This is a genomic window from Lacticaseibacillus hulanensis (genome assembly GCF_004010095.1).
In the GTDB taxonomy this organism is placed as follows: domain Bacteria; phylum Bacillota; class Bacilli; order Lactobacillales; family Lactobacillaceae; genus Lacticaseibacillus; species Lacticaseibacillus hulanensis.
The window spans coordinates 1-57,671 of sequence record NZ_RRYD01000010.1; the positions used below are offsets into that span (position 1 = coordinate 1).

Annotated in this window: 50 protein-coding genes (1 of these 50 running past the window's edge); 13 read left to right on the forward strand and 37 right to left on the reverse strand. The window is 53.1% G+C overall.

Translation table 11 applies throughout. From position 1 onward, the window contains the following. Positions 1-69: 69 nt before the first annotated feature. The 6 genes from EKN00_RS10805 to EKN00_RS03455 all read right to left on the reverse strand — a co-directional run bounded on the left by EKN00_RS10805 (position 70) and on the right by EKN00_RS03455 (position 8,638). Entirely contained in the window at positions 70-846 is a 777-nt protein-coding gene (locus EKN00_RS10805) for a hypothetical protein (RefSeq protein WP_164848003.1), read from the reverse strand. Between the two features lie 268 nt (positions 847-1,114). Then, positions 1,115-2,947 carry a cation:proton antiporter family protein gene (locus tag EKN00_RS03435; RefSeq protein WP_127848756.1) on the reverse strand — a complete coding sequence of 611 codons (1,833 nt, stop codon included), beginning with the start codon at positions 2,945-2,947 and terminating at the stop codon, positions 1,115-1,117. A 262-nt stretch (positions 2,948-3,209) separates the two neighbouring features. Further along, positions 3,210-4,361 (reverse strand): recombinase RecA, encoded by a 1,152-nt coding sequence (recA, locus tag EKN00_RS03440; protein WP_127848757.1) that lies wholly within the window; start codon positions 4,359-4,361, stop codon positions 3,210-3,212. A 125-nt stretch (positions 4,362-4,486) separates the two neighbouring features. Continuing rightward, complete coding sequence (locus EKN00_RS03445; RefSeq protein WP_127848758.1) at positions 4,487-5,425, reverse strand: dihydroorotate oxidase; 939 nt, start codon at positions 5,423-5,425, stop codon at positions 4,487-4,489. 231 nt (positions 5,426-5,656) lie between these two features. Next, positions 5,657-6,202, reverse strand: coding sequence for a hypothetical protein (locus EKN00_RS03450; protein WP_127848759.1), 546 nt, complete (start codon positions 6,200-6,202; stop codon positions 5,657-5,659). A gap of 102 nt (positions 6,203-6,304) precedes the next feature. Continuing rightward, the gene (locus EKN00_RS03455) at positions 6,305-8,638 is read right to left on the reverse strand and encodes an ABC transporter ATP-binding protein/permease (RefSeq protein ID WP_127848760.1); all 2,334 of its coding nucleotides are present in this window, start codon (positions 8,636-8,638) and stop codon (positions 6,305-6,307) included. 269 nt (positions 8,639-8,907) lie between these two features. Here EKN00_RS03455 and EKN00_RS03460 point away from each other — a divergent pair, with 269 nt between their 5' ends. Continuing rightward, a complete protein-coding gene (locus EKN00_RS03460; protein ID WP_127848761.1) occupies positions 8,908-9,408 on the forward strand; it encodes a MarR family winged helix-turn-helix transcriptional regulator in 501 nt (166 codons plus the stop codon). A 48-nt stretch (positions 9,409-9,456) separates the two neighbouring features. Further along, positions 9,457-10,278 (forward strand): type I methionyl aminopeptidase, encoded by an 822-nt coding sequence (gene map, locus EKN00_RS03465; RefSeq protein ID WP_127848762.1) that lies wholly within the window; start codon positions 9,457-9,459, stop codon positions 10,276-10,278. Between the two features lie 138 nt (positions 10,279-10,416). Here map and EKN00_RS03470 read toward each other — a convergent pair whose 3' ends face one another. Together EKN00_RS03470 and EKN00_RS03475 are read right to left on the reverse strand one after the other, a co-directional pair. Further along, positions 10,417-11,280, reverse strand: coding sequence for a fumarylacetoacetate hydrolase family protein (locus tag EKN00_RS03470; protein ID WP_127848763.1), 864 nt, complete (start codon positions 11,278-11,280; stop codon positions 10,417-10,419). A gap of 93 nt (positions 11,281-11,373) precedes the next feature. After that, on the reverse strand, positions 11,374-11,832 hold the full coding sequence (locus tag EKN00_RS03475; protein WP_127848764.1) for a MarR family winged helix-turn-helix transcriptional regulator: 459 nt from the start codon (positions 11,830-11,832) through the stop codon (positions 11,374-11,376). Positions 11,833-12,447: 615 nt separating this feature from the next. Between EKN00_RS03475 and EKN00_RS03480 the strand changes: the two genes are divergently transcribed. The 3 genes from EKN00_RS03480 (at position 12,448) to EKN00_RS03490 (ending at position 15,017) form a co-directional block, all read left to right on the forward strand. After that, positions 12,448-14,010: an Nramp family divalent metal transporter gene (locus tag EKN00_RS03480; protein WP_127848765.1), complete on the forward strand. Its 1,563-nt coding sequence runs from the start codon at positions 12,448-12,450 to the stop codon at positions 14,008-14,010. Positions 14,011-14,012: 2 nt separating this feature from the next. Further along, positions 14,013-14,444 (forward strand): universal stress protein, encoded by a 432-nt coding sequence (locus EKN00_RS03485; RefSeq protein ID WP_127848766.1) that lies wholly within the window; start codon positions 14,013-14,015, stop codon positions 14,442-14,444. 120 nt (positions 14,445-14,564) lie between these two features. Next, a complete protein-coding gene (locus EKN00_RS03490) occupies positions 14,565-15,017 on the forward strand; it encodes a universal stress protein (RefSeq protein WP_127848767.1) in 453 nt (150 codons plus the stop codon). A gap of 95 nt (positions 15,018-15,112) precedes the next feature. On the opposite strand, the gene EKN00_RS03495 is transcribed toward EKN00_RS03490, so the two are convergent. Continuing rightward, complete coding sequence (locus EKN00_RS03495) at positions 15,113-16,276, reverse strand: GGDEF domain-containing protein (protein WP_127848768.1); 1,164 nt, start codon at positions 16,274-16,276, stop codon at positions 15,113-15,115. A 234-nt stretch (positions 16,277-16,510) separates the two neighbouring features. Further along, on the reverse strand, positions 16,511-17,311 hold the full coding sequence (locus tag EKN00_RS03500) for a Cof-type HAD-IIB family hydrolase (protein ID WP_127848769.1): 801 nt from the start codon (positions 17,309-17,311) through the stop codon (positions 16,511-16,513). Between the two features lie 308 nt (positions 17,312-17,619). On the opposite strand from EKN00_RS03500, the gene EKN00_RS03505 reads away from it, so the two are divergent. Further along, positions 17,620-18,795, forward strand: a complete 1,176-nt coding sequence (locus tag EKN00_RS03505; protein WP_127848770.1) for a MalY/PatB family protein — start codon at positions 17,620-17,622, stop codon at positions 18,793-18,795. Here EKN00_RS03505 and EKN00_RS03510 read toward each other — a convergent pair. The 5 genes from EKN00_RS03510 to EKN00_RS03530 form a co-directional block, all read right to left on the reverse strand. After that, positions 18,792-19,409, reverse strand: coding sequence for a LysE/ArgO family amino acid transporter (locus EKN00_RS03510; protein ID WP_127848771.1), 618 nt, complete (start codon positions 19,407-19,409; stop codon positions 18,792-18,794). The genes EKN00_RS03505 and EKN00_RS03510 overlap by 4 nt on opposite strands. Positions 19,410-19,974: 565 nt before the next feature. Then, positions 19,975-20,385, reverse strand: a complete 411-nt coding sequence (locus tag EKN00_RS03515; RefSeq protein ID WP_127848772.1) for a peptide deformylase — start codon at positions 20,383-20,385, stop codon at positions 19,975-19,977. 15 nt (positions 20,386-20,400) lie between these two features. Beyond that, positions 20,401-21,048 carry a DNA alkylation repair protein gene (locus EKN00_RS03520; RefSeq protein WP_127848773.1) on the reverse strand — a complete coding sequence of 216 codons (648 nt, stop codon included), beginning with the start codon at positions 21,046-21,048 and terminating at the stop codon, positions 20,401-20,403. A 24-nt stretch (positions 21,049-21,072) separates the two neighbouring features. Next, positions 21,073-21,609, reverse strand: coding sequence for a pyrophosphohydrolase domain-containing protein (locus EKN00_RS03525; protein ID WP_127848774.1), 537 nt, complete (start codon positions 21,607-21,609; stop codon positions 21,073-21,075). Between the two features lie 103 nt (positions 21,610-21,712). Next, entirely contained in the window at positions 21,713-23,467 is a 1,755-nt protein-coding gene (locus EKN00_RS03530; RefSeq protein WP_127848775.1) for a 1-deoxy-D-xylulose-5-phosphate synthase, read from the reverse strand. Positions 23,468-23,727: 260 nt separating this feature from the next. Between EKN00_RS03530 and EKN00_RS03535 the strand changes: the two genes are divergently transcribed. Both EKN00_RS03535 and EKN00_RS03540 read left to right on the forward strand, forming a co-directional pair. Next, complete coding sequence (locus EKN00_RS03535) at positions 23,728-24,141, forward strand: MarR family winged helix-turn-helix transcriptional regulator (RefSeq protein WP_127848776.1); 414 nt, start codon at positions 23,728-23,730, stop codon at positions 24,139-24,141. A gap of 64 nt (positions 24,142-24,205) precedes the next feature. Next, positions 24,206-25,594, forward strand: coding sequence for a DHA2 family efflux MFS transporter permease subunit (locus EKN00_RS03540; protein WP_479680740.1), 1,389 nt, complete (start codon positions 24,206-24,208; stop codon positions 25,592-25,594). A 90-nt stretch (positions 25,595-25,684) separates the two neighbouring features. Here the strand turns inward: EKN00_RS03540 and EKN00_RS03545 are convergent, their stop codons facing one another. After that, positions 25,685-26,437 carry a hypothetical protein gene (locus EKN00_RS03545; RefSeq protein ID WP_127848777.1) on the reverse strand — a complete coding sequence of 251 codons (753 nt, stop codon included), beginning with the start codon at positions 26,435-26,437 and terminating at the stop codon, positions 25,685-25,687. Positions 26,438-26,643: 206 nt separating this feature from the next. Here EKN00_RS03545 and EKN00_RS03550 point away from each other — a divergent pair, with 206 nt between their 5' ends. Further along, a complete protein-coding gene (locus EKN00_RS03550) occupies positions 26,644-27,444 on the forward strand; it encodes a GNAT family N-acetyltransferase (protein WP_164848004.1) in 801 nt (266 codons plus the stop codon). Between the two features lie 74 nt (positions 27,445-27,518). Here EKN00_RS03550 and EKN00_RS03555 read toward each other — a convergent pair whose 3' ends face one another. From EKN00_RS03555 to EKN00_RS03605, 11 genes are all read right to left on the reverse strand, one after another. Then, entirely contained in the window at positions 27,519-28,379 is an 861-nt protein-coding gene (locus tag EKN00_RS03555) for a metallophosphoesterase family protein (RefSeq protein WP_164848005.1), read from the reverse strand. A 109-nt stretch (positions 28,380-28,488) separates the two neighbouring features. Beyond that, on the reverse strand, positions 28,489-29,136 hold the full coding sequence (locus tag EKN00_RS03560; protein WP_164848006.1) for a histidine phosphatase family protein: 648 nt from the start codon (positions 29,134-29,136) through the stop codon (positions 28,489-28,491). A gap of 16 nt (positions 29,137-29,152) precedes the next feature. Then, entirely contained in the window at positions 29,153-29,584 is a 432-nt protein-coding gene (locus EKN00_RS03565) for a MarR family winged helix-turn-helix transcriptional regulator (RefSeq protein ID WP_127848781.1), read from the reverse strand. A gap of 148 nt (positions 29,585-29,732) precedes the next feature. Next, the gene (locus tag EKN00_RS03570) at positions 29,733-30,653 is read right to left on the reverse strand and encodes an ROK family protein (RefSeq protein WP_127848782.1); all 921 of its coding nucleotides are present in this window, start codon (positions 30,651-30,653) and stop codon (positions 29,733-29,735) included. A gap of 88 nt (positions 30,654-30,741) precedes the next feature. Continuing rightward, entirely contained in the window at positions 30,742-31,311 is a 570-nt protein-coding gene (locus tag EKN00_RS03575; RefSeq protein WP_127848783.1) for a hypothetical protein, read from the reverse strand. A 24-nt stretch (positions 31,312-31,335) separates the two neighbouring features. Beyond that, complete coding sequence (locus EKN00_RS03580) at positions 31,336-31,674, reverse strand: PTS lactose/cellobiose transporter subunit IIA (RefSeq protein ID WP_127848784.1); 339 nt, start codon at positions 31,672-31,674, stop codon at positions 31,336-31,338. An 11-nt stretch (positions 31,675-31,685) separates the two neighbouring features. Then, positions 31,686-31,994, reverse strand: coding sequence for a PTS sugar transporter subunit IIB (locus tag EKN00_RS03585; RefSeq protein ID WP_127848785.1), 309 nt, complete (start codon positions 31,992-31,994; stop codon positions 31,686-31,688). 12 nt (positions 31,995-32,006) lie between these two features. Beyond that, positions 32,007-33,467: a 6-phospho-beta-glucosidase gene (locus EKN00_RS03590; protein WP_127848786.1), complete on the reverse strand. Its 1,461-nt coding sequence runs from the start codon at positions 33,465-33,467 to the stop codon at positions 32,007-32,009. Between the two features lie 269 nt (positions 33,468-33,736). Continuing rightward, positions 33,737-35,077: a PTS sugar transporter subunit IIC gene (locus EKN00_RS03595; RefSeq protein WP_127848787.1), complete on the reverse strand. Its 1,341-nt coding sequence runs from the start codon at positions 35,075-35,077 to the stop codon at positions 33,737-33,739. A gap of 348 nt (positions 35,078-35,425) precedes the next feature. Next, positions 35,426-36,172: a MurR/RpiR family transcriptional regulator gene (locus EKN00_RS03600; protein ID WP_127848788.1), complete on the reverse strand. Its 747-nt coding sequence runs from the start codon at positions 36,170-36,172 to the stop codon at positions 35,426-35,428. A 393-nt stretch (positions 36,173-36,565) separates the two neighbouring features. Then, positions 36,566-37,624 (reverse strand): RNA polymerase factor sigma-54, encoded by a 1,059-nt coding sequence (locus EKN00_RS03605; RefSeq protein ID WP_164848007.1) that lies wholly within the window; start codon positions 37,622-37,624, stop codon positions 36,566-36,568. A gap of 424 nt (positions 37,625-38,048) precedes the next feature. Between EKN00_RS03605 and EKN00_RS03610 the strand changes: the two genes are divergently transcribed. Further along, entirely contained in the window at positions 38,049-38,855 is an 807-nt protein-coding gene (locus EKN00_RS03610; protein ID WP_127848790.1) for a class I SAM-dependent methyltransferase, read from the forward strand. Positions 38,856-39,038: 183 nt separating this feature from the next. Then, positions 39,039-39,719 carry a DUF4097 family beta strand repeat-containing protein gene (locus tag EKN00_RS03615; protein ID WP_164848008.1) on the forward strand — a complete coding sequence of 227 codons (681 nt, stop codon included), beginning with the start codon at positions 39,039-39,041 and terminating at the stop codon, positions 39,717-39,719. Between the two features lie 211 nt (positions 39,720-39,930). On the opposite strand, the gene EKN00_RS03620 is transcribed toward EKN00_RS03615, so the two are convergent. Continuing rightward, positions 39,931-40,152 (reverse strand): P8 family protein, encoded by a 222-nt coding sequence (locus EKN00_RS03620; RefSeq protein ID WP_127848792.1) that lies wholly within the window; start codon positions 40,150-40,152, stop codon positions 39,931-39,933. Between the two features lie 300 nt (positions 40,153-40,452). On the opposite strand from EKN00_RS03620, the gene EKN00_RS03625 reads away from it, so the two are divergent. Continuing rightward, on the forward strand, positions 40,453-41,700 hold the full coding sequence (locus EKN00_RS03625) for an MFS transporter (RefSeq protein ID WP_127848793.1): 1,248 nt from the start codon (positions 40,453-40,455) through the stop codon (positions 41,698-41,700). A 79-nt stretch (positions 41,701-41,779) separates the two neighbouring features. Here the strand turns inward: EKN00_RS03625 and EKN00_RS03630 are convergent, their stop codons facing one another. The 8 genes from EKN00_RS03630 to EKN00_RS03665 form a co-directional block, all read right to left on the reverse strand. Then, positions 41,780-42,886 (reverse strand): class C sortase, encoded by a 1,107-nt coding sequence (locus EKN00_RS03630; protein WP_241559456.1) that lies wholly within the window; start codon positions 42,884-42,886, stop codon positions 41,780-41,782. Between the two features lie 150 nt (positions 42,887-43,036). After that, positions 43,037-44,224, reverse strand: coding sequence for a pilin N-terminal domain-containing protein (locus EKN00_RS03635; protein WP_164848009.1), 1,188 nt, complete (start codon positions 44,222-44,224; stop codon positions 43,037-43,039). A gap of 17 nt (positions 44,225-44,241) precedes the next feature. Next, positions 44,242-45,345: a pilin N-terminal domain-containing protein gene (locus EKN00_RS03640; RefSeq protein WP_127848805.1), complete on the reverse strand. Its 1,104-nt coding sequence runs from the start codon at positions 45,343-45,345 to the stop codon at positions 44,242-44,244. Then, entirely contained in the window at positions 45,346-48,783 is a 3,438-nt protein-coding gene (locus tag EKN00_RS03645; RefSeq protein ID WP_127848795.1) for a collagen binding domain-containing protein, read from the reverse strand. A 708-nt stretch (positions 48,784-49,491) separates the two neighbouring features. Beyond that, positions 49,492-50,727, reverse strand: coding sequence for a pilin N-terminal domain-containing protein (locus EKN00_RS03650; protein WP_127848796.1), 1,236 nt, complete (start codon positions 50,725-50,727; stop codon positions 49,492-49,494). Between the two features lie 2 nt (positions 50,728-50,729). After that, complete coding sequence (locus EKN00_RS03655) at positions 50,730-51,833, reverse strand: pilin N-terminal domain-containing protein (protein ID WP_127848797.1); 1,104 nt, start codon at positions 51,831-51,833, stop codon at positions 50,730-50,732. Then, positions 51,834-54,185 (reverse strand): Cna B-type domain-containing protein, encoded by a 2,352-nt coding sequence (locus EKN00_RS03660; protein WP_127848798.1) that lies wholly within the window; start codon positions 54,183-54,185, stop codon positions 51,834-51,836. A gap of 599 nt (positions 54,186-54,784) precedes the next feature. Next, on the reverse strand, positions 54,785-56,260 hold the full coding sequence (locus tag EKN00_RS03665; RefSeq protein WP_127848799.1) for an MFS transporter: 1,476 nt from the start codon (positions 56,258-56,260) through the stop codon (positions 54,785-54,787). 316 nt (positions 56,261-56,576) lie between these two features. On the opposite strand from EKN00_RS03665, the gene EKN00_RS03670 reads away from it, so the two are divergent. Further along, positions 56,577-57,263: an EAL domain-containing protein gene (locus EKN00_RS03670; protein WP_127848800.1), complete on the forward strand. Its 687-nt coding sequence runs from the start codon at positions 56,577-56,579 to the stop codon at positions 57,261-57,263. Between the two features lie 107 nt (positions 57,264-57,370). Here the strand turns inward: EKN00_RS03670 and EKN00_RS03675 are convergent, their stop codons facing one another. Further along, positions 57,371-57,671, reverse strand: the end of a protein-coding gene (locus tag EKN00_RS03675) for an Mbeg1-like protein (RefSeq protein ID WP_127848801.1). 848 nt of this gene lie beyond the right edge of the window; only the last 301 of its 1,149 coding nucleotides appear in the window; its start codon lies beyond the right edge, outside the window; it ends in the stop codon at positions 57,371-57,373.

The window sequence follows — 57,671 nt, forward strand, 5'->3', positions numbered from 1 at the left end:
AGCCGAGTTCTCCTTGTATATGATCTTGTGGTGATTTCATTGTACAAGGACTCAGGCTGTGAGTCTTTTCTATTTGGCTAATTTGTTGCACTTACATTGTAAATTCGTCACCTTCAAAGCCACGTACTCGACTGCGCAGAACCCAATTACGAGCAGGCCAATCACCTCACCGCGCACAATTAGCGCCCGGCCAGCCGGAATTTGGTTCACAACCAAGATGATTGCAAAGTAGCAAATCCCCGTCATGAGCGTGATATTTTCGCCGCGCGCCATATCTTCCAGCCGCGCCCACAGCACAATCAGGGCAACGCCAATGATGACTTGCCCCACGATAAACCACGGCGACAGGTACACGCGACCAAAATGCGGCAGGTGCCCGCGTAAATCACCCACAATGACTAGCAAGAAGAACGCGAATACCAGGTGCTGACTGCCAGGTTTGGCTCCTCGTAGCGTCCGCCAGCGCGCCCAGGCCAGCCAAATGACGCCGACACCGACGAACGAAACCGTTTGAATCAGAATGTCGCCGAGCGGAAAAACGCGGTTACCGTCAAGTGATTCGAGCAACAGCAGTAATACAAAAGTACTGTACACAGCCAGAATCGCCAACACAATCTGTTGCAGGAGTGGCCGTTTGGCCATCTTCACGATGCGCCGGGCCACCTCGGATGCCGAACCCATGTCGGCCTGAATGTCGCTGCTCGCTTCTTGCAGAGCGACCAATTCATCCTGCAATTCCCGCAGCGCCGCGTTTTTCACTGCCGCGCGCAGTAGCGGCGTGCTGTTCACATAAGCCTGCACCCGCTCATTGAAATCCTTGTACTGATTCGCCAAGACCGTCGCCATAATTACTCCTCCATGAATAACAGTGAATTCACCCTTTGTCTAAGCATTTTACCACTAGCAAGGGGGGCGATTTTTTACCAACAAAAATAAATTCGCCGAAAACATTACGCACCAACCAACGATTGATGTTGGCCCTTCTTCCGTACCTGTGGAACAAAAGTGGACAAATCGTTGTGAAATAGTTATCCACATGTGCACGACTGTGTTTTCCCTTATCCTTTTGTGAAACAAAAAGTTCCAGGCAGCGACTGCGCCTGGAACTTCTAACTTAGTTAATCTTACCGAGCTCCCGCTGCAATTCGCGCGCGGCCGCCTTGTCCCCAGTGAAAATCAGGTGATCGCCAGGTTCAATCAGGGTATCCCCGTGCGGCGCCACGAACTTGCCGGCGCGGTAAATCCGGCTGATGGTGATGCCCGCGATGTTCGGCAGGCCCTGGAGCGCGATGCCAGTGTAACGGTGGTTACGCACAGCCACTTCGTAAAGGCCGGCCTCGGTGTCCGTGAGCAGGCGCAGTGTCGACGGCGTTTCAATCAGACCGCGCATGAGCGAAACATTCACGTTGTAGCTGTTGAAAATTTCGACGCCCTTTTGCGCCAACGCATCGACGCGCTCGTTGGTCAGGTCACGCTCAAACCGTGCGATAATCCGCGGCACTTTGCGCGCCACCGCGGCCTCGGCCAGATGGTAGTTAACCTCGCCGTCGCGGTGCCCCAGGACGAGCACCTCGGTGTCAAACACGCCGGCCGCGGCTAGGGTTTCCTCATCCATTCCGTCAACCATCCGCACATCATTCGCCTGGCTGTTGTACGTCCGGTAATTTTTCTCAGAGTCCGTCACCATGTGGATATCGTACAGCGCACTCGGCAACTTCTGCGCCACCGGAATTGTGAGTAAGTTCGTGCCAACGAACGTAACCTCCGTCTTGTGCACATCTTCCGGTTCGGGCCGGTAGAAGTGGTTAAAAATAATCGGCGAGCAAATTGCCGTGAGCACCGCCGCCAGTGTGAACGCGCCAGCCTGCTGCTCGGTGATGGCGTGCAGGTTCCGCGCAACCTGCAGCGTTGGTAAGACCAGCGTAATGGTGGTCGAGGTCAAAAAGGCGGCCGCGAACGCGTTACTTTGCTTGTAGCGCAACCGGAACACGAAAAATGGCACCACTTTGGCGATGATAAAGCAACCAAAGAACAGCGGGATGAGCATCGCTGCCTGTGGGTCCGCCAGCAGCGTCCGCAAGTCCAACTTGGCCCCAGTCATGATGAAGAAGATGGGAATGAAGAAGCCGTAACCAATTGACGTTAATTTGTCCCGCGTCAGTTCGCTTGGCCGCAGCAGCTTCATGACCATCCCGGCCAGAAACGCGCCGAGAATATTTTCGGCCCCGACCCGTTCGGCGACGGTCACTAGGACGAAGATGAGGAAGAACGCGAGGCGAATATCCAGCTGCGTGGTCGATTTATCGATGTTCGCAAAGACGCGGTACACCACCTTAAACCGCCGGAGCAGAATGATTGCCACAACGAAAATCAGGATAATGAGCCAGATGCGCCCGGCGTGCCCCCCATTCACGGAAGCGTAAATGGTCAGCGCAAGCAGGGGCACAACTTCCCCCAGCACCGCCGTCAGCAAGATTGTCTGCCCAATTGGTTTGCTCAGGAGCTCTTTTTCTTTCAGCGCCGCGATGACAATGCCCAAAGCAATGGTCGAAAACAGAATAATCGCGAGGAAGATATCGCTGAACAACCCGGCCGCGCGCAGGGCAAAGGCCAGTCCCGCAGCGGTGAGCACCACCCCGACGAACGCGCCAGCCGCCAGTGTTGTCGGTGCGATTTGCTTGCCTGACTGCGCCTTGGCTGGTGTGCGGGTGAACAAGTCAAAGTTGATTTCCATCCCCGATAGGAACATCAAAATAATCACACCCAAACTCGATAGCAGGGTGAGATCAGAGGTGGTGTGGACCAGGTTGAACCCAGTCTTCCCAATAATGATGCCGACGATGATTTCCGCCACCGCATTCGGGACGGAGTTGAAATGAAACTTGGCCACAATCAGCGGCGTCACGAGTGCCGCGACCATGACAACGAGTAATGATAATTGAGACATAGGTATCCTTCTTCATACAGAGTAACTTCAAGAGCGGTCTGCACAAAATCCTGGTGACTTGGCGGTCCGAGCAATTGTCCGGCCGTCGATACGTGTTACCTGTTATTTTCGGCGCTAGGTGGACCAAATGCAAGAATTTTTGCGTGGTGTGTCCACATTACCGCACAGGTTACACGCCAAACGTCGCCGCTGCATGAACATTACACAAAAACGGTAGTGTCCGCCAGCCTGCTTGAGGTCAACATTCACTACCGCTTATTAGTTAGATTTTAGTGATTCCCTTTGGCAACGGAGTATCGTCGTCATCGGCTGGGGTTAATTCGGTCTGAACTGGGCCCTTCTTGGCTGCTGCCGGCTTCTTGGCTTCCTCAGCCGCTTCCTCGGCATCATCCTTTGGCACGTAGTAATCCATAATCTTCTTGGTGATTTCTTCGGTCACTTCAGGGTTGTCGGCCAAGTACTTGGTGGCGTTAACCGCCCCCTGACCAATTCGCGTATCACCGTAAGAGTACCAGGAACCGCTCTTCTTGATGATGTCCACCTTGTCGGCCGTGGCCAAACTCAACAGGTCGGCGTAGTGGTCAACACCCTTACCAAACGTGATGGTGGATTCAACCGTCTTGAATGGCGGTGCAACCTTGTTCTTCACAACCTTAATCTTGATGACGTTCCCCAAGACGAGGTCGTGGTCCTTCACCTGGCCACCCTTGCGTACTTCGAGGCGAATCGTGGCGTAGAACTTGAGCGCACGCCCACCGGGAGTGGTTTCGGGGTTCCCGAACATAACCCCAACTTTTTCACGCAACTGGTTGATGAAAATCAACAGGGTCTTGGTCTTGCTGACTTTGCCGGCCAACGTCCGCAAAGCCTGGGACATCATGCGGGCCTGCAGTCCAACGTGGGAGTCCCCGATTTCACCATCGATTTCGGCCTTTGGCACTAGGGCCGCAACTGAGTCGATGACGATAACGTCAACGGCACCGGAACTAACCAGCGCGTCGGCAATCTGGAGGCCTTCTTCACCAGTATCTGGCTGTGACAGCAACATATCGTCAATGTCGACACCCAAGTTGGCAGCGTACTTCGGATCCATGGCGTTTTCGGCGTCAATGTATGCCGCGGTCCCACCAGCAGCCTGCACCGCCGCAACCGTGTGCAGCGCAATCGTGGTTTTACCTGAAGATTCAGGTCCGTAGATTTCAACAATCCGTCCCCGAGGGAACCCACCGACACCAAGCGCGATATCGAGTGAGGTAACCCCACTCGAAACGGCATCAACTTCAATTGAAGTCTTGTCGCCCATGCGCATAACCGCACCGGCACCGAAGTTCTTCTCAATCTTCTTGAGTGCCTCAGCGAGCGCCTTCTTCTTCGCGTCGCCAGTCTTTGGTTCTGTCTTTTCTTTAGTCGCCATACTGCGCCTCCCGTAAAATACTCGATACTTCATTATCGAACATTAGTTTGCAGAAGACAACCCCTGCCGGCAAATTTTTGCAAGGCATCAACGTCACTAATGCACACGTGGCGGACCCGATTGACCTAGCGTGTTTTCAACTTACCGCGGAAATCATCCAACTTGGTGTAGCCCTTTTGCGTCATTTCATCCTGCAATTCGTCAAGCAGGCGCGCAAATATTCCCGTACCCTGCTGGTGCAACGCCGTGCCTACCTGCACCATGTCGGCACCACACAGAATCAGTTCGTAAACATCACGGCCCGTCGCAACACCACCCGTACCGATAATGCGAATGGAATCGTTCAGCCGCTGCCGGAACGCCCGCACATTGGCCAGCGCAATCGGCTTCGCGTAGGCACCGCCGATGCCGCCAAATCCGCCCTTGGGTTTGATGAGCGCAGTGTCGGTTCTCGCATCAATCATGAGCCCGTTGCCGATGCTGTTCATCGTGTTGATGAAGGCGAGTGGGTACCGATTCAGGATGGCCGCCATCTGGTCAAACTGTGCCAAATCGAAGAAAGGTGGCAGCTTGACCCCAAGTGGCTTCTTGAAGAACGCGAACAGTGCGTCCAAAATCTTGACCGTCTGCTCAGGATCGTAGGCAGTCTGTGGTTCGCCCGGCACGTTCGGGCAGCTCAGGTTGATTTCGGTCAGTCCGTTGAAGTCGCTGTCCTGAATCCGGTGCGCAACCGCAATATTATCCGCGAAGGTCGTCCCGACGATTGACATAAAAATAGCGTCAAGGGGGTGCTGCTTTTGGTAACCTTCCACGTAGTCCAGATAGTAATCAATTCCAAGGTTCGGTAGCCCCATCGAATTAATGCTGCCCAGCGTCAGGTCCGCATACCGTGGCTCCGGATTCCCCGGCCGCGGCAAAACGGTTGCGCTTTTCGTGACCATGGTCCCAGATGCACTGGCCACCATTGCGTCCAGTTCATCCTTGTCAAAACAGTTCACCCCACTGGCGTTCATCAGCGGGTTGGCGAAAGAGTATTCGCCAAAAGTTGTCGTTAAATCGAGCATCTCTGCACTCCTTTATTTACTGACTAAAGTATTTGCGTTGGTCCTAGTTTAGCGCACGCGTTTACCCTAGTCCAGTGTAATTGTGCAGACCTGTCTGGGCATTATTCGAGTCACGCAGAGGACTTGCCCGGACAACCAAAAAAGCTCGCTGCAAGGCATGAGCCTCACTGCGAGCTTCAACATACACATTCAATTGAGTTGCAAACTAGCTTACGCGTAAAACAAGCTGCACTATATCAGTACCGTTCCCAGCGCCAGGCTGAGACCGACGCACACGAGACCCAAAATGGCAACGTAGGCCGAGATGCGGACCATCCAGTCACGCTGCGTCAACTTGGCGTCAGCTGGCAGGAACTTCAGCCCGTTCTGCTGCCCCTCAGCAACCTTTTTCTGGTAATCAGCGGTCATCTGACCCTGCACGTACGTCACCAAGGCGTCAGCGGCGACCGTGACCAGCGCGCCAACCACCATCACGAATGTACCCAAGTAAACCCATGTTGGGTTCGGGTAAGCGGCACTGGTTGCCGCCGCGTAGGTTGCGATTGCCCCGATAATAAAAATCACCGCAAAAGCCACCGACGCTAGACGTAATTTCGCCGTGAGCGGCGCAAAGTACTGCGCCATTAGCTGTGCGCGGGCCTTCATCCCCGTGTCGTCAAGGTCAAACTTGGTCTTCGCCACGAGCTGACTGCGCGCGGTGCTGATGCTGCCAAGAATGATTGTCAAAATCAATACGACAATGAAAAAGATACTGATCCAGAGCTGGAATTTCGTCAATTTTTCTACCACCTAACTACTTAATAGGATTAGCTTAGCAGAAGTTTGTGCGCAAAAAGTGAAGAAACTCTGAATTCAGCGGCGCACCCCCCTGACGCATCCTTATTCTGCGCGGAGAGCCTGCGCGGCGTCTTTGCGTGCCGCCATGCGTGCTGGCACGTGGCCACCGAGGATTGTCAGCACGGTGCTGACAATCACCAGCAGGATGGCGTGCATTGGGTTGAGCACGGCCACGTTCTTCAGGTCCGTCATGTTCTGCAGCACGACGTTGATTGGGAACGTTGCGGCCCAGGCAATGATAATCCCGAGCACACCGGCACCAACCCCAAGAATGGCGGTTTCGGCGTCAAACACACGCGTGATATCCTTTTTCCGCGCACCAAGGGCCTTGAGCACCCCAATTTCCTTCGTCCGTTCGAGCACGGAGGTGTAGGTGATGATGGCAATCATAATCATGCTCGTCACCAGCGAAATGCCTGCGAACGCAATCAGAACGTACGTGATTGCATCTAGAATGCCCCCGGTCATGTCGGAGACTGTTCCGGCCAGGTCGGTGTAGATAACCTGGTCGGCCTTCTTCTTGCCCTTGTTGAACTTATCAAGGTAATCCAGAACCTTGTCTTTGTCCTTGAAGTTGGTAGGGTAAATCTGGATGGAACTAGGCTTCTTGGACCCGCCGAGTGCAGTGAGCACACTGGCCTTCGTGCTGGCATCCATGCTTTCACCCGTCATGACGTTGGCGGGTGCGGCCTTTTGTGCCTTCACGATGGCGGAGTTCTTGTTTTCGTTCAGCACCATCTTGGTGAGCTGGTCGCTGTACGCAATCCCGCTGGCCAAGAGTCCGTCACTATTCTTGGTTTTCACCCGAACGATGGCCTTAATCGTCAGCGTCTTCGTGTCCTTTTTGTCCGCCATGGCCGCATAATCGGTACCCGGAACAAAATTCCCGGTTGCCAGCTTTGTGTAGTAATCATCGTTCGTGACGAGCTTAATGGTTTTGCCCACCAGTTTGTTATAATCGAACTTCTGGTTTTCCTTAACGTTGATGCCTAGGTTCTTCAGCGTGTTAATGTTCAGCACGTTGTCGCGGTCGACCACCAGCACGATGTCTGTAGCCTTGGTTGGGTACGCGCCGTTTAGCACCTTGTAGTTCTTCTTCAGGAAACTCTGGTTGCCGTTCCGATCGATTGGGTAAACACTACCGCCAACCCCAGTGGATGCGGCCATCATCGCGCCGGCATCCAGGGTCTTGGAATCTGGGTTTGCGTTGCTGAGCTTGACCGACTGGTACTTGCCGTCAACATTGCGCACGAGGTTCATCCCCGTACCGTACGTCACCGCAATGTTCTTGGCCAACTTCTTGCTCATCCCGTTAACGTACTTCAGGTACTTGGTCGAAAGGTCGTTAACGTGCTGGGCCTTATCCGCCGCGCTCGTCTGCGCCGTGACGTAATTGTTCTTACTAAACTTGTTGCTTCGGTTGGACGCACTGGCAGCCGCACTGGTGTCGGTGCCGACCGGACTAATCGTCACTGGCATCGTCGACAAGGTTTCGGATTGCGTCTTATCAATCTGCTTTTGGAACCCGTTGGACAGCGCAAGCACAATGGCAATCCCGATAATTCCGATGCTGGAGGCGAACATCGTGAGGAAGGTCCGGCCCTTTTTGGTGCGGATGTTGTTAAAGGACAGGCGCAGTGCGGTGAGGTAGCTCATCTTGGTGCGCTTGAGCTTGAAGTCGTCCTCTTTGTCCCCCTCAACGTGCGGGTGCGAGTCGTCCTGAATCTGACCGTCCGCGAACTTGATGATGCGGTCCGCATACTGGTAGGCCAAATCCGGGTTGTGCGTAACCATGATGACAAGCCGTTCTTTGGAAAGGTCCTTAATCAGCTTCATGATTTCCTGCGACGTTTCGGAATCAAGCGCCCCGGTTGGTTCATCGGCCAGCAGGATCTCTGGGTCGTTAGCAATGGCCCGCGCAATGGCGACCCGCTGCATTTGCCCACCGGACAGCTGCGTCGGCTTCTTGTGCATGTGGTCTTTCAGCCCGACGCGGATGAGTGCGTCCTCCGCCTTCTTCCGCTTGGTTGCGGCATCAACGCCGGACAGCGTCATCCCCATTTCCACGTTATCCATAATGGACAGGTGGGTAATGATGTTGTAGGACTGGAAAATAAAACCGACCGAATTGTTCCGGTAAGCATCCCAGTCAGCGTCCTTGAACGTCTTCGTGGACTTCCCCTTAATCAGGAGGTCACCGGAGTCGTAACGGTCAAGACCCCCGATAATGTTGAGCATCGTTGTCTTCCCGGAACCACTCGGGCCGAGAATCGCAACGAATTCCTGCTTACGGAAGGCAACGGAAACGTCGTCCTGCGCCTTGGTCAACGTATCACCGACGTGGTAATACTTCTTGATGTGCTTTAACTCGAGCATAGTTCCTCCTTCATATTCAGACGCCATCCAACTAATCTGAATCATTCACATTTGTTTTAATGATACACCACTAATTACGCGGCCAAAATTCTGTGGGCCGCGGCGCTGCGTTCATCATGGATATATTTCGCCAGCGCGCCGTAATTATCGATGAATTTCAGTATAGACTACATTTAACAATTGTCAACGATTGATGATTGTTAAATGTTTAAAACTCTGCTACAGTGGGGAATAGCGAATCAGGTAAAGTTCCTTGGAGGAGTTAATCAATGACCGATAACAAAGAAGACCAGCGTGACGTTGATCTGTTTGGCGAATTGTTCGTTCTCACCGCTCAGACCATCTTTCGCAGTGTGAATTTAAGCGATTTGCACCTCACCACCCTTGACCACATGACCATGATGACCATCTACAGCCACTCTGGCATCAGCATGTCCGACCTTGCCGAGGCAATTGGTTTATCGAGCGCGCAGATTTCGCGCACCGTCACCAAGCTGGAAGAGCGCGGTCTGGTCCAAAGACGGCACAACGAAAACAACCGGCGTATCGTCAACGCCTACCCCACCACAAAGGGCCAGCAGATTGTGCAGCACCAAATGCACCTGACTGAGGAAAGCGTTAATGCGCACCTCGGTAATCTATCGGGACAGGAACGCGCAACACTCACCGCTAATTTCACCTCCGTGCTCAGCCTGCTCGGTAAGGCTGGCATCGTGAAATCACCAGCACTAGATGATGATCAGAAGTGGCCACCCCTGCCGCAAGCGTAACGGTTGCGTTAGAATGAAGGCATCATTTAGAAAACGAAGGCAAAAATTTTGATTACACTCAAATCACCCCGCGAAATTGCGGGGATGGCAAAGTCCGGCGCAATTCTGGCCGGTGTGCACCACATGCTCCGGGGACAGCTGCACGTGGGCATGGATACCTGGGACATCGAGCGCATGGTCGACGATTACATCACAAGTCGCGGTGCCACGGCCTCCGAAAAGGGCGTCGATGGCTACAAGTACGCCACCTGCATCAGCATCAACGACGAGGTTGCCCACGCGGTGCCACGTAAGGGCCTCAAGCTGCAGAATCACGACCTCCTGAAAGTCGATCTGTGCGTCAACTGGCACGGCTACCAGAGCGACTCAGCCTGGAGTTACGTCATCGGGGAGAGCACGCCGGAGATTGATCACTTGATGGATGTCGCACACAAGGCCCTCTACCTGGGCATCGACCAGGCCCGCGTCGGCAACCGCATTGGCGACATCGGCAATGCCATCGAGGGCTGGGTGGAAACCGAAAACGGCATGGGTGACGTCCGCGAGCTCGTTGGCCACGGCATCGGTCCGTCCGTCCACGAAGCACCCGACGTTGAAGCATACGGACTGCCCCACAACGGCCTGCGCCTGCGCGCCGGCATGGTCATCACCATCGAGCCAATGGTCAACCTCGGCACCTGGGAGCTGGCAACCAAGTACATGCCGGACGGCTGGGAGTATTACACCAGTGCCGACAATACCCTTTCCGCCCAATACGAACACACCCTGGCCATCACCAAGGACGGGCCCAAGATTCTGACCAGTCAGGACCCCGAGTTCGACGCCAAGTACCTGCTCACACCAGATGAACTGGATTATCCGGACCTGTAGGGTGACAAAACAGATAATTAAATAACAAAATTAGCAAAAAAACAGGCTAATTTACCGCCTCGTTAGCAAAAAATAAATAGCCGTGTGCGACAATAATAATCGTGAACTATGACCATTATTGCCGCATACGGCTATTTTTTATATCAGCACTCCGAGGCTCCGGTTTGCTTGGTCGAACCCAACATCCGTCCCAACGCAGGACACGTTGAGGACACCCAGCTCGTCCGCAATACTGTCGACGAAATCATCCGGCTTCAGGAATTGCTTGGGGCTGTGCGCATACCCAACCCCACCTGGTGTGCCCATGAAAATCAAATCACCGGGCAAAAGAGGCACCGAATCGGCGATGTAATGCACCGCCGTGACTGGGTCCCACGTCATTTGGCCGAGCCGCCCGCTCTGCTTGCGGACACCGTTCACCCGCGTTTCAAGGTGCACGTTCTTGACCCCATCAGTCAGCTCATCCACGGTTGTGATCCACGGACCCGTGGCCGCAAACCGTGGGTGACTCTTGCTTAGTAGCGGCTGCCCGCCAGTCAATTGCTGCTGCCGGTCGGTCAAATCCTGCCCGAGCATGTAGCCAAAAATGGCCTTGTCCGCATCCGCCAGGTTACCGCGAAAAAGCTTGCGCCCAATCACAACAACCAATTCGCTTTCCCAATCAACGGTTGCGCTAGATAACGTTATTCGCGCCCGTGGTCCCGTAAGCGCACTGATGGGCTTACTGAACACGCGTGGTACTTTGCTATCCAAATGCATTTCTTGTGCATGATCAGTGAAGTTACCCGCCAGCGCAAATACTTGGTGCGGCGCCCGGATTGGCGCCTGCAAATGCCCCGGAATTAACACTTCATTGTACACTGCACCTTGTTTCTGCCGCACTAGTTCGTGTGGCTGCCGAATAAGTGCCGCAATATTAGCGGCGTCAATTCGCGCGCCCAATAGCTTATTGTCCTGCTGATGAACAAAATAGGGTTGACCTTGATACATTGCTATCCGCATGTCGCCATCTCCCTTTTACTATTTAACTTATGCCAGTTTCACACCTTCATCATATACTTTAATATAACAAATTAAAAGGTGACACTACCCGCTTCACAGTAAGTATTGCGACTTAACAGAGGAAACCAGCTTCCTGATTACCGCCTTAAAACCTAAACGCTCTTCTTCTGTTAAATCAACAAGTACCCCCGCGAAGAACTCACGGTAGCGCCGTAGTTCCGCCCGCCCGGTTGGCGTGAGGTCGATGTTCACAACCCGCCGGTCCCGACTAGAGCGCGACCGGCTGATCAGCTTTTTCTGCTCCAGCTTGCTAATGAGCTCCGACGCCGATGCCGCGCGGATGTGCAACTGGGACACAAGCTGCTTTTGTGTAATGTGCGGACTCGTCGCAAGGATACCCAAGACCTTGCCCTGGCCCCGCGTGCCGCTTGTCATTGTCCGCTCATCGTACCTGCGCTGAGCATCGGCCATATACATACTGAACCGCGTAAATTCATCAATAATTGCTTCGTCAACGGGAGTCACACTCCGCGTTTGTACATTTTCTGCCATTCTACACAATTCCTCCGAACTATCTGTTTCGATTTTCTTCGCGCTGCCGACCCTCCTTAAGAAAAATTCTCCTGCAACAATCTAATTGCACCCACAGTATAAACCCCAAAACTATTTTTGGGGCACCCTTAACTTTTCGATGAACATGCAAATTTGTTTGACTATTGATCACTCCGCCCCAGCCTTTGCACTTTGGCTGAATTGCAAAGGCCCATCCCCGCTAGTCTATCCGCCGTCTTTGTCAGGTATACCAATATTGTTTTTAATTTTTATGTGCAATAAATAATTCAAGCAAATTAGTTGTAAATGCCTATTTTCGGGCATTTGCCAGTGTGAAAGCCGGTTTACAAATTTAAAAAGCGGCGTTAGAGTTAGGCGTACCGCAAAGTTATCGGCCGCGTTTGCCGTGGTGTTCGGCCAGCAATTATTAGCCAGCACTAGCTTCAACAGATCGCCTGCCACCTTCGTGACACAAACGACTAAGCTCTTCGCCTAAGAGACTTTGCGCATACCAAACTTGGGTTCTTCCCCAACTAGGGAACCGCCTCCTGCACTCAGCTGCAGAGGGGCAGTCACGGCGCGATGGCATGCAACGTGACAGAAAGGAAGAGAAAAATGAATAACGCACCAGCTACTACCCGCAAGCACAAGCTCATTGAGTACGCTAACGGGCCCTCACTCGAGGAAATCAACGGTACTGTCGAGGTACCAAAGGGCAAAGGCTTCTGGAAAACATTGTTTGCTTATTCCGGGCCAGGTGCACTTGTCGCCGTGGGGTACATGGATCCCGGGAACTGGTCGACCAGTATCACCGGTGGGCAGAATTTTCAGTACCTCTTGATGTCAATTATTTTGATTTCGAGCTTAATCGCAATGCTGCTCCAGAACATGGCGGCTAAGCTGGGAATTGTCAGCCAGATGGACCTCGCACAGGCCATCCGGGCACGCACGAGCAAATCACTTGGCATCATTCTTTGGATCATGACCGAATTCGCAATTATGGCCACCGATATTGCTGAAGTTATCGGGGCCGCAATCGCGCTTTACCTCCTGTTCCACATTCCCCTGGTCATTGCCGTTTTCGTCACCGTTTTCGATGTTTTGCTATTATTGCTGCTGACGAAAATTGGCTTCCGCAAAATCGAGGCAATTGTTGTCTGCCTCATCATGGTCATCCTGCTTGTTTTCGTCTACCAAGTTGCCCTATCCAATCCCGATTGGGGCGGCGTCATCAGGGGGCTCGTTCCCTCCGCGGCCACAATCTCGGCGCACCCCAGCGTTAACGGCATGACGCCACTAAACGGTGCCCTTGGGATTATCGGGGCCACCGTCATGCCCCACAACCTGTACCTACACTCCGCAATTTCGCAGACGCGCAAAATCAACCATGACGATGAAGAGGAAGTTGCAACGGCCGTTCGCTTCTCCCAGTGGGACTCGAACATTCAATTATCCTTTGCATTTGTCGTTAACTCACTGCTCCTCATCATGGGGGTTGCCGTCTTCAAGTCCGGCGCCGTGAAGGACCCATCGTTCTTCGGCCTGTTCGACGCTTTGTCCAACACATCCATGCTCAGCAACGGTGTGCTCATCGCCGTCGCTAAATCCGGAGTTCTGTCCACTCTGTTTGCCGTTGCTCTCCTGGCATCCGGGCAAAACTCGACCATCACCGGCACGCTGACCGGGCAGGTAATCATGGAAGGTTTCATCCACATGCGGATGCCACTCTGGGCTCGGCGCCTTGTTACCCGGCTCATCTCGGTTATTCCCGTGCTGGTTTGCGTCTGGCTCACCCGCAATTTACCCGCAGTTGATGAACACGAGGCGTTAAACACACTGATGAACAACTCCCAGGTCTTCCTGGCCTTTGCGCTTCCATTTTCCATGCTGCCGCTGCTCATGCTCACTGACAGCGCGTCCGCAATGGGCAGTCGCTTCAAGAATTCACTCTGGGTCAAGGTGCTCGGCTGGATTTCGGTCATCGGGTTAACCTATCTCAATCTGCTTAACCTGCCAGATTCCTTCGCCAACTTTGTCAGTCCCGCCCACGTGGCTTTGGCCCACACCGCCGCCCACGTGGCCATTGCTCTCATCATCGCGTTACTTCTCTGGTGCATGTACGATATTTACCGCACGGGCAAGCAGGCAGCGGCGGAACTTGCCGCAAAGGAGGATTAGTCATGGCTGAAGACTTCAAGCAAATTCTGGTGGGCGTCGACGATTCCGATGACGCCATCACCGCCTTCCAGTACGCCATCCACCGCGCAAAGGCTGACGGTGCCGCACTGATTATCGTTTCCGTTTTAGAATCAGATGAAATGAATATCTACCAAGCATTAAGCAAGGATTTCGTTCACGGCGAACGCAAAGAATTGGAAGAGCACGTGAAGGGCTACGTGAATCTGGCTCAGCGCGCTGGCATCAAACAGGTGCGCGCCGTCATTGCATCTGGTGACCCCGGCGAGGAAATCGTCAAAACAGTCATCCCCAAGTACAAGCCCGATTTACTCGTCGTTGGTGCTGCGGCCAAGCACGGCATTGCCCGCCGCTTTGGCAGCCAAGCCGCGTACATGGCCAAGTACGCACCAATCTCGGTGCTGGTTGTCCGGTAGTATTTCCAGGCTAAGCAATAATTGTCGTCACTGTGTTGCTGCGTAAACCTGAACGGTAAAAGTTAGCGTTTACAGCTACTGACGTGCTACAATTTACTTAACTAAAGGAGGTACCTGCTGATGACTGATACACCAATTAAGCCCAAACCCGATTACACCAACATCCTTGTTGGGGTGGACCGCGATGACGACGCACAAAAGGCCTTCGCCTATGCTCTGCGGCGTGCGGTGCGTGACGACGCCAGACTCACAATTGTGTCGGTGCTGGAAACTAGTTCGTTCAACATTTATGAGTCCATGAGTAAGGGCCACATTGAGCGCGAACGCATGGAGTTACAGCACCAGATTAGTAGTTACGTCCAAATGGCCAAGGACGCCGGGGTTGAGCACGTTCACAGCATCATCGGTGAAGGTGATCCGGACGACGTGATTTTGGAGGACGTCATTCCGCGCGTAAAGCCCGATTTGCTCATCATCGGCGCCGAAACCAAGCAAGGATTGTCTCGGCACTTCGGTTCACACGCCAACAAGATGGCTAAGTACGCACCTATTTCCGTGATGATTGTCCGCTAAGCACGCAGGACGAAACGGAATTGGCGCAATAATCGCGTAATCAAAAAGCCCAGCACGCTTCATTCAGAAGTGCTGAGCTTTTTTTACGGCCAAATTTACCGTTCATCGCCGAACTGCAACGTGATCAGGTTGCGTCCGTCCCGTTTCGACTGGTACAGATTCCGGTCAGCGGCCTTGTAAACATCGTAGTGGGTGTAATCACTGGCCAGAATGTGCGCCTCCCCGACCGAACACGTCAACCGAATACCGTCATCAATTGCGGGGAAACGCAGGTGCGCCAGGTGCCGCTGAAACCCCATTGCCACTTTGCGCGCCGTTCCGTGGTCGAGTTCGCCCCGGACAATCACCGCAAACTCCTCACCACCCAAACTGAAGGCCGTTGCTGGCTGCTCCAATTCTTCGTGCGTCCAGATTGTTAGCTCATCGGCGACCGCGCGCAAAACGGCGTTACCAGCAAGGTGACCGTACGTATCATTGACGCGTTTGAAATAATCTAGGTCAAATTCAAAAATCGTGTAAGTGTTGCTGTGGTCAGCCTGATACCTATCAAAATCCGCCATCAGTGCGTCCGAGAACGAGCCGTAATTGAGCAGCCCTGTCAGGTCATCAATTGCCGCCCGTTCAGCAATTGCCGACGTGTGCGTCACCACGCTTGTCATCGCGTAATTGTACTCGAGCACAATGATGCCGATGATGGCAAAGCCGCCAACTTGACGCGCCCAGAACCAAACGTCCGTCGCCGTTGCCGGGGCCATTTGGTATACCATCATAATCCCGGCCACCGCAAATAGTGCTAGTGCGGTGTAGTTGAGCAGGTGATTGCGCAGCACGCGCGCAGCATTGCGATTCACGCCGAACAATATCAACACGAACGCAATGCACGCAGCCACCCCTAGCGCCGTAAATCGCTCCGCATACAGGACAAAGTAAGCGACCATGAGCACGGCTTCGAGGATTGCCTGACTGACACGCGACGTTTGCAAGTTCAAAAAGTACATCGTCAGAATAATCATGTTCAGGAAAGTCCAATGGTAACCAAACATCGACTGGTCGAAGTACGTGTTGTTGATTGATTCCAAAAACAGGTAACCCAAATAAGCAAAACTTGCCAGCAAGCTCAGCCAGTGCCGATGCTTTTCGATGAACGGATTCCCCGAGCTGTTGTTAATCCAATAAAAAAAGGAGGTCGCACCCACAGCGACGATTCCGTTCGTAATTAATGCAAGGACGAACGAAAATATAATACGGTTAATACCCATAACTTACCTGCGAGCAAATCTGCTCGTTTCCCCATAGTATTATTATTTCTACCGATATTATTCTAACAGAACCGCATGACACATAAGTGGGAATCGACTGTGGATTACGCCTAAGTAAGAAAAAACAAGGCTCATTTTTGAACCTTGCTCAGTAAAATTGGCTATTATTATATTCATTTGGGGATAACTCAGTTACACCAGCGATTGGCCGCACCATTTGTCGGCAGTGACCCACTAACCCCTGGAGCACAATCCGTCAATGTAATCGAGCACACCCTGCTTGTTGTTGTCGGCCGTAACGTGATCGGCAACTGCGAGCACGTCGGGGTCGGAATTGGCAACTGCTACCCCTTCGCCGGCATACTTCAGCATCTCGATGTCGTTGCCGCCGTTGCCGAACGTCACCATGTTCTCGGCGCTCACATCGAGCACTTCACCGAGTTCAGCGAGCCCACGCGCCTTGTGAATCCCGGGCTGAATAATGTCGATGTCCCCATGACCGCTGGAAGTTGGTTCCGCAAACCCTTTGAACCGCCGTGCGTATTCATTGATATAATTCTGCGTTTCATCACCAGGACAATGCGTCGAGAATTTCAAAATATCATCATCGATTTCGGCCGGACTGTCAATCAACTGCATCCGGTGGTAGTAGCGCTTGGTATCTTCAATATATTCCATGCTGGCCGTCCGCAAAACGTACGCGGATTTCAGCCCGCAAGCGGTCCACTCAACGGCCGGAAAATCGATTAACGTATCAATAATTCGAAACGCCGCGTCCTTAGGAAAAGCAGACTTGAAGTAGATCTGCTCGGGATCGCGCACCAGCGCCCCATTTTCGGACAAATAAATTGTATCTGGATAATCCTTGAAGAACGACCTTAGCTGAAAGTACTGATTTCCACTCGCAACCACGAAACGAAAGCCGTGACGAACCATCCGTGCATGAAGCCGGGCGAAACGCTCACGGTCGTAATCCATGTGGTCGTTTAAGAAAGTCCCGTCCATGTCGGTCGCGATGATTTTCTGTTCCTGCATTTTCCAATCCCCCACAACAATTTTGTTACCGTTTACAATATGCAATTGTAACATTAAAATGTTAATCGGTATAGGCGCGGCCCGGACTACAAGCCGCATCCCGGCGTGGGGGATAAAAAGATTTTGCCACAATGTGACCTTAAACGCCGAGCGTGCGCGGCCGCGCAGTCCGTCAAGATGATTGTTACTTCAGCTGGAAAAAGTTTTTTTCAATACAGCGACGCGGCAGTCCGGGAGCGGGTATATGCTTGAATTGGATTCGCCAAACCACGCAGAAACGCCCAGTTGCAACCGAAAGGAAGAACAATATGTACGATTTCACTAGCACCATAGACCGTCGTCAGACCAATTCCATCAAGTGGTCCGGCGCACCAACCGACCTGCCAATGTGGATTGCGGACATGGATTTCAAAGTCGCACCCGAAATCCAGGCCGCCATGCAGGACAAGGTGGCTCAGGGCATTTTCGGCTACGAGCAGCCACACACCGACTACTTCCGGGCAGTGGCCAACTGGTACGCCCGCGAACACCACGCACAGGTTGACCCCCAGTGGATGCTCTTTGCGACCGGCGTAATGCCAGCCATCGCCGCCACAATTCGCCGCGTCAGCAACGTCGGTGACAACGTGGTTGTGACCGCACCCGTCTACAACATGTTCTACAACGCCATCGAAAATAATGGCCGCCACGTTCTCAGCAGCGACCTGCTGTACGACCGCCAAACGGGCCACTACACCATCGATTTTGCCGACCTAGAGGAAAAGCTGGCTAACCCGCTGTCGACGGTCATGATTCTCTGCAACCCGCACAACCCAATTGGCCGCATTTTCACCCACGCCGAATTAACCCGCATCGCCGAGCTGTGCGAAACGTATGGCGTTACCCTTTTGAGTGACGAAATTCACGGCGACCTGCGCCTGACCGACGTGGATTACACGCCAATGTTCACGTTGCCAGAAACCCTCACCCAAAACCTCGTCGTCTTCGTTTCACCGAGCAAGACCTTCAACGTTGCCGCCATGCACGCCGCAACCGTGATTGTTCGCAATGACGGTTTGCGCAACGTCGTCAGTCGCGGCCTGAACACGGACGAGGTGGCCGAGCCCAACTTACTCGCTATTCCCGGATCCATCGCCGCCTACACCAAGGGCCACGCCTGGCTCACTGAACTGCGTCAGGAGCTGCGACGCAACTACCAGCTTGTCGCCGATTTTTGCGCCCAGCCAGAAATTTCCGTGCGGCTTGTACCTGCCGAAGCCACCTACCTGCTCTGGCTGGATGTGAGCGCACTGAGCCACGACTCGGAAAAACTGGCGGACTATTTGCACACGGAAACTGGGTTGCAGCTGTCCGCCGGTAACGCCTACCGTGGCAACGGGAACGACTTCCTGCGCATCAACATTGCCTGCCCAGAAAGCATGCTGCGCGACGGCTTAAACCGGTTGGCCACGGGTTTGGCCTCGTTTAGCACACGCCGCAGCTAGAAGATTGTCGTAATTACCTCGTAAATAAGCATCGCACCATATCCGGTAACAATTACCCCAGAGGCAATGTTCACCCACATGAGCAGATGCTGCGGTAGCCGATTTTTCAGCAGGCCGAGCACTAGGGTGATGCCGAAAAACCACAGCGCCGTGGACGTAATAACGCCCAGCAAAAATGGCAGCACCTGCCACGAAGCCAGGGTCCCACGCAAGGCCCCGAGCATTAAGCTGGTGTCGATGAGTGCCTGCGGGTTGGCAAACGCAACGACCCAGGCGCCGATGAACGCCGCCTTCATCGTTGTTTCTTCGCGGACATCACCGAGCACCGCGGTGTGCGCACTACGAATAATGCCAATACCAATCCAAATGACGATGGCACCGCCGACGCTCATCACAATTAATCGCAGTAACGTGCTCGAACTAATCAACGCGCCCATACCCAAAAAGGCCACGACGGTCAGTGTTGTGTCCGCAATCCACACGAATAGCGCGTATAGCAATGAATGCCGCAACTTATTGCCCAGCGCATTGTTAAAGACAAACAGATTTTGCATGCCAATTGACGTGACCAAGGCAATACTGATAATCATTCCATGTAAGTATGTTGCTAGCATGATGCTGAACCTCCTGATATGTAATGGCCGGGAAATGCGGTGGGCCTCCCCGCTGAAGCTTGCGGTTATCCACGATAGCCATTTGCACTCGCCGATTTATCAGCGTTAGTGCAATGGACAGCGTAGTATCCTCAGCTTCAGAACGCGGGAATGCACGCTCCTAGTCGAGTTCCGCCCCGCTGAAGCCTGCGGTTATCCACGAATCAAGCACATGGGCAAAGTGCGCCCATATGCTTGATTCGCCGATAGCCATTTGCACTCGCCGATTTATCGGCGTTAGTGCAATGGACAACGTAGTATCCTCAGCTTCAACCCGCGGGGCTGCACTCTCTGTCAAAAAAAGGCAGCCACACAAGTAATCTTCCGATGTCTCCATCGTGCTTACGATTACTTGTGTGGCTGCCTATTTGTGTGCGCCCAGCAGCGCTCACCCGTCCGGCTATTAGTATATGAATAGGTTAACTAAAAAATTGGGGGTTGGCAAGGGAGTTAGGCAAATAATTGCCAACCATAACCTTCGCGTTGCCAATATAGTTCCCATTGGGCGTGAACTATTCGTCCGTCCTTAAATCAAAATCCCAGCGCAGTGGTCCACCTCGTGCTGAATAATCTGCGCGGTAAAGTCGCTGAACTCCTGCTCATGTTCGGCAAAGTTCTGATCGAAGTAATGTACCCGAATCTGCTTGAACCGTTTTGCAGCGCGCTGGCCGTCAAGTGACAGGCAGCCCTCTTCCGTGCGATAAGGGTTCGCCTTGCTGATAATCTGCGGGTTAACCATGATGTAGGGCAGCGGACCAATCTGCACAATAATGATGTTTTTGTTTTCGCCAATCATGTTGGCCGCCATCCCCACACAGCGGTCGGCATTGGCGCGCAGGGTATCTTGCAGGTCAGTGATAATCTGCTTGTCGCCCCGCGTGGCCGGCTCGGCGGTTTTACTGAGCAGCAGCGGGTTCCGGTTAATGTCACGAATCATATTTTGCCTCACTTATCATAGATACTTACTGCCTTCGCGCACGGCTAGATGACTCAACTGCGGTTGGCTAACTAAAAAGTCCCGCACCCACATTGCGTCCGTCTTGCTGTACTGTCGAAGCGCCCACCCAATGGCTTTTTGGATGAAAAATTCGTCCGTCGCCAGGTCATATTCAATCGCGCGGGCCAGCAACTCGGTGTTCGTCTGCGCCTTGCTGCCCAGCTGCAGGGTGATTGCCACCCGCCGCATCCACATGTTCTCGTGCTCCGCAAACATCGCAAAAACCGGCTGCAGTGCGTCTGGATGTTGCAACACGTAATCCCCGAACAACGGGCGCCACGCATCAACGGAATCCCACCAGCTTTTCTGCGTGATGAACGCACTTAATTTGCGCAACGTCCCCAAATCATACTGACGCACATGGCGGCGGGCCAAATCAATGGCCGCGTACTGATACTCCCGCTCCGGCCGCGCGTACAACTCCGTCACCACCGCCAAAATTTCTTCTACAGACCAGTTGCGGCTGGCAGCAAGCAGTGGCTTGGTCTGCGCTTTGCGTTCCGGCGTTTTAAGTCCCAGAAACGGAAACTTGTTCAGCATGTACTTGGCCATCGGTGCCTGGTTGGCCGGGTTACTCCCCAGCGTAAACTCAATCTGCATCATTAATCCCCTCGTCTACTGGCCAAACTAATCCGTGGCCGGCCCCTGCTGCGCCGCCGCTTTTGCCGCTGCCACCTGCCGCGCAATTTCCGCCGCGATTAGTGGCTCCGGCTTGTATTGGGTCGCCCACGACTGCGGCTTTTGCACCTTGTGCGTGATTGGGTCGCGGTGCGCCGTGCCATCCGGAAACAGCTTGTGCATGTTGGCGTCGTGAATAATCTGGAGAATCTGTGTCGGGTCAACCCCCATCAGCACGTAACTACCAAATATCAGGTACGTGATGTCGCCAAGTGCATCGGCCTGCTGCACAATTGGCGCGTAGTCACTGGGCTTTTTCTTCAGCAACTTCTGCTTCGCCAGGGCAAGCCGGTCCTCCACTTGGGCAAAAATCGCCTCGATTTCTGCCGGTGTCTGGTGGTTGACCGTCGCCAGCTCGGTTAGCTCTTCCAAAATAAAGCCAATCCGGTCCACAACGTTATCCGCATCCAGTGCGGTCGGCGCGCTTGGCTGACGGTCGTCAAAAATTTTGTGGAAGGCGCCGGATTGTTCGTATAGATTTTGCATGACGAAACCCCATTTGGTTTTTGTCTTTAAGTATAGCCGAAAACAACAAAAAAAGGCGAACCGGCCACGGTCAAACAATCCGCATTCGGTCCGCCAATTTATATTAGTCGAGAATATCCTCTATGGCACTAGTTGCCGTTGCCACCGTCAACTTGTATTCATTCATCAATTCATCGCGCGTCTGCTTGTGGTCGAACCGGCGCTTGGCACCCAGGTTCAAAGTGCGGACGTTCGTTGGCCCAAAGTAGGCACTGACCTTTTCGCCAAAGCCACCCGCCAAGCTGTTCTCCTCGAGCGTAACAACCAGTTCATGGTTAGCAGCAAGGTGGTGCAACTCCTTGGTGTCCGTTAGCGCATCCACGCGCCGCGGATCAACCACCGTCGCGGTGATGCCGCTGTCGGCCTGCAGCTTGTCTGCAACCTGCTGGGCAAGCGGCAACATACTGCCAATTGCAAGGAGTGCAACCCGGTGCCCCGCCTGCAGTTCACGCATCTTGTTCGGGTCGTAGTCAGTGATTTCACTGCTGTCGTCAACGCCGCCACGTGGCAAGCGAATGGCAACGGGCCAGTCGTTTTGCGCGAGTGCCCAGCGCAGTGCTGCAGTCAACTCGGCCGCGTTTGCGGGCACGAGCACTGTGAAGCCAGGAATGTTAGTCAGCATCGCCAGGTCAAACGTGCTCTGGTGCGTTGGGTCCCCACCGGTAACGTGACCACCACTGTACACGATAACGGCCGGCAACTTGTTCACGCCCAGGTCATGGGACAGTTGGTCGTAAGCGCGCTGCAGGAACGTCGTGTTTTCAAAAGCAACCGGCCGTGCGCCCGCCTTGGCCAGACCGGCCGCAAACGTAATGGACTGCTGCTCCGCGATGCCGACGTCGTGGTAGCGGTCCGGGTGCTTAGCCGCAAACTTTTTCAGGTGGAAGCCGCCCGGAATCGCTGCAGTGATGGCCTCGATTGGCACGCCCGCCGCAATTTGGGCATCGAGCTCATCAAGCACCACGTCCGCGTAGGTCCGGCCAGCACTTGGCGCTAGCGCCGCCCCAGTTTGCACATCAAAGGGACTGTGCCAGTGAAACGCCTCTTCGTTAGCCAGAGCTGGTGCGTACCCGAGGCCCTTAATCGTGTGCACGTGAACCACGATTGGGTGGTCAATGTCGTGCACCTGAGTGAAGGCGGCCAGCAGCGTTGGAATATCGTTGCCACCCTCAACGTACATGTAATCCAGTCCGAGTGACTTGAACAGATTATTCGGGGACTTGCCATTTGTCGCGCGCAGTTGTGCCAGACCCTTGTACAAACCACCATGGTCTTCGGCGATACTCATTTCGTTATCGTTAACCACGATGATGAGGTTGGAGTGCAGCGTGGCCGCGTTGCTGAGTGCCTCGTACGCCAGACCGCCACTGAGCGCCCCGTCACCGATGACGGCAATCACGTTCTCGTGGTCGCCGCGGTGGTCACGCGCAACCGCCATCCCGTCGGCCAGGCCAATGGATGTCGAGGTGTGGCCAATGTTGAAGTAGTCGTGCGGGCTTTCCTGCGGGTCGGTGTAGGGACCAACGTCGTGGAAATGGTCTGGGCTGAGCCAAGCCGCCTTGCGCCCCGTGAGAATTTTGTGCGTGTATGCCTGGTGCGACACGTCCCAAATAATGTGGTCAACCGGTGAGTTGAAGACGGTGTGGAGCGCAATCGTCAGTTCAACCACCCCGAGGTTAGGACCAACATGCCCACCGGTTTGGCTGAGCTTGTTGATGAGCAGCGGCCGAATCTCATTGGCCAATTCCGTTAATTCGTCGGCGCTCAACTTGTTGAGGTCTGCCGGGCCGTTCACGCGGTCCAAAATCTTTGTATTCATTTTTGTTTCCCCCTAACATTCTGCAGGCACGCAATTGCCGCGTACCTGAGGATGATGTGTGAATTTTGCTTTCCAAATGTAAGTATACGCCGAATATGCGCCACCGACCGTTGCAAAACTGTCAATCTGTCCCGTAATACAGCACCAAAAAATCCCGCCTGCAATCGGCAACCAGGTAAATAATTTGACTTCACCAGGAATCTGACTACAATGAATGTTTGTTAGCTTGCTAACAATATTAACAAGCAGGGGGCAACGCCATGGCGCAAATTTATGGCCGCAAGCTTAATCAAACCGCACACGAAATGAACCGGGCAATCGACACGTTCGCCCACACACTCGGCACAACGGGTGTCCAGTTATCCATCCTTGATTTCGTTGCAACAACGACGAGTGCACCAATTCAGCGCGACGTCGAGCGCGAATTCAACATTCAGCGGCCCACCGCAACCGTTCTGCTGCAGCGCATGGTCCGCGACGGGTTAATTGTGCGCACCCCATCAGCCGACGACGCGCGGCAAAAACTGATTGAACTAACGCCACGCGGCCGCGAACTTGCTGCACACGCGGCGAAGTTCATTGGCAAGCAGCAAGCCGCAGTCACGAACCATTTTTCGACGGCTGAACTAGCAACCTTTGAGAACGTGCTGGAATACTTCAAGGGCCTGCAATAATTTACGCACGCGATCATGCGTATCGTTCCACCAAGACAATGCCAAATAGTTTCGAGGTAATAGATTGGATACAACTAAAATTCCCGGGCGCGTTTACGGCGCCATTTTGGCCACTGGACTCATGTCCTTTTGCGGGGTCATCGTTGAAACGGCGATGAATATCACGTTCCCAACACTCATGCGTGAGTTCAACATCACCACGAGCACTGTCCAGTGGATGACCACCATCTACATGCTGGTGGTGGCCAGCATCGTCCCACTTTCCGCATTTTTGAAGCGGCGATTCAAAACGCGCAGCCTGTTTCTCTGCGCCAACTTGCTGTTCATCGCCGGCCTACTACTCGACCTGCTGGCACCCATCTTCCCCATAATGCTCCTTGGGCGGTTGGTGCAGGGTCTTGGTACCGGGATTGCCCTGCCGTTGATGTTCAACATCATCCTCGAGCAGGTTCCCGCCAGCAAAATCGGGGTCATGATGGGGATTGGGACCTTGATTACCGCGATTGCGCCCGCCATTGGTCCAACATTCGGCGGGCTTGTCGTCACCAACATGAGCTGGCGTTATATCTTTGTCTTCCTCCTGCCGCTGATGGTGCTCTCGTTCATCCTCGGAGTAACCTGCATCCAGCAAAAAGCACCGACCGAACACGTTCCTGCTGACCCACTCAGCATCATCTTGATTATTGTCGCCTTTGTTGGGCTGATTTATGGCAGCAGCAATATTGCGAGCGCCAGTTTCATTAGTTGGCCGGTCCTGGTGCCGCTCATCATTGGGGCCTGCGCCCTAGTTTTGTTTGGCCGGCGTCAGCTGCGCGTTCATAGCCCCATAATTGACATCCGCGTGCTCGCCAATGCGCGCTTTAGCGGCCACGTCCTGGCGTTTTTTCTCATCCAAATGACCACGCTCGGGATGTCGTTCATCCTGCCTAATTACGTGCAGCTGGTTAACGGTCAAACTGCCCTCACCGCCGGCCTGCTTGTCCTGCCCGGTGCTGCTTTGGGGGCACTCTGCGCGCCATTTTCCGGGCGCATCCTCGACCGGTTCGGTGCACGAATCCCCATCGTCACGGGGGGTATCCTTGCGACAATCGCGCTGTTCATCTACGTCGGCCTAGGCAAATACATCAGCGATTTGCTCATTACACTCGTCTACGTGTTGTACATGCTCGGCATCGGGATTAGCTTCGGGAACATCATGACGAACGCCTTGCAGCAGCTTGACGTCCAGCACCAAACCACCGGTAACGCGATTCTCAACACGATTCAGCAATTCGCCGGCGCACTTGGCACCGCCCTGACCAGTACCGTCATCGCTTCCGGGCAGGCTGGCCGGAGCAGTGCAATCGGCACCGCATTCGGGGCGCACCACGCATTTTTCATGTTGGCGCTCATTTACGCCTGCGCGCTCTTAACGATTTTGCTGATTACCCGCAAAACTAAAAACGCCGATTGACAAAAAGGCAACAGATACGTGGCAAATGCCACATGTCTGTTGCCTTTTTACTTAGCTTAGTTATGCCGTTAACCGCGACAGCTTCACTAATCATTTAACCTCGGTAATTTCACCTAGCGTTTGTCCATCCGCATTCACCAGCTGCAGCCAGCTATTCGTGTCCCCGTAGTACAGGAACAGGCCGACCTCGTTCACGCTACGCAGCGTCACGGGCTTAACCGTCACGAAATTATCGATGGCATCGCTGTGATCATCGCGCAGCTTATCGCCGTACTTCATCCCGTAACTGGGGCTGCCGTCCTTGTTCATCGCTGGGTCCTGCCGCAGCTGTGCTCCGGGGGCGATTTCCATTTCCTTTGCCTTCCGCCAGAAAACCGTGGCCTTGGCGCCAGCAAATTCAACCGTGAACGGTACGTCGGCCAATTTGCGGTCGAAGCGGTGCCGCGCCTTTGCGGGCCGCTTCTTGGCTGGCGCTGCCTCCTGCTTTGTCAGCTTGTAGCCGAGCACGTTGAGCACCGCGACAACGTGGTCGTAAGTTGCACTCACGCCGCTGATTACGCCCTTAGGAATACGCGCGTCGTCAAGTTCGATGCCGCTCATCGCCGCCTCGAACATACGCGCAAGGTACTCTGGTTCAACATCCCAGTTCAGTTGTAAGTCGAGCACCTGATCGGCGATTTCGGGCACCGCATTGACCCCAACCAAGTGGTGGTCGGCCATGGCCAGTTGCACCGGAGCCGGCTTAACGGATGTGGGGCTGCTGATTTCGATTGTGCCCCAATCATCGGGCAGGGTGACAGTGGTCAGTTCCTTGTTACTGTCGACATCAATGGTAATGCGCATGGTTTTTCCTCCATTATGTGGGAACGGGTTGGACCGCTCGGCGGTCGTAGTTGCCGGTTGCATCTTTGCGCCGGACGCGTTGCATTTTGCCCTAAGTATACTACATTCGGTGCATCCCAATGCTCCGCAGCAGCCGGGAACGTAACCGCTACCACGATGGCCAGCGCCGCGTTATACTGGAACTATCAACTTTTGGCGGTGACCGCATGTCTGAAACAGAAAACATTCAATTTATTTTGCAGCAAAACGCCAAACCGGAATATTTTTCCGCTTACGCCTCCAGCACGACGGCGGGCATGCGCGCGTGGCTGGCTGATCCCGAGGTGCGGGTGATTGAGCGGCCAAACAGCATCACGGTGATTGACGAATACAACGTTGGCCCCCGTAAGCTCGCCGAAATCTCGGGGCCGTACCCAGCAGTGCCTAACGCAACGCCGGTGCTTCTTGACCGCGAATTAACGGCAATTTTGCAACAGCTGCCGCCAGATGCCATGCCGCAATTCTTCATTGATCAATCCAACTTGCTCCACCCGCTGCTGGAAATGCGCGGTTTCACGTGCCGCCCGCAGCATATTTGGCAAATGACGCCACTACCGCTCGCCGGTTATCCCGTTCACGTGTTCACGACCGTGCCGCCCCGAACAATTGCCAACCAAGTTGAGGCGCTGCACGCCAAGCACTTCGCCTCCCGCGACATCACCGACGAGACCAGTCCGGAGCAACCCCTCTTCGTCTGCCTTGAGGGCCGCACCGTCGTTGGGTACGCTCAGGGCGGGCTCGACGACGATCACCTCGGTCACCTGCTGTTTGTCGCGGTGGCCGCAAGCTATCAGCGCCGCGGTATCGCCCGGTCACTGATGGCAACTTTGTACGCCTACCTCAACGACTTTGGCGCCACCCGCATCGAACTCGTGCAGGCCGCAAGTGCGGCGGCGGCCGGCAAGACCTACGCCGCGTGCGGATTCACCCACGTGCGGGCCTTGGTTAGCCTGCAAAATAAGGCGTAATCCGCCGGCGATGGATTGTCACTAAACCGCAAATAAAAAGCTCTGGCCAGTGCATTCACGGGTCAGAGCTTATTTTATTTGTTCACGTACGCGTCAACTTCTTGCAGGTAACCGTGTGCCGCCGCGTATGCCGCCAGTACCGGCCGGTTATGCGTGTAGCCCACTCCGGCAAGCAGCTGGTCTTGATACAAATCGTAGTACGGCAAGCCGCGCCGCTTAGCAAGAGCCAGCTCGGCATTCTTGTCGTACTCGACCTTGCGCAGATCCACGCTACTGATGCGCGCGTCACTCACGGTGAGGAGCGCGTACATCGCGCGCAGGTCGTGTTGCACCTTCCCGGGATTGGCAAACGCCATCCCCACCGTCCCCGGGTTCACAATCAGCTGACCGCCGCTGCCATAGCGCACCAGTTGCCGGTGCGTGTGCCCGTACAGCGCCACGTCAACGCCCGGCTCCAGCAGCTGGTCGAAGTTCGCCTGGCTTTCAGTTGGAATAAGTTCCTGTCCGTAATTCTTAAAGGGCAAATTATGCGACAGCCGAAACGTCAGTCCACCAACCTCGTGCGTCACGGTCAGCGGCAGTTGCGCTAGTTTCGCGTACGTGGCCGCATCCAGAAACTGGTCCTGATACATTGCCTGACGGGTAAAATAGAGCCGCTGCGGGTCGGTCACGTCCAGAATTTTCTGGTGACCACCAACCAGCAGGTCTTCCCAATTCCCGCGCGGCCAGGAGGTGATGCCCAGCTGGCCGAGCACCTCCAGAATCTCGTGACTACCCGGCCCCGGTAGCAACACGTCCCCGAGAAACCAAAAATCACTGGCATGGTGCCGGTGCGCGTCGGCAAGCACCGCGCGCAGGGCAGTGTAGTTGCCGTGCACGTCAGCAAAGACGGCGATTTTGCGCACCGCCTGCGCATCCTTATTCAGCTCTGGCATGCACATTCCCCCTTAACGCTGTCGCAGTCGCTTAATCACCGCAACAATAATCATCATGGTGACAACCGCGATTCCATAATTGACTGCATCCATGGCCGCATCTCCCAATTCAGTTGAAAAGTTCCCGCTCAGCAGCGGTCAATTTGCCGGCACTAGCCGCCGTTACGTTCCACGCGCGCTTAAGCCACTGGCCGTCCTGATACTCGAGCACCGTCACGCTGGCGTTATCCACCTGACCGGAATCACGCGCGTTATCGAGCGGCACCCCGGTTAGCACGTTGGCCAAGACCGTCGTCACAATCCCGTGACTGACAACCATCGCCTTCCCGTCTGGCGCCACACTTTTGGCCGCGTCTTCCATGGCCGCCCCGGCACGCTGCACCAGCGACTGGTAACTTTCTGCGTGCACCGCCTGGTAATCCCATTCGAGCAGGTGGTGGCGGTAGTTGATGAACTGCTGGTCGGTGGCCAAATCACCAAGCGGCTGGCCGTCCCAATCACCAAGAGCGAGCTCGCGCAGCCGCGGGTCAATCGTGAACGCCTTGTCCGGGCCGGCCACAATCTGTTCCGTGGTGACTGCGCGGGGCAATGGTGAAACGAAGATGCGCTTGAAGTGCACGCGCCCGAGCAAATCGTGCAGCTCCCGTGCGCCGGTAACGCCAGCCGCGGTGAGCGGACTGTCCACACCGCCGCCGTTAAAGCGCCCCTCCGCGTTAATCTCGGTTTCACCATGCCGCACCAAATACAATAGTGTCAAAATCAGTCCAACCTTCCTACTGCAAATCCACCTGGTCGTTTATCCGCCGCAGCAACCGTAACATCAGCTGCTTCTCCTCGCCAGAAAGTGGCGCCGTGACCCGCTTTTCTAGGTCGATAAAGACACTGCGCACCTTTTGCACCAGCACCTGTCCGTCCGGCAGCAAGTACAACTGCTTGAGCCGCTCGTTTTCTGCCGGCACCTTACGTTCGACCAGCTTCTTGGTCTCGAGCGCCTTCAAAATATTGGTGGTAGTTGCTTCCTGCTTGCTCAAATACCGCGACAGCTCTTTTTGAATTGCCGCCGGGTGCTGCGCAATAAAATTGAGCGTGCGTGCCTGCAAAATATTGATACCAAACTGCTTCAATTCGCGTTGAATAAAGCTCTGTTCCTCACGTGTTAGACGAAAAATCTGTTCCACTAACTCGTTGTCGGCCCCTAAATCCATGTTGCCACTCCCCTATCCAGTTGCTTAAACTACACTTTCAAGCATAATCTTACACCTACCCTAATATTATCCCAGCGGCAAAACAAACACCACCCGGAAAAATCCGGGTGGTGCAAGTAACAATATCAGCAAAATGGCTTCATTAAACCTAAATCAGTGGGTACACAGCGCCGATTAAGCCGGCATTGTTGCGCAACTTGGCCGGTGCAACCTTGCCCAACACGCGCTTTTCAATTCGGTGCAGGCTCTCGTGGCGCTGCATGAATTCCGCCAGCCTGGTCTGCAGGTCAATCATGAACTGCTGGTTGGCGCTAATTCCGCCGCCAATGAGAATTAATTCGGGGTCATAATTTGCGTACGTGTTTAAGATCATCACGGCAACGTCGTCCAGGAACTGGCTGTATATTGGCAAAGCCACCTGCGCATCCTTAGTCGCCTCGTCGATAATGACCCGCGCGTCCGTGATTTCGGGGAGGTACGGCCGCGCCTGCTTGAGCGACAAATTATACCGCCGCACCAGCCCCATCACTGTCGCCGCGTTGAAGTTCAGGGACAAATCTTCCAGCGGTACCGTGCGGTCGACGTTGTGCGTGACGTTCCAGCCAAATTCACCGGCCATCCCGTGGGCGCCGCGGTACACCTTGCCGTTAATGACGATGCCGCCGCCAATGCCGGTGCCCAAAACGATGCAGACATAATCATCGACACCCTGCGCTGCTCCGAGCCACCGCTCCGCAATCGCGGCTGCATTTGCATCGTTTTCCACGTGCACAGGCAAGTGGGTTGCTGCCCGCAGCGTTGCGCCCAGCGGGAATTCGTAAAATTCGGGCAGGGCGCCGCCGGTAATCATGTAGCCGTCCCGGTCCACAATCCCGGGCACGGACACCCCAATTCCACCGATGTCGTATTGCTGCCGGTAATCGGCAACGACTTTTTCCAAATTGGCCACATTCGTCGCCCGGTCCTGGGCAGTAGCCACGCTGGCGTGTTCAGCAATCTGCCCGTCAGCAGTAACCACGCCGTACTTAATGCTCGTACCACCAATATCAAAAGCCACGTATGCTTTCATCTTTCCACCTCATTTAATCACGCAAGAGGGGGCGCAATTGCCCCTTGCGCCCCCTCTTATCGTTTGTTGTTATTGAACTATTTACTGATTAAGCACGTTTTGCATCCGTGGGTGCTTGCCGTGGGTGAACGGAGTTAATTGAATTGCGAAATCCGATGAACAATCCCCAAACGCTTGCCGCCACTAGGGCAACACTACCCGCAATCAGCAATGCACGGACCGGCCAGCTGCCAAGCAAACCGCCGGCGTGGCCCCATGCTGCCTGAGCGGTGAAGAGCATGAGACCCGCGAACAGACCCAATCCGCCCTTCCACTCTTGCTTCGCGCCATAATCAAGCATATACACGTGGAATTGATCCACCGCGTCCGGATTCGACTGCAATTTCGGCTGCTGCTTCCCCCTCATGTACAGGACGTTGTAATAGAGTTCCCGCGAGAGCTGCATCGTCACAACCTGATCAGCCGCATTCGCCGCGTCGTACCGTTCCTTGGTGAATCGCAAGTACGCATGATATGGTTTACCATCACGATCAACGTGGGCGGCGAACTTGTACCGCGCGCCCCGAATCCGCGTCAGCACGTATCCACGCGCGGCCTGCCGCGATAGGAAAGCCTCCTCATGGTCAAGGTTGTCCCGTAAAAAATGATATCTAAGCATAAGTCGTCGCCCCTTCTTTAATTACTACTTAGCAGTTTGCAACTGTGCTAGCCGCTTGTAAAGCTCAACAATTTCTCCGGCCAAATCACGGAACGTAATCGCCGTCATTAAGTGATCTTGGGAGTGCACCGTGAGTAACCCCACGTGTGCGTGCTTCCCGTTTGCTTCATCCGTTAGCATTCCCGTCTGCGCATTGTGGGCCGCACTCAGCGCATCGTCTGCTTCCTTCAGTTTCGCATCGGCGGTGTCAAAGTCGCCATCCTTGGCAGCATAGATTGCCTCGAACGCGCTACTCTTGGCGTTCCCACCGTTCACGATTAACCCCATGATGGTTTCAAGGTTCTGTTCCTGTTCTTCAGCCATAGTTTTTTCCTCTACTTGATTAACTTAAGCGCCGTTGTCAAAACATTCTTACCGTTCATCATCCCGTAATCCTTCATGTCAATGATGGCAACCGGAATGTCCAATTTTGCTTCCAGTCCCTTGAACAGGTACCGCACTTGCGGGCCAATCATGAGCACGTCAGGGTGTTCTTCAGACATCTTCTGGTCCACCTGGTCGGCACTGGTGGCAAAGATTTTGACATCCTCACCGGCATCAGCTGCGGCCTTTTGCATCTTGCTTACCAGCAAACTGGTGGACATCCCCGCGTTGCAGGCCAGCATAATTGTCTTTTCAGCCATAACAATCACTCCTTATTTGGTGTACGGCATTTCTACATCGCCCAAGTCGTCACCGTTTGTCGCGATAACGTTCTTGAACCAATAGAACGAATCCTTCTTGGACCGTGCCAGCGTTCCGTGCCCGGCATCGTCCTTATCGACATAAATCATCCCGTAGCGCTTGTCCATCTGGCCCGTGCCCGCAGACACGATGTCGATGAAGCCCCACGGCGTGTACCCGAGCAGATCCACCCCGTCGACTTCAACGGCCAGCTTCATCTGTTCGATGTGCTCGCGCATGTAATCAATGCGGTAATCATCGTGCACGTGACCATCTGCGGCAACCTTATCGACTGCCCCAAACCCGTTTTCCACAATGAACTGTGGCAAATGGAACCGGTCGTTAAACCAGTTCATCGCGTACCGCAAACCCTGAGGATCAATCTGCCAGCCCCATTCGGAGGCGCGCACGGTTGGGTTCCGGACGATATCCTTGTCTTCTTCATACTTATATGAAGCCGGCTCGTCGTCCTTGGCCTTAACCGTGTTGGACATGTAGTAGGAAAAGCCGATGTAATCAACCGTCCCGGCCTTCAGCACGTCGAGGTCTTCTAGGGTAATGTCGAGGTTAAACCCGGCATCTTCCTGGTACTGCCGGAGCCAGGCTGGATATTCGCCGTTTGCCTGAACGTCAATGAACCAGTAGCGCGTCTGCATCGCCCGTTCCGCCTTGAAGATATCCGCGGGTTTCGGGGAGATTGGATAGAGTGGCACCATGGCAATCATCGCCCCAATTTGGAAATCGGGGTTAATCTGGTGACCAATCTGAACGGCCAGAGCGCTCGCCACCGTTTCATAGTGGGCTGCCTGGTACATCGTCCTCTCCGCATCCTCACCCGGCTTGACCTTGATGCCGGAATTCGTGAACAATGCAAATGGCGAGCCGACGTTGGCCTGGTTGTTGATCTCGTTGAAGGTCATCCAGTACTTAACCTTGTTTTTGTACCGTTTGAACACGGTGGTGGCGAAACGCACGAAGAAATCAATGACTTTACGGTTGCGCCAGCCCCCGTATTCGGTAACCAGGTGATACGGCATTTCAAAGTGCGACAAGGTAATGACAGGTTCAATCCCGTACTTGTGCAGCTCATCAAACAAATCGTCGTAGAACTGCAATCCCGCCTCGTTCGGTTCGGTTTCATCACCGTTCGGGTAAATCCGCGTCCACGCAATGGACGTGCGGAACGCCTTTAACCCGAGATCGGCGAATAACTTAACGTCTTCTTTATAGTGGTGGAAAAAATCAATTGCTTCGTGGTTCGGGTAGTTCTTACCAGGCTGGACGCCGTCAGTAATTCCCCGCTCGACGCCATTAGCTCCTGCGGTCATCACATCGGCAACGCTAACGCCCTTACCGCCTTCTTGCCAACCACCTTCGAGTTGGTGGGCGGCGACTGCACCGCCCCAGAGAAAATCTTCGCGTAACTTTGCCATCTTGTGCTCCTAACCAACCGGTGCAAGGCACAATGCCCGCACCGATTTTTTAACTCGTTCATGAGTGACCATGCGCTGATGAACGTTACCTACTTTGCCTGCTTACAACGCAGGGGCTGTGACAAAAGTCATAGCCCCTGCCTTTTCACTTTTGCGACTAATCACTTGATGCGCTTTGTTGAAGTGGGACGCATCTATTTGATAAGCCTATCCAAACTTTGACTAATACATTCAGCAGTAACCATTAGGTGGTTGCCAGTTTCAGGTTACTACTTAGCAGCTGCAGCTTCTTCAGCAGCCAGGTTGTCTTGTTCTTCCTTGTAAAGCATCTTGTCGTAGCTGCGAATGAATGGCAGGTAAACGAAGAAGGTCATTACAAGCATGAGTGCCTGCCAGAGAGCTGTCCGCCAGCCACCAACAAGGAACCCGGAAATGATTGGTGGCGTGGTCCATGGAACGTAAACCCCGTTGAATAGTGGAATCAGTCCAATCTTGATAACGATGAACGTCAGGCCCATGGAAATCATTGGTGTCAAAACGAATGGAATGAACAGCAATGGGTTGAGCACGATAGGAACACCGAACAGGATAGGTTCGTTAATGTTGAAGATCGCAGGTCCAATTTCGAGTCCGGCAAGACTCTTAAGTTGTGCGGACTTTGCGAACCAGAACATGTAGATAACAAGCCCGATGGTGATACCAGCACCGGTAACGGTCCCGAACTGGTCCAAAAGTGCTTGGGTGAACACGTGCCCACCGTTAGCCTGGGTCAGTTTGTGTGCTGCGAACAGCTTAGCGTTGTCAGTACTGTTGGAAAGCAGGATAGCGGTCATAATCCCAGAAACAATTGAGGAACCGTGAACACCGAAGAACCAGAGCAAGGAAATCAGCAGTGGCACAATCAGGGCACCGGCGAAGGAGTCGGTAATCCCTTGAAGTGGCGTCTGGATGATGTTGTAAATCCACTGGAGCATGGATGTGTGTGCAAAGTGGTCAAAGGCCATGTAGACGAGCATCCAGAAGGTAACCAGGAAGGCTGCAGGAATCAAAGCAGTGAAGGAGTTAGCAACATTGCTTGGTACTGAGTCAGGCAGCTTGATGGTAATCTTGTTCTTAACAAACCAGGAGTATACGTAACCGACAACGAGCCCGATGATGATTGCGGCAATCATCCCTTTGCCGGCGAGCCAGCTGGTGTCAATCCAGCCGGTGATGTGCTGCGTGTTTTGAACGAGAACCTTACCGGTAGGATCGTTGATTGTGGCGGTTGGCTGCAGGACAACCAGGAAACTGATGAAACCAGTAATCCCGGCTGGCAGTGCGTCGATACCTTCGTTGCGTGCCCATTCGTAGGCAATCCCCGTTACGGCGATAATGGACATAACGTTGAATGAGAAGTTAGTCGCTTGGTTGAAGTACGGAACCAAGCCGGTGCTGGTCATCCAGGCTGCCCACGATTGCACTGGCAACGAACTCAAGATTAAGAAGACGGACCCAACAATGATGAATGGAATGGTGTAAATCATCCCGTTCTTCAGGGCAGTAATAATCTTACTGTTGGTGAACTTCATAACCTTGGGCAAAACTTTTTCGTTGATGTAATCGTTCATAATTTCACCCTTCTATATAAATCCCCCCGAAAGCGGAAACCCGCTTCCAGTTGCAACATTGCGTTCGTGCCGCCCCTAAACCAATTTGGTTAGGATTGCCGCGAATTGAAATATTGTCATCACATAAGCGTGATAATTGCTAATGATTTCGGCCAAAATCGTTGTGATTTCATATCACGTTTTAACTGTAACCGGTTACCCCTACCTGTGTACATAGTTTTGTAAGCGGTTAAAACACGTTCATCATAGAAAAACATGTCACATTTGCGTGACATGTTCCATAGAGCAACTATTCACTTGGCTTAAATGCCGTCAGAACGGCATTTTACCAGTCATGACACCCATTGTTTACTGTGCGCGTTGCTCTTCGATTCGGTGCGCGATTAATTCCATCAGGTAGACAACTGGCACTTGGGTCGTCAGGTTCAGGTCACCGTGTTTTAGCTCCGGCATGTAGTAGCTAATCACCAGATCGCTCATCTGCGCGAGCCGTGAATTGCCGTGATTAGTAACCGCAATGATTTTCACCGGGTCAGGTTGCACCTTGGTCACGAGTTCAATTACCTGCTTGGTTTCACCCGACACCGACATGATGAAGATGACCGTGTTCTTGGGCAGCGGGTTGCCTGATGGGAATGGCTGGAACACATCCCCAATCGGTAGCGCCAGCTTTCCGGCGTTCGACAAATACCGCGCGCCGTATTCAGATAGCGAGCTACCACTACCAATTCCGTAAAACAGAACCAGTGGTGCATCGTTAATCAGCTTAATCGCCTGATCAATCAGCTTGTTGAAGTCAGTCGAATTGACCTTGTTGAAAAAATCGGCTAGCGGCACCGTGATGTCGTAGGACTCAGCCGGCTGGTTTTCGCGCAGTGAGTTGCGCTGATACTGCTTCAGTGCGAAGCGAAGTTCAGAGTATCCGTCGTAACCCATCTTGTTTGCAAAGCGCAGAATCGTGGTCGTGCTCACGTGGGCCTTGCTTGCCAGCTCACGAATTGTCATCTTGCCCACTTCATCCTGGTGCCGGTTGATGTAGTTATACGTGACCGTCTCCAGTTCATTCAGCGTCTGTAGCTTGTCATATGGAAACATTGACAATCCCTCCTGTTCGTTTTGTTCGTTTACGAAACATGTTCCGAAAAATTCGGCTACTTAGCTAGCCTTATCCTCCGTGCTCTGTTTGGCCCACCCCAAAATCCCAACATTGGCTATACCATTTGCTTCAGGCCACGATTGCTAGTTAGATTTTAACACAGAAAACGGATTCACTGTTTGCTCAATAATACACATATTTACGTGTGCGGAAAACAATAACGACTGTTCTATCTATGTCACGTTACAAGTCACGCAACTAAGGCTCAATTGCATATTTAATAACAGTTGGCGCTTGCCTGTGATTGCAGGGTGTCACAATTCTATTGTCTGCTAATCTTTGGTGGGCACACAAAAAGCGCGCACCGCATCGCGGTACACGCTTTGACTTGTTTATCGGTGTGAGAAGAACTTGGACAGCGGCATGGTTTCGCCCTGCCAGCGCAGGTAGTGACCGTTTAGCGCCCGGTGGATTTGCCCCGCGTTAAGCTTGGTTGCGGCAACCGCATCGCGCACAATTAACTTACGCAGCGGCTCACCATTCACGAAGTAATCGCGCTGCGAATTAGCGATGTACTCGCCGACCGTCAGGAGAATTTCGTAACGCTTCTTCAGGTTGAACTCGAGGTAATCGTAATCCTTGCGTTGTTGCGACAAGAAGCGCCGCAGCTTGCCATCACGGCTCTTCACAAGCTCGCCGTAATAGTCCTCATCGAAGGCAACGCGCACCATGCTTTCGCGCAGGAGCTGCACTAGCGGCTCTCCGTTTTCGATAGTCACGCCGAGCTCCGGCACCGCGGTGCGCACGCGTGGCTGCGCATAGTAGCTGCCCGGTGCGGGTGATAGCCGCTTAATCCGCGCCACCGCCGCCGAAATCTCATCAACGCTAACGCCAAACTGCTGGCACAGCAGGTCGGTCGCGTTATCCGCCACCGCGGGCAGTGCCTGACTAACGATGTCACGGACCAGACTCGGCGTGCTCGGGTCAGCATCCAGTTGTAGCAGCAGGCACTCACGCAAATCGCGCGCACCAACCCCAGTGGGGTCGAGCGTCTGCAAAATCGCCAAGGCATCTTGGGCGGTCTGGTGGTCACAACCAATCGCGTTTTCCACTTCTTTAAGTGGCGTCCGCAAGTACCCGTCCGGTTCCAGGTAACCAATCAGGTCAATGAGCACCTTGCGCAGCGGCACGTCCCGGAATTCCAAATAAACTTGTTCAAGCAAGTAGTCGTCCAGCGTCTGGTCGGACCCATTCTCACCGCTGAGCCAGTCATCGTCGGTATCGACCGCGCCCGTGCGAATAACGGGCGGATCGGTCACCTTCAGGAATGGATTATCCAACTCTAATTCGTGCAGGCCCCTGGTGAGCGCCAATGGTGGTGCCTGCATCAGGCCTCCTGCATTACCAAAATGTAGTTTTTCTGTTGCTACAGCCGTGTCAGATTCTTTCATCACGTTCACCTCGTCCTCACTTATTCTTACATCTAGCTTAGCCGTTTGCGAAACCGCTTGCAAGACTTGTATTATCAGCCCGAAAGTGCTTACACAAGCTCCGCCGCCCCACCGATTATTTCCGGGTCTCATCTGCAAATTTTATGGCCAATTATCCGCACTATTTATCCGGTACGCGCGCCCAAATTTAAACCTTCCGCTAAGGTTTTTTTCAATTATTAGAATCCGCGCGCATCATTTGACTAAACGCTTTATAATGAAATTAGGGCAGGTGACTGTACCTAATTCCGCGCGGAGCTCTCCGGTAGCAACTTTCCGGAGTAGGAGCACGCGGACAATTAACGAAAATGGCGAAGTTAGCCATCCCTAAACGTGCGGCGAGCACGCCGTACCAATCATTCAAACATTTAAGAGGCTGAAAAGCATGGACAAAATAATAAACCCCGACGCTGTCCGGCAGCAGTACGCAAATGATCACAACCTGATGATTCGCGCGCACTTCCACCAGCGTTTCAACACCAATCACGAAGATTTGCGTGACTGGTTCTTTGAGCACGCTAACGTTACGAACGCAAAACGGATTCTTGAGGTCGGTTGCGGCAACGGTGACCTGTGGCAGGACCACCTTGACCTGCTCCCACTGGATGCAACCCTCACGCTCTCCGATTTTGCAGTTGGCATTCTCCAGCAGGCGCAAACCCGCTTTGCAAACAACAAGCAGGTGAGCGTCGTGCAGGTAGACGTTCAGGAGATTCCGTTCCCGGACAACAGCTTCGACGTTGTCATCGCCAACCACGTTCTGCACCACATTCCGAACATTCCTGCCGCGCTCGACGAAATCAAGCGCGTGCTGCGTCCCGGTGGCACCCTGTACGCCATGGCCAATGGCACGAACGGGCTGGAGCATTTCCTCCACAGCGCCATTCGGAAGGTCGAACCAACGTCAACGGCATTCGCCGAAAACCTGCCGTTCAACCTGCAAAACGGGGCGGAACTGCTGCGACGCAACTTCCAAGACATCACGCTGACGCAGTACCCCAACAGTCTGCACGTCACCGATCCACACGCCATTGTGGAATACGTGGCCTCAACGAAGGAAATGCAGCCGGGCATCACCACGGAACTACTGGCCGAACTGGATAATTATTTTGCCGGTCAAGCCAAACGCAACGGTGGCGCCATCGACATCAAGAAAGAAATTGGGTTGTTCACCGCGACTGCTTCTAAGTAACGGCATCACAGCCAAGCTAGCACCGCGCTAATTTTTAACAAACTGGCGGGTGCTTGGTTTGGTGTACCCCAAAGTGGGCCAAAATATGGTAATTTGGCCCCGACTATTTACTAAGCACCCGCCAATAGCTTAAACTGATAACGGTTTCTAGATGACGCAGTGCAACTATTCGGGGTGGATATTTTGGTAAATATTGTAATTCTCATTATCGTAGTTCTCGTTGCGGCGGTAATCGGCGCATTCCTTGGCGTGTCCAGTTACAAAAAGGGGCACCAAGCCACCGCACCAGGGGGCAAGGTCAATCAGTACACCAGCTTTGCCCAGAAGTTCGACGCAAACATCACCACCATTAATTGGGACATTCGCACGGCCTTTTTAACCATCGAGCCGGGCCCACAATTCGACGTTAAAATCGACAACACCGCCGTCGATCAATTCAACCTCACCCGCAGTGGCCACAAGCTCGTGTTGCAGCAACAAGAACCCCTGCAGCAGCTCGTCGACATTCCCCAATCACCGAGCGTCACCATCACCGTACCCAAGGCTGTGCACATCGAGGCCACCCAGCTGAACGGGACGCTCAAGATTCACGACGTCACGCTTTCGAGCATCGACTTGAACCACCTTAACGGCACGACCATCATCACGAACACCAAAATCAGCGACGGCATCATTACCAAGAAGAACGGCGCCACCCGCCTGGATGACGTCACCATCCCCGGCCTGCGCGTGGCCATCAAAACCGGGCGCCTGAACCTGAATGGCACTGCCTACGTTGGCGCTGATTTGCCCTATGATGACGGCAACGACACGCAACTTGATATTCAGTGCACGAATGGCCAAGTTACCGTAACGACAAAATAGTTTAAAGCAGTATCAACTAAATAACACACTAACAATAAGGCACCACAGCCTAGCAGTCATACTTTGGTGCCTTAACCTTACGCACGGCGGCCTACACAAAAACAACGCGTTACGTGAACGACAATAGTTCACGTAACGCGTTGTTTAGTTGGACTAAATTATCAACCTATTGGCCGACATTTACTCTGTGCGTAAGTAGCCGAGTTGGTGGTTACTTCTTCAAAAGCTTTTCAGCCAAGGCCTTTACTTCATCGTCGGACATGTCCAGAGTTGGCTTCATGTCGACAACAGTCTTGTCAGTGTCCTTGGCGTTCTTCTCCATGTAGTAGTCCCACAAAGCATCACGCACTGGGGTTTCCGAGTCGCTCCAGTCAAACACCGCGTTCATTGGTTCATCAAGCACAGCCGTCTTTGCTACATCTACTTCAGCCATAATTGTTACCTCCTAAAATTGGTGATTACTGTTTACAAACATATTGTAAGACCATCTACCGAACATGGCACAAGAATAAGAGGCTTTTAATCAAAAACGGCAAATTTGCGGCAATTATTCGGTGGTGTCGCACGAAACGTTGACTTTCAAAAAGCACTTGACCACAAATATCCGGAACCATTATCCGTGATTCTGCATACCACAACCGCCACTGCCTGACAAAATACGGTTCACCGCCTTCGCAATTAGACCTACAATTAGTGTACGGAGTGTTCCACCAAATCTGTTTTGCCAAAGGATATGAGCCAATTGGATTTTTTCAGCAGCACCTTCTCATCGTTAAGGGTCCCAAACTTTCGCTATTTTTGGCTCGGTCAATGCGTCTCCGTCATGGGCACCTGGATTCAGCGCACCGCCCAAACCTGGCTCGTGTACCAGATGACCAGATCCGCTTTGCTCGTCGGAGTGCTGGCGGCCGCCCAGTTCCTGCCGATTCTGCTACTGACACTTGTGGCCGGCACGCTGATTGACCGCTACCCGAAGCGCAACATCCTCATCATCACCCAGGCCGGCTTCTTGGTCCTCGGCGTGATAATGACCGCCATCGTTTACCTAAATGTTGTGCAATACTGGATGGTGCTGCTCATCGCGCTCGGTTACGGTGTTCTCCAGAGCTTCGACACACCCACGCGTCAGTCCTTTGTCGTCGAGCTTGTGGGGCACAAAAACCTGATGAACGGCATCGCGCTGAACTCGACGGTGTTCAACTTGGCCAAAATCGCGGGACCGTCAATCGCTGGGATGCTCATGGTGCAGTTTTCTGTCGGCTTTTGCTTCTTGGTCGACGCCATCAGCTACCTGGCCGTGCTCCTCGGTCTATTTTTGATTCACCAGCAGCACGTTGTCGCCGCTCCCTCGCACCAACGGATGTGGACCGACGTACTGGACGGACTGGGTTACGTTTGGCAGCACGCCAACATTCGCCTCAGCGCTGAGCTCATGATTATCGTCTGCACGCTGAATTACAACAACAACGTCATCATCCCCATCTTTGCCAAGGAGGTCCTCCACTCCGGAGCCCAAACCTACGCCAATTTGCTGTCCGCCACCGGGATTGGGTCGCTGGTTGCAGCCATCCTGATGAGCTACATGGCCAAGTTTGGCCTGCAGCGCAATATTTATTTGGCAGTTGCAATCGGTACGGCGAGTCTGCAAGCCCTGATGCTCGTCGTGCGCGCGTACATCCCCGCAATGATTTTGATGGTGTTAATTGGCTTTTGCAACATGATTTTCCTCAACCAGTCCAACTCATCGTTCCAATTCGACATTCCGAGCAACCTGCGCGGCCGGGTCATGAGTGTGTACGTCCTGCTCAACCAGGGCACCACGCCCATCGGTAGCCTGTACTCCGGCAGCATCATGGATCTCGCCGGCGGGGTTTGGGGTTTCCCGGCGTGCGGCCTGCTCGCGCTGGTCCTGCTCGTGCCGACCCTCGTTGGCCACAAGCAACTGGTGCGTCAATGGTTGGGCGGCAGCCAAAAAGCTTAGTCACCGCTGCATCAAGCAAAAACCCGGTAGTAAATCTTTGGCCAAAATGGTGGTCAAAGATTTACTGCCGGGTTTATTTTTATTTCACCGTAAATCGTTTATCGCGCCACTTGCGCACGTACGCCTTGCGCGGTTGAATGCCGCCTGCCTTTGCAACCAAGCGGTAATGGTCGCCGCGCAGCTCTGCGTGCACGCGGCCAGTTGCATCAGCGGTTAACTCCGCCACCACCTTGTGCCGCAAGCCGCGCTTAATCACCGTAACTTGTGCGTTCGGCACTACCGCCTGAGCCTTATCGTGCACCACGTAATCCAGCACGTAACGGCCGCGTGCGACCAGTAGTCCGCGCACAAGCCGGGCGAGCAGGAGCAGCAACAGGATTGCCGCAAGCGTCCACGCAACTAGCTTCAGTTTGTTGAGCAACTCAGCCCAGCGGGAGGCCGCGGCGTCCGCCTTGGTGTACGGCACACGTTTGCCGGTGATGAGTAGCCGGTGTGAATTAATCATGTAGGGCGTGCACGTCATTAGCGTCACAATATCCTTACCCGGCTGAACCCGCAGCGCCTGCATCTGCGTTGGTTCAACCGTCTGGCGTTTGTAGACCTGGTACGCCAGCGTTTTGTCGCCAATCTTGATGAAGAACTTATCCCCGTTTTTCAGTCGCGGCAGGTTCGTAAACAGTGTCGCGTTCGGAATCCCGCGGTGGGCCGAAATCACGGCGTGCGTGCTCTTGCCCCCAGTCGGGTAGCTGGTTCCATCCAGCAGGCAGGAGCCAAACTGCAGGAGCCAGTCGGTGGTGTGATCGAAAACGGGTAGGCTCACCGCAATCTTGGGGATTGTCAGGTGCGCAATCGTCGCGTTGGTCAGTTTCTTCTGGTCACGCTTGGCGCTGACCTTCGCGTTGCCCTGCTCGCTGACGGATTGGTTGAACGTGCTGAGTCCCGGGGTCATTCCGCTTGCCGCCATCTGCCGGTTGCGCGCAACGTACCCCTCGTACTCCTTACGCAGTGCCCGCTTGTTTTTCTTAGTTTCGTACGCCTGATAGCGGTCGATAACCTGCTGATTCTGGTAGGAAACCCACGCGTCACTCACAAACGGGTAAGCGACGACGCTGAGGCCAATGATAATCCACAGAACAATGAGCACATCAAAAATACCCAGCCGCTTTTTGGTTCGTTTGCGTTGCACATTATTCCCCCCAATATGTAAACGTAGGCGCGCAGGTAAAAGCCTACGCGCCTACAATTATATCAGTTATGGTGCGCTTTCACGCCCAGATTCAGTTGCAACTCACCATAACTTAATTACTTTTCAAAATTACTGATTAACACCCGCAAATTATGCGTTTGCGCGGCGCTTGCTGTATGCAACCAGACCAATAATCGTCATGGCAACACCAAAGGCAACGATTGCGATGATCCCCTTACCACCAGTGTGGGGAAGGATGCCTTGTGGGGTATCGGTAACCGTGTACCCATTTGTATCTTCAGTTTCGCCTTCTGCGGGCGTAACTTCTTTAGGACTGACCTCCTGATCATCGCCTAGAATTTTAGCGTCCTTTTGGTAGCCCTTTGGCGCCGTCGTTTCTTCAATGGTGTACTTGCCATTTGGATCAAGTCCGTATTCCGTACTGCCTACGTTGTACTTAATTGCGGCGGTGAAACCAAACTGCCCGTTACTGTCAGAGATGAATGGTGTGGGACCGTCAGTGAGGTCAACCCAGCTAACGTCCTTTTCCGTACCATCAAAGCCGTCGCTGTACCCATCAACTTTGGCGTACTTACCAGCAGCGTTCTTAATGTAAAATTCCGCGCCCTGAAGTACTGTCTTCTGATTGCTGGCATCAACCTTGGTGAACTTCAGCTGGTAGTGACCATTAATCACGTCCTTGGGGTAAACGTGGGCCATGCCATCGCTTGCAGTCTCAGTTGGCAAACTAACCACGAAGTTCGCAGATGCCTTGTAACCGGCTGGGGTCGTGCTTTCGTGGAAAAGGTAAATGGCGGGCTTACTTAACTCCTGCACGACCTTACCGTCGGCGTCCTTCTTTGTCCAGGTACTGTAATTGGGCAAATTGAACGGTTTGCTTGTAGTGCCATTATCATCTGTTATGTGTTCATCTCCGACTTGGTGTCCACTAACATCAAACTTGTCCTTAGCGTTTTCTGCAGGGTTAGCCATTTCCGCAACCTTGGTACTCATGTCGGGATCTTTGCTATCAGTCTGAATAACGTCGTGTTCGACTGCGTCCCAATACTGCTGGGTGATGTCATAAACTACAAACCCGGCACCGTTAACGGTTTTTTGGTCCGTCACTACCTCATTTGTGGAGTAGCGGCCCTTAACTTCCTTAGCTTTAGCTTCATCCGGCACCGCCAGTTTAGTTACCACGACGTCTGTCGTCCCTGTCTTATCCCCGTCATCCGCACTAACCCGGCTACCAGCACCAATCCCGAGCCCAATTGCCCCGGCCATCACTGCGGCGCTGAGCAACGTCAGCGCCTTCTTTAGAAATGTCTTCTTCATCATTATTTCTCCCTTTATTAGCGTGCCTGCACACGTTTATACCAGTAACGTCCTATTAACAAACTTACAAGTAAGAAAATCCCCAAAATTGTTAACCATGTGGCGCGCGCCGACCCGGTTTGGGGCAACCAGCCAAAGGTTTTTGGCAACAGGTGTCTCAATTTACCGAAGATACCCGTGTTTGGTAATGGCGGATAGCCCCACGGTGATTGCGCGTTGACCACATTAATCGCAGCCACTGCGCTACTGTATTTGCCCGGCACAATCGTGAAATCCACGGGGTGCTCGCTGCGCATGTACCCCTCTGGTGCACGCACCTCGACCAGCTCGTAATCACCCGCTGGCAGGCCATCGATGGCAAAACTACCATCGTCCTTGCTTTGCAGTGTCAGTAGCGACTGCGTATTGTTACTATCGGTTATTGTTCCCGTAACAACTTGCCACTTTTGTTTCTTAGTTAGATACTCACCATCAGCGTTGCGGACAACGAACTCCGCGCCGGCGAGCTTTTCACTATAATCATCTGCATCGACCTTAACGAAACGTTGGCCACCAGTTTCAATCGGCGTCTCGGGCCCGACATTCTTCGGGTACAAATCAATGCGTCCTGCCGCGCCCTTAACGGGAAGCACGATCACTAGATTTTGCGTCCCCGTGACACCCTTTGGCGCCTGCGTTTCGCGGAACAGGTACACAGCATTCATGCCGTGGCTGTGCATTGGCAAACCGCCGAACTCTGCTGTACCTTCCCCGCTCGTGGTCACCGCCTTGACCGGATTGTGCGCCACGTAATCCGCAGCGGCAATTCGGTTTTGGGCGTCCGTCATCGCCGCTTCTGTTTGCGGCGCCGTTGACCAGAAATCTTGTGTGACGTCATAGGCGGTGAAGGTGACACCGTTTAACGGGCTGCCCTGATCACCAAACGGATTGGTGTGCCCGTCGTTTGTCGTGTCGGCTGGCACAGCATCTGGAGCAAACACCAACTTGTGGAGCACAACGTCAACCGTGTCACTGGTCTCGGCTGCTTGACCCCGTACCGGAGCGGCGGCGAGCAGCCCTATAAGCACTGCCAGCAACATCGACGCGGCCAGGATGCGGATTCGTTTGATAAACTGACGCATCTACATCACCCCCCTAGTCTTGCGGAGGTGCAGGGCAATTGCCCCAATTCCGGTCGCAATCAGCCCCAACACGATGAAGGCGAGTCGGCCGGAACCCCCCGTGAATGGGAGAATGGGCTTAACCTTATTCTTCACCGTAACTTCTGCCGGGTTGGACTCATCGTTCTCGCTCGTGACAGAAATCTTTTCGGTATCTGGGTTGTTGTTCACGTCGTAACCACTCGGCGCCTTAACCTCTTTGAAGTAATAGTCACCAGTGGCCAAGTTCTTCACCAGAATTTGCCCATCTTTATCTGTCTTTAGGTTTTGCTCAACCAGCTCATTGTTGGCGTTGTACAGGTCAAATTCTGCGCCAGCAAGCGGCGCCCCCGATGCGGCATCTTTCTTAGTGAGCCGGATGGCCGCGTTCGCCTTGGGGTCGTCGACAGTCTCCGATGTTTGGGGCTGCTTTTCAGTGTTTGCCACAGAAATGGTTTTACCATTGGCATAATCCGGATTAATCTCGTACCCCTTAGGCGCCTCGTCTTCTCTAAGAATATAATTGCCATTCTTCAAGCCGCCCCACGTTATTTGACCATTGGCATCGGTGGTGCCGGTCCTTATGACCTTCGACCCTTGAAGCAGTGAAAACTCTGCATACTCCAGCCTCTTCTTATTATCAGTATCCTCTTTGATTACCTGAAGCGAACCATTGACCCCATCACCGGTACCACTACTGGTAACAACGTCCGTCTTGGCGGTTGAATTACCAGTAATCACCTTATCAGTATAACCGGTGATATTAACATCATTAATCAACGTATCTTTGGGTGTTGAACTGTTAATGGTTGATTGATACGTCACCCGATAGGTTTTATCGATGTCGTGCTTGAAAGTCAATTTAGTCTCGGTTTGACCCGTAGCTTGGTCAACACTGGATGTGACATCGTAATCAACACCTAGCTGTAGTATTGTTGAGTCTTTGCCGACATCACCTTCTTGAGGCAGATAGACCTTATCATCATTCCACGTATCGTGATAAAGCTGCTGTACCTTCAGCGTGGACAAGTCGACAACCTGATTGGCACTTGCTGTATCGGTAATTACCACATTGCTCATTTCCGCTTGGGCCACGTTGATGTCAACCGTCCAGTCAACTTTTGACTTGTCGTCTATGTTGACTACCCCAGATTTGTTAATTAGCTTTCCGCCAGTGGCAAACCAATATTGATTAGCAGGAATTATTTTATCCTCATCACCGTTATGAAAGTATGCAGTATTATCGTATCCGTGGCTCTCAGCCAAATCCATTGGCTTAATGTCAAAGATAATGGCATACGCATCAGTCAATCCAACTGGCAAATCCACTTTAAGTGTTGGATTGGAATCGGTCGGCTCAGTGAACTTGAACCCCTCCGCTTTGGCATCAATCAACTCGCCAGCGTTACCGTTAATGATACTGTTGTAGTCGGTGTTGTACTTACTTTCACCGCTTTTGTTTAATTTGTACACTCTATAACTACCAGGCACATACTGTTGATCTGAATTAATCGGGTCCGTTACTTCAGCGCCGGTAGCTAATTCCTTGTTGTCCGTATTGATAATTATCGTCCATGTCAGCAAATTGGTTTGCGGACTGTAATTACCGTACTTTGTGTCCTGACCACTTGGCGGCGTGAAGTGCTTTTCTTTGTGGTTATCGTAACTGTCACCCACCTTATTGGTGATGTCCTTGCTTTCATCGTACTTGGTTGTGTACTTAATCTGGTAGTGGTCCTTTACATCGTCCTTAAAGGTAACCTTGAAGCCTTTATCATTCTTTGCGAATGTGTAGGCGCCCGCGTCCAGATTCTGCTTAGTGGTCACATCGTAAACTGTGAGCGAACCATCCACAAACGTCAGCCCAGCTGGCAAGTCGTCCTGGACCCAGTAATCTGTTAGGGTCTGCTGGTTGTTCTTATTGACATCAATCCGCCAGTCAACCGTTTTGTTCTTTGCATCAGCGTTGCCGTAGTTCTTCTCCAGGCCAGTATCAATCTTGTCCCTGTGCGGCTTCGCAGTTCCTATAGCAGTAATTGGCTTGCCAGGATTTTCTTCAACGGTGTTCTTAATCTCGACCCCACTATCTGGCATGTTCCCGTCCACATGGGTGTTGTAGTTGATAAAAATTGGCGACTCGATATCCTTGTTGAACGTGAGGGTAAACTGTTTGCCGTCATCCGAATAATCAATCGTGTAATCTGTCCCGCTTGTAAGGTGCGTTCCACCGTATAGGACATCATTTCCACCATAGCCGGCCTCAGCCACGATGATGCCACCATCGGTTTGTCCCGACTTGATGTACGATTGCTTGTCATCCAGCTTGTCGGTTAACGTCGTGCCCGCCTTGATTGTTTGGCCGTATGGATTGTAGGTGATTTGCCAGCTGTAATCATTTTCACCAAACGCATCCCCGACAAGCTTTTTTTCCAGCATCTGGTGCGGCTTGTAATTAATCGTCACGTTGTAGCTGTTGCTTGGCGGTGTTTTTGGCTGATTCTCGCCCCCGTATTTAAGAGTGGCCTTGTTGGTGAACGTCACATTTTCTTCCGCCTTGCTCGGATCGGTCAAAACGGTAGTGTACGTTACGTTCAGCGGCTTGTTAGTCTTGGCGTAAGCACCAATAAACTTAATGTTGTTGCCGTCTAGTTGATAATCGGTGCCTTCCTTCAGCTCCTGACCATTTGATTCCGTCCCGTCAGTCGCAACAATCCCCTCGTGAACGGCAACACTATCTAATTTAATTCCGCTCGGTAGTTCCTCTTGAATGTACGGGTTTTCCATTTCCTTACCCGTATTGTTGAGGCTAATGGTCCATTCTTGCTTCAGACCACCGTCAATTGATTTACCAACCTTACTAATATCGTACTGATTATTTGGCAGCAATGTGATGGGTACCGTGACGTCCTTGTGATCCTTAATTGGAATGACAAGATTATGATTGCCCACGGTTTTGTTCTTCAATGTCCCAACGTTGTAGGTGAATGTCCCTTTGACGTCACTCATATTCACAGCATTTTGGTTGAACGTTAAGGTAACCGTGCCGTCATCGATAACCTTGTAATCACCAACATCATCCAACTGCCCAGTTTGCGCTGCAGCCGTGATGTCATCTGGTAGCTTGAACGTGATGTAATCGCCAGCCTTCAAGGTCTGCGCGATGTCGTCCGGAATCGCCCATGTGTAGTTCAGCGAAACGACATCGTTCAGCGTTACCTTTTGACTATCCACTTCCTGATTTTTCGTGTCGTAAAACTTAACATCGGCGCCGGTAATTATTTTCCCCGCATCAAGCGCCGTACCCTGACTGCCATCAGCCCCTGCCATTCTCATGGGTGTGCTCCCAGTGATTAACTGCACCAGGATAAACAGAACCATGAGCGCCGTGCTAATCCCAGCAACACGCTTAAAATTATTCACAATTTATCCCCCCGGATACCTGCATCAACCAACTGAACTAATATGTATGCCCAAGTAAAACTACACAAAAAGGGAGCTAGCATGTTGTTGGCTAACTCCCCGTTAAAAATTTCACAAAATTTTCGCGGTTTAAAAAACATATAATACGACTCAACGTTCACCGAGCCGCAACACCCCCGTTGGTTCCCCCGAGCCAACATACAGTAGGGTAGCACTGGATTGTACGTAAAACAACGCCTTTTAATGTTAAATAACGTCGCATTTTATTTCAGTTGTATATACATTATTGATGTCGTTGGTTTTTCGTGTCATCTGTGGTTGGGACCATTAGCAATAAAAAAACAAAATTATTTTTATTGAAAGTTAAGACGTTGATTATGACGTCACCTAATCAGCACCAAATCCCGAAAATATCCACCCCGACCAATGTTGCATTTCCGCCTCGACAAACCAATTTAACCGCCGTCGTATCAGTCGTCTAGACCAAATTTGTGCATATACCGCTCATCTTGGTTGCCCAAACCGATTTCTTTTTGTGCAAGCAACAAAACTCCGAGTTTGTTCTGAAATTACGGTCATAAATAACTGAAGTTCTCCAGACCAATTCGACCAATATTGGCCGTTTTGTTATCAAACCTACTTTGCTATACAAATAATGGGTCCGCAAGCACCTGCTCACGGACCCATCATCAACTATTTGCATTAATACTATGCGTTTGCACGCCGCTTGTTGTATGCAACCAAACCGATAATCGTCATGGCAACACCACAGACAACGATGGCAATGATCCCCTTACCACCAGTGTGGGGGAGAATACCTTGTGGAGTATCGGTGACCGTGTACCCCTTTGTATCTTCAGTTGTGACTTCTGCGGGCGTAACTTCTTTAAGACTGTCCTTCTGATTAACATCAAGAATATTAGCGTCCTTTTGGTAGCCCTTTGGCGCCGTCGTTTCTTCAATGGTGTACTTGCCATTTGGATCAAGTCCGTATTCCGTACCGTTTACGGTGTACTTAATTGCGGCGGTGAAGCCAAACTCCCCGTTACTGCCAGAGATGAAGGCTGTGGCACCATCAGGACCGTCAACCCAGCTAACATCCTTTTCCGTACCGTCAAAGCCGTCGCTGTACCCATCAACTTTGGCGTACTTACCAGCAGCATTCTTAATGTAAAATTCCGCGCCTTGAAGTACTGTCTCCTGATTGTTGGCATCAACCTTGGTGAACTTCAGCTGGTAGTGACCATCAATCTCGTCCTTGGGGTAGACATAGGCCTTGTGGTCATTTGCAGTCTCAGTTGGCAAACCAACCACGAAGTTCACGGATGCCTTGAAACCGGCTGGGGTCGTGCTTTCGTGGAAAAGGTAAATGGCAGGCTTACTTACTACCTGCACAACCTTACCGTCGCTGTCCTTCTTTGTCCAGGTACCGTAATTGGGCAAATTGAACGTGACTGTGCCAGCAGGACCTGTTGTTTTTTCAGTCCGGATTGGGTCTCCGCTAACATCAAACTTATCCTTAGCGTCGGCTTCCTTGTCCGTAGCATCGGCTTCCTTATCCGTAGCGTCGTCTTTCTTATCCGGAGCTTCGACTTCAGGGTTGGCCATTTCCGCAACCTTGGTACTGCCAACATCGGGATCATTGCTATCAGTCTTAATTATATCGGCGTCGACTGCGTCCCAATATTGCTGGGTGATGTCATAAACTACAAACCCGGCACCCTCAACGGTTTTTTGGTCCGTCAACACCGTATTTGTGGGGATACCCTTAACGTCAGGTTCACCCGGTACCGCCAGTTTAGTCACCACGACATCGGTCGTCCCCTTCGGATCAGCCGTGTCCGCGTGCACCGCACTGCCAAGACCTGCGCCGAGGCCAATTGCCCCAGCCATCACTGCTCCGCTGATTAACGTTAGCGCCTTCTTTAGAAATGTCTTCTTCATCCTTATTCTCCCTCGTCATTATGTGTTTCAGAACGTTTTCGATGCCATATACCAATAATAATTACTAACAAACCAATCCCCAGTATCGTGAGCCACGTGGCGCGGGCCGCCCCGGTCTGCGGCAAGAAACGCCTCAGCCTAGTAAAAATGCCCGTGCCCGGTAGCGGTGGTACCCCCGTATCCGGTGGCGTCTCCGGCTGCCGCACGTTGACCACGTTCATGGCCGGCACGGCGCTACTGAATTTGCCCGGAACCACCGTGAAAGTCACCGGATGCCGGCTTCGCACATACCCCGCCGGCGCCCGCACCTCAACCAGCGCGTACTTACCGCCCGTTAGCCCGTCGACGGAAAAACTGCCGTCGACATTACTGGTTAGTGTCACCAACTTTTCTTGCTGGTAACGACTTGTTATTCCCCCCGAAACAACTTTCCACTGATTATGTTGCTGCTGACGCGTCAAATACTCGCCAGCTTGGTTGCGAATCACGAACTGCGCACCCGCCAGCTTGCGGCCATTGCGCGCATCAACCTTGACGAACCGCTGACCACCCGTGGTCACCGGCTTTGCGCCCTCGTTTTTCGGGTACAAATCAATTCTTCTAGACGTTCCCAGTGGCAAAGCGACCACCAAGTTTTGCGCAACCCGCACTCCTCTTGGGACGCGCGTTTCGCGGAACAGGTACACAGCGTAGTGGCCGTGGCTACGCAGTGGTAGTCGCGCGAACATCGCCACGCCCTGCCCCGTGGTGGTCACTGTGGCCACGGGACTGGCCGCCACGTAATCCGGTGCCGCGATTTGCTCCTGCGCCGCCGCCATCTGGTCCTTGGTCTGCGGGTTTTGCGTCCAAAAATCGGTGGTGACGTCGTACGCCGTGAAGGTCACCCCGTTAAGTGGCTCCCCGCCAGCAAACGGGTTCGTCTGCCCGTCGTTTGCCGCCGCATCCGGCATTGTGCCCGGAGCAAACAGTAACTTGTGCAGCGCGATGTCCACCGTGGCTGGCTCCACCACCGCCTGTCCGCGCACCGGCGCGCTCGCTAGAAGGCAGGTGAGCAGCGCGGCCAGCGCAACCGCCGCAATACAAATTCGGTGCAATGTTGACCGCATCTACCTCACCCCCTTAGCTCTGCGTAAGTGTAAGGCAAGCAGGCTTAGTGCTAGGCTGATTAGCCCTGGCAGCAGCCACGGTGTGCGCCCACCACCGCCCGTATGTGGCATCACCGGCATCGCGGAGTTGGTCCGCGTCAGTTGCAGTACCGGTTCAGCACCAGTGCTTCCCGTCAGCTTGTAGCGTTTGCCCGCGAAGGTGGCGTAATAGCCATCCGCGGACAGGTCATCGGGCTCAATCACAAGTTCGTAGGCCTGTTCATCGCGCACATAGCCATTTGGCGCCGTGATTTCCTGAATGTAATACTTCTGATTCGGCGTCCACTTCATGCCGGTAAAATGCAGCCGGCCCTGCGCGTCAGAAGTCGCTTCTTGGCTCGTTTGGTCCGCCATCACCTGGCCATCTTGCAGCTGCGTTCCGAGGCGATACTTGGCGCCGCGTAACGGTTCCTTGCTCTGCCCGTCAATTTTTTGCAGCAAAATACCAAAACTCGGCGGGGTGTAGGTATTGGTAATGGTGGCGCCACTGCCAGCAGCTTGGCTCGTTGCCGCGTAACCCGTGACGGCAACTTCCTTGACGAAGTATTGCAGCGGGCGGCCAACCGGTGCGTTTTTCGGCAGTTTCTTCCATGAATAGGTCCAGTTATTCGCAGCGCTCAGCGTCACAGGGTCGCCCACGGTCACCGCAGCAGGGTTGGCGCCGTCGTTCTTGGCGTAAAGCTGCACCTTGATTGTCGCGGGGCGCTTGCCCAGATAGTTACCGTGATCCTGCCACTTCTTGACGACCGTATAGTCCGTCGTGTCAATCTGGTGCGTGTTCGTGACGGTCAGGCCGTCTGCACTCACACTGGTTGTATATGCCGCCTTTGCCGCACCGGTTAGCGGCCGTTCGACAGCGCGGTAATGAATCAGCGAACCGTCCGGATTAAACTTCGGCAGGCCATCAACTTTGAACGTCTGCGTTTTGCCTGTCGCATCGACGTCCAGCGTGACCGTCTGCACTGGCGCATTCTGATCTGCGCTGGTGTCATCGTAAATATCAAAGGTGATTTGCTTTGGTCGCAAGCCGTCCCGGTTGCCGTCATCTGCCCACACCTTGGTGAACTCAATGTCAGTGGATTCAAGCCACGGGTTGTAAAAGTTGTGCGCCTCGGCACCGGCACGCTGGTGAAAGTTCCTTGCCATCACGTAGCCGTTCAGGTTCCCACCTTTGAATACAATTGTCGCTTGGGGAGCAAAGACGCTTCCGGCAACTGCGGTTGCGTGCGTATTGAAGTTGGCAAAGTACTTGGCGTCGTATAAGTCACTGCCATCACTGCCAACCGGATTGTCAGCGTTCTGGCCCGATGCACCGGCGTATATATCAGGTGCTTCAACCATCTGCTTCGTGCTGAAGTTAGTGATTTGCGTTGCGTTGGGCAAGTAAAAAAGCGAGTGGTTCGCAATGTTAGTCGCGGCCTTCGAGGAACTGTTGACGTCAACGAGTGCACCGTTGTACAGCGCATTGCTGCCGAACACAACCTTCTTCGCCTTGGTCGTGAAGATGATTTCCTTCAGGTTGGGCTGATCGATTAATTTATCGAGCCCGCTAACTTGAGGCATGAACACCATATCGCTACCGTCTTGCGGCTCAACATCAACGACGTACACATTTGGATCCCGGACACTTGGCTTGGCGGTAAAATTAATCGTCAACGTTTTGTCCTCGCCGGAAACCCCGCTCGTCGCCGAATAACTACCCTCATCTTTGGTTTGCGCAACGTAACCTTGAAGTCTGGTGTTCAGTGATTGCTCCTTCTTAATCATCGTTTGAAAAGTTGTCGCCATGTCACCGGCCGTCATGATTTTGACGCCCGCGTACGCATCGAAGTTTTGCTGAGTTATCCACCCATCATTCGCCTCTGAGGTAACCAGGTAGCCGTCGCGTCCACCCACGTGCAGACTACTGCTGGAGTAATTATGAATCTGACCGCTAAGCAGCAGCGCAATCCGGTTGCGATCCGTTATCGGCTGTCCAACATAGGTGCCGGCTGCACCCTTAGTCGCAAACATGGCGCCATAATTGAAGCCGCTGTCGGTGCCCTGCACCGATTTTGCGGGCACAAAAGACGAGCCCTGAATTGCCATTGCGCCTTCCGTGTCAGCACTGTCGGCGCTGTGGTTCCCGGTCAAAAACACGTTGTACAGGAACAGATCAGCCTCGTCGCCAGGATTTGCCATGTCGCGGGCCGAATCAAATGGTTCGATCTGATCCGGTGCCACCTGCGCGCTGCCCAACTGCAGCGGAGCAAGGAACACGCCGAACACCAGACACCCGATTAAAATAAGTTTAGTGAATTTTTGCCAACGCATACGCTTGCCTCCGTTCCCGTCGTGAAATTGGTATAGGTACAAATGCAAATGTCTATACAAATTTAAAACGGGAGCTAGCCTTTATTGTTGGCTAACTCCCGCAAATGATTGCTGCGGATTAAATGCAAAAAAATATGATACAGCGCCGAAAATACTGGCGTTGCAACTCTCCCCATTGGTTCCCCCGAGCCAACGCCTAGGAGGATAGCACGTGTAAAACGTTCTGGCAACCGGTCTATACCATTAAATAACGGGTAAAAATTGGTATACCTCAACGTCGATTCGCATGGCACTCTGTTTTCATAATGGGACCAGATAGGAACCACGACTGCTTTAAAAAACTGAAAATTATTTTATTTATGTCGTTAAAATCGATTATTTGTGACCTTATTTCAATTTTTGTCACAAATTACCTAACGGAATGAATTGTGACGTATTCGCACTTAGGTCAGCACGTTTACCCCGCCAAAATGGGTTTATGATAAAGCGTGCCTGCACGAATTACGGGGACAAATCAAAAAACCACCACGACTTTTGCCGTAGTGGTCTATACCTAAAATATTAAGATTAACAATGATAGCAGCTTCGATTAATAACGTTTACGCGGTCACGTTGGCCTTGTTTTCCCGGCGCAGCGCCCATAAGTTGAGGGCGGCCGCAATCAACATCAGTACCAGACCCAAGATCATGATGTTATGCAGCCCAGTGAACATGATGGTGCGCATCCTTGGCAGCAGGTGGACCGGCAGTGATGCGGAACTACCGGCATCGCTGAGCTTGTTCATCATCTTAATGGTGATGCGCCCGTCGCTTGCCGCAACCCCGCGCCGCAGCGCGTGGTTCATGATAATCCCGAAAATTGCGGTCGTGAACGTTTGACTCAGCATCCGAATCAGGTAGCTAAACGAGGTGGCCACGGGAACATCATCGAAGTCCGCGTCCTGTTGTACCTTGACCTGCAGCTCGTTGAAGCACATCCCGTTCCCAAAGCCCTCAAGCGCGGCCGCAACCAAGAGCCACCAGTAGGCCCCGTGCTGGCCCAGTAGGACCATGATGACGAACGTGAACACCAGCGTCCACGTTCCCAACGCGATAACCTTTTGTGGGCTCAGCCAGTTACGCAGCGGTGCGACCAACCCGGACCCACCAAAGTTGGTAAACGACCCCGGAATTTGTGTTGCCCCACCAATTAACGCGCTGGCGCCGAGTAGTGCCTGCGCCCACATCGGTGCGTACACAACAAAGGCCATGAACGCACCCCAGATGATGGTGAAGAGCAAAAAGTCGATGATTAAATCGCGATTTTTAAACAACCGTCCCGGAATAATCGGATCTGCCGCGCGCTTTTCAACGTGCACCAGGATTCCCAGCAAGATTGCGGCGGCAATAAACATCCCCGCCAGCGTGATTCCAGGCGTTGCGCCAATCATCTCGGTTCCCGACAACAGGAGTATCAGGCCGAGGGACAGGAAGACCGCGCCCGCGTAATCGACGGGCACAGATTTGTGCGCCCGCTTTTTCTCCTTGAAGAACCACTGGACCAAAATGGCCGAAGCCAGGCCAATCGGCACGTTGATGAAGAACACCCAGTGCCAGCCAAATGTATCCACAATCCAGCCCCCGAGTAGTGGGCCAATGATGGTGGCGGTGCTGAAGCTGGCGGACACGAGCCCGAGTACCTGCATTCGTTTGCGCGGATTAGCATACAGTTCGGCGTAAATAATGTACGGTAGCGACACCATGCCCCCATTGCCCAGCCCGGCGATGGCGCGGGTTATAATCAGAAACGGCATGTTCGGGGCAATCCCCTGCAAGAATGATCCAGCCACAAAGAACGTCGCTGCTAATTCATAAGCCAGTTTGTTGCCCATGCGCTCGCCCACCTTGCTCCAAAGCGGCGTGCTGATGGCGGTCCCGAGCAGGAAAATCGCCACAATCCAGCCCATGAGTTCAATCCCGTGCAGGTCGGCAATGATTGCTGGCATCGCCGTGTTGACGATGGTGCTATCGATGCCGCCCATTGCGTTGGACAAGAGCAACGCGAAGGTCACAATCACAATATTTCGTTTAGACACAGTCATACTTCTTTCTAGTTTTGCTAATTCATCGAATCATTTGCGCAAAGATGCACGTACACGCTGCAGCCCGTAAAACTTGCTGTAGCAGCAAAAGCGCCAATATCCATCTTGCACCGCGATGCCGTTTCGCACAAGTAGTCAGCACTATTTTCTGCAAATTTGCCTAAATTCATTGGCACTTGCCGTCAAATTAGCTATTCAGATATTGCTTATGGTGCGATAATATAATCATTAAGAATGTTCCAAATCAACGCGCGGCTTTCAGTATCACGCCAGACGCCAACCAGTCGCACCACACTAAGGAGATGGCATTATGGCCCGATACAGTTATTTTGCGCAACCAATCGAGAACATCTCGACGGGACGCATCATTCTTTACGAACTACTGCTACGGGAATGGAACAATGACCAGAAGCGTTGGCAAGTCCCGACTAACTTTGCCATCCCCGCTTCGACCATGGTCGACTTACTCGAGCAATCGGTGGCCGAGTTAAACGGTCCCCACGTCAGCATTAACTTAACCAAAGACCAGTTTGCTGACGCCAAATTCGCGCGTGCCATCACCAACTTTGTGAGCCAGAACATGGTGCCACGGCAATTGACCGTCGAGCTGGTCGACACGCCCGATTTGACCGTGCTGAAGAAAATGAGTGCGGCTTACCGGGCCGCCGGAGTGCTGCTCGCAATTGATGATGTCGGTTCCGACAACATGTACAGTGAAGTGAAAGACATGCTGCCGTACGTTAACACCATCAAGTTCGCCCTGCAAAACATGCGAGCACGCGGCTGCGCAACGACCAAGCGCGAGATAGAGGCCCTGCATTTCTGGTTCGAACAGGCCGAAGAACAGCAGATGCTCTTCACCTTCGAGGGCATTGAGACCAAGGAAGACATCGAATTAGCCACCCACTTCGGTATCAGCCGCGGCCAGGGTTACTTCTTTTCGCGGCCACTGTCACCAGAGATGTTTACAAAAGGCTCAATACACGCCGCATCATAAACCAAAAACCAGCAGCAAAACTTGCGAAACAATCCGCCAAGTTTTGCTGCTGGTTTTTTATTGCCTAATGGAACTATTGGGCCTGCGCCGGCCGTCTTCCCGCGCGGTTACTTTTTCTTGACGTCAAGGCGTTTGCGCAGCGCCTCCCGCCGCGTCCTTGCCTCCACCGCCAGTTTCTGCGGACCCTCTGCCCGAATGGCAGCAATGCGCAGGGCTGACAGCAAATCACCAAAAGCAGACCGCCACTGTTTGCGCACGCTCGGGTCAACCGTCTGGGCCTGCGCCAGCACCGTTTTGGCCGTTTCGGGAAAAGCCTGACCAGCAGCGTTCAAATCATCAATGTCACTAGCCGTCAGCACCGAAAACAGCGAATCAAGCACTTCCTGCCGGGCGCTCGGCGTCAGTTCC

What these genes read in the sequence shown, in the direction of transcription:
- EKN00_RS03580 (WP_127848784.1), bottom strand. Translation starts at nt 31,674, where the DNA reads ATGGCTGAAGAACAGGAACAGAACCTTGAAACCATCATGGGGTTAATC.
- EKN00_RS03435 (WP_127848756.1), bottom strand. Translation starts at nt 2,947, where the DNA reads ATGTCTCAATTATCATTACTCGTTGTCATGGTCGCGGCACTCGTGACG.
- EKN00_RS03455 (WP_127848760.1), bottom strand. Translation starts at nt 8,638, where the DNA reads ATGCTCGAGTTAAAGCACATCAAGAAGTATTACCACGTCGGTGATACG.
- EKN00_RS03565 (WP_127848781.1), bottom strand. Translation starts at nt 29,584, where the DNA reads ATGGATTTAGGGGCCGACAACGAGTTAGTGGAACAGATTTTTCGTCTA.
- EKN00_RS03555 (WP_164848005.1), bottom strand. Translation starts at nt 28,379, where the DNA reads ATGCCAGAGCTGAATAAGGATGCGCAGGCGGTGCGCAAAATCGCCGTC.
- EKN00_RS03500 (WP_127848769.1), bottom strand. Translation starts at nt 17,311, where the DNA reads ATGCAGGAACAGAAAATCATCGCGACCGACATGGACGGGACTTTCTTA.
- EKN00_RS03460 (WP_127848761.1), top strand. Translation starts at nt 8,908, where the DNA reads ATGACCGATAACAAAGAAGACCAGCGTGACGTTGATCTGTTTGGCGAA.
- EKN00_RS03625 (WP_127848793.1), top strand. Translation starts at nt 40,453, where the DNA reads ATGAGCCAATTGGATTTTTTCAGCAGCACCTTCTCATCGTTAAGGGTC.
- EKN00_RS03595 (WP_127848787.1), bottom strand. Translation starts at nt 35,077, where the DNA reads ATGAACGATTACATCAACGAAAAAGTTTTGCCCAAGGTTATGAAGTTC.
- EKN00_RS03585 (WP_127848785.1), bottom strand. Translation starts at nt 31,994, where the DNA reads ATGGCTGAAAAGACAATTATGCTGGCCTGCAACGCGGGGATGTCCACC.
- EKN00_RS03480 (WP_127848765.1), top strand. Translation starts at nt 12,448, where the DNA reads ATGAATAACGCACCAGCTACTACCCGCAAGCACAAGCTCATTGAGTAC.
- EKN00_RS10805 (WP_164848003.1), bottom strand. Translation starts at nt 846, where the DNA reads ATGGCGACGGTCTTGGCGAATCAGTACAAGGATTTCAATGAGCGGGTG.
- EKN00_RS03530 (WP_127848775.1), bottom strand. Translation starts at nt 23,467, where the DNA reads ATGAATACAAAGATTTTGGACCGCGTGAACGGCCCGGCAGACCTCAAC.
- EKN00_RS03575 (WP_127848783.1), bottom strand. Translation starts at nt 31,311, where the DNA reads ATGCTTAGATATCATTTTTTACGGGACAACCTTGACCATGAGGAGGCT.
- EKN00_RS03510 (WP_127848771.1), bottom strand. Translation starts at nt 19,409, where the DNA reads ATGCTAGCAACATACTTACATGGAATGATTATCAGTATTGCCTTGGTC.
- EKN00_RS03610 (WP_127848790.1), top strand. Translation starts at nt 38,049, where the DNA reads ATGGACAAAATAATAAACCCCGACGCTGTCCGGCAGCAGTACGCAAAT.
- EKN00_RS03545 (WP_127848777.1), bottom strand. Translation starts at nt 26,437, where the DNA reads ATGCGCATTACCATTGATGTCGACAGTAACAAGGAACTGACCACTGTC.
- recA (WP_127848757.1), bottom strand. Translation starts at nt 4,361, where the DNA reads ATGGCGACTAAAGAAAAGACAGAACCAAAGACTGGCGACGCGAAGAAG.
- EKN00_RS03550 (WP_164848004.1), top strand. Translation starts at nt 26,644, where the DNA reads ATGTCTGAAACAGAAAACATTCAATTTATTTTGCAGCAAAACGCCAAA.
- EKN00_RS03490 (WP_127848767.1), top strand. Translation starts at nt 14,565, where the DNA reads ATGACTGATACACCAATTAAGCCCAAACCCGATTACACCAACATCCTT.
- EKN00_RS03655 (WP_127848797.1), bottom strand. Translation starts at nt 51,833, where the DNA reads ATGCGGTCAACATTGCACCGAATTTGTATTGCGGCGGTTGCGCTGGCC.
- EKN00_RS03520 (WP_127848773.1), bottom strand. Translation starts at nt 21,048, where the DNA reads ATGATGCAGATTGAGTTTACGCTGGGGAGTAACCCGGCCAACCAGGCA.
- EKN00_RS03600 (WP_127848788.1), bottom strand. Translation starts at nt 36,172, where the DNA reads ATGTTTCCATATGACAAGCTACAGACGCTGAATGAACTGGAGACGGTC.
- EKN00_RS03445 (WP_127848758.1), bottom strand. Translation starts at nt 5,425, where the DNA reads ATGCTCGATTTAACGACAACTTTTGGCGAATACTCTTTCGCCAACCCG.
- EKN00_RS03475 (WP_127848764.1), bottom strand. Translation starts at nt 11,832, where the DNA reads ATGGCAGAAAATGTACAAACGCGGAGTGTGACTCCCGTTGACGAAGCA.
- EKN00_RS03605 (WP_164848007.1), bottom strand. Translation starts at nt 37,624, where the DNA reads ATGAAAGAATCTGACACGGCTGTAGCAACAGAAAAACTACATTTTGGT.
- EKN00_RS03650 (WP_127848796.1), bottom strand. Translation starts at nt 50,727, where the DNA reads ATGAAGAAGACATTTCTAAAGAAGGCGCTAACGTTAATCAGCGGAGCA.
- EKN00_RS03505 (WP_127848770.1), top strand. Translation starts at nt 17,620, where the DNA reads ATGTACGATTTCACTAGCACCATAGACCGTCGTCAGACCAATTCCATC.
- EKN00_RS03570 (WP_127848782.1), bottom strand. Translation starts at nt 30,653, where the DNA reads ATGAAAGCATACGTGGCTTTTGATATTGGTGGTACGAGCATTAAGTAC.
- EKN00_RS03620 (WP_127848792.1), bottom strand. Translation starts at nt 40,152, where the DNA reads ATGGCTGAAGTAGATGTAGCAAAGACGGCTGTGCTTGATGAACCAATG.
- EKN00_RS03470 (WP_127848763.1), bottom strand. Translation starts at nt 11,280, where the DNA reads ATGCGGATAGCAATGTATCAAGGTCAACCCTATTTTGTTCATCAGCAG.
- EKN00_RS03590 (WP_127848786.1), bottom strand. Translation starts at nt 33,467, where the DNA reads ATGGCAAAGTTACGCGAAGATTTTCTCTGGGGCGGTGCAGTCGCCGCC.
- EKN00_RS03525 (WP_127848774.1), bottom strand. Translation starts at nt 21,609, where the DNA reads ATGCAAAATCTATACGAACAATCCGGCGCCTTCCACAAAATTTTTGAC.
- EKN00_RS03535 (WP_127848776.1), top strand. Translation starts at nt 23,728, where the DNA reads ATGGCGCAAATTTATGGCCGCAAGCTTAATCAAACCGCACACGAAATG.
- EKN00_RS03515 (WP_127848772.1), bottom strand. Translation starts at nt 20,385, where the DNA reads ATGATTCGTGACATTAACCGGAACCCGCTGCTGCTCAGTAAAACCGCC.
- EKN00_RS03660 (WP_127848798.1), bottom strand. Translation starts at nt 54,185, where the DNA reads ATGCGTTGGCAAAAATTCACTAAACTTATTTTAATCGGGTGTCTGGTG.
- EKN00_RS03495 (WP_127848768.1), bottom strand. Translation starts at nt 16,276, where the DNA reads ATGGGTATTAACCGTATTATATTTTCGTTCGTCCTTGCATTAATTACG.
- EKN00_RS03670 (WP_127848800.1), top strand. Translation starts at nt 56,577, where the DNA reads ATGGCCCGATACAGTTATTTTGCGCAACCAATCGAGAACATCTCGACG.
- EKN00_RS03640 (WP_127848805.1), bottom strand. Translation starts at nt 45,345, where the DNA reads ATGCGTCAGTTTATCAAACGAATCCGCATCCTGGCCGCGTCGATGTTG.
- EKN00_RS03485 (WP_127848766.1), top strand. Translation starts at nt 14,013, where the DNA reads ATGGCTGAAGACTTCAAGCAAATTCTGGTGGGCGTCGACGATTCCGAT.
- EKN00_RS03635 (WP_164848009.1), bottom strand. Translation starts at nt 44,224, where the DNA reads ATGAAGAAGACATTTCTAAAGAAGGCGCTGACGTTGCTCAGCGCCGCA.